Source organism: Stenomitos frigidus ULC18 (assembly GCF_003003795.1).
Taxonomy (GTDB): domain Bacteria; phylum Cyanobacteriota; class Cyanobacteriia; order Leptolyngbyales; family Leptolyngbyaceae; genus Stenomitos; species Stenomitos frigidus_A.
On sequence record NZ_PVWK01000052.1, the window covers coordinates 1 to 57,671 of the forward strand.

Consider the following 57,671-nt stretch of genomic DNA (forward strand, 5'->3'; position numbering starts at 1 on the left):
AACGCAATCCAGAATTACCAAAATGGGATATCCTTATTCAACCTGCTAGCGGGTAAATTCATTCCTAGAAATCTCCTAAGCACCTGTTAAAGAATCGTTTTACCACCATCGACGACAAGCGCCGAGCCATGAAGCAAGGCGGGGGCATCACTGGCGAGAAACAGCGCTACCTGAGCGATTTCTACTGGGTTGCCGAGTCGCCCGATCGGCATTGTGGCAATACCCTCCGCTTTTGCCTGCGCGGGATCAGCTGCCTGGTCAAATTCACCTTGCAGCATGGGCGTCTCAATGGGGCCGGGACACAACGCATTGATACGAATATTCTCTCTGGCATATTCCAGCGCTAGCGCACGGGTGAGCGACAGAACGGCTCCTTTGCTAGCACAGTAGGCGGCATAAAGCGGTTGCGCCACGATCGCCAGTTCCGAGGCTGTGTTAATTACAACGCCGCTGCCCTGTCGCTGCATATGTGGAATCACCTGCTGGCACAAGTAGAAGACCGATTTAAAGTTGACTGACAGTACTTGCTCCAACGTCTCTGCATTCGTACTAGCAAAGGGTTCGATGATTGCGATGCCCGCATTATTGTAAAGAACATCGATGCGTCCATAAGTGTTATGGCAATGGTTAATGGCGGCAGCACATGCTGCTTCGACAGACAGATCGGCAGCAAAAAACTGAAACCGTCCGTCTGCATTCAAGGTCTTTGTGAGCGATTGCCCTGCCGCTTCATTGCGATCAACGCCAAAGACGTTTGCACCTTCTGCCATAAAAAGTTCCGTCGCCGATCGCCCAATGCCCGATGCTACACCCGTAATGAGTGCCACTTTGCCATCCAATCGTCCCATCGGTCACTCCCCAATATTGACTCGCTTCTTGATTTTGCCCGATACCTGATGCAATGGCGATCGGGCGGCTCTCTGTAGAGGCGAGTTTTGCGCTCAAATCCAACCACTAGCATTGACCGCAGTAATCGCGAAAATCGTTGAAACCGCGATCACATTCGGTGGGGTTCAGTGTCGCAAGCTACGCTTTGATTGCCCAAAACCACGCTAAGACAGGGGTGCTACAACATGTTAAAAAGCAACGGGATGGGTATGACTGTATTAATGAGTTCATTAAGTTGGGTTGCCTATCAAGAGCGCCTGCAGGATGACGGGTTGGTGTTATTGCTGCCCTGTGGCGCACTGGAACAGCATGGCCCGCATTTGCCCTTAGGAACGGACGCTTTGTTGAGTGCGGCGATCGCTCAAGCCGTTGCTACCAAAGTGCATGGCTTAGTTGCACCCACCCTTAGCTATGGCTACAAATCGCAGCCCAAGTCAGGAGGTGGGCAGCACTTTCCTGGCACTACTAGCCTGGATGGACAGAGTTTGAGCCAGATCACGCGCGATGTCATTCGCGAGTTTGCTCGTCACGGAGTCAAAAACCTTGTCGTCGTTGATGGGCACTACGAAAACCAATGGTTTCTGACTGAAGGCATTGACCTTGCCATGCGCGCACTTGGCACAACCAATCCGCTCCGCATTATGCGCTTAGAATACTGGGATTTTTGCACCGAAGAGACGTTAAAACATGTTTTCCCCGACGGCTTTCCAGGCTTTGCGCTGGAGCACGCTGCCGTCATTGAAACCTCGCTCATGCTGCACTTCTACCCTGAGCTAGTGGCATTGGATCAGCTTCCAGATCACAGTCCCGCTGACTTCCCACCCTATGATATGTATCCGACTCGCACAGAGTGGGTGCCACCGTCAGGAGTGTTGTCATCTGCCAAAGGTGGTAGCGCTGCAAAGGGTGCCATGATGGCAGAGCAAATCACTGCTAGTATTGCCGCAGCGATCAGTCATGAATTTAGCCGTAGCTAGTTTAATCGTGGCTGATTTAGTCGTGGTTAGAAAGCTTCAGAGCTTGTAACATGTCGTGGTGTATCAAGCATTGCACTTTGCGCCTGTCGCAAATGTCACAATTTGCCCTTGAATCTTATGGATGGCAGCACTGATGAACTTCTCTAAATCTCACCGTTGGACGCGCCGACAAGCGTTATGGATGATGACTGGCGCGATCGCAGGAGCCAGCGTCCATGCCTGTGCTAAGCCACCCGAAGCACCTTCTGCACAGTCATCCTCATCGTCAACTGCCAGTGGAGGCGCTGCTGGTGGGGTGGTCGCCGCATCAATCGGGATCACGACCTGGATTGGCAACACGCCACTCTACATTGCTCAGGAAAAAGGCTTCTTTAAAGACTTAGGCTTAGACCTGAAAATTAAGGTCTTCGACACCGTGGCACAGGCCTTTCCCGCGTTTACATCGGGTCAGCTTGATGGCTTGGCACCCGTGACCTCCGAAGCGGTTACGCTGGCATCCAAAGGCGTGGACTTCAAAATTGTGACAGTCGAAGATACGTCCGTTGGGGCAGATGTCATCCTGGCGCGTAACAGCATCAAAAGCATCAAAGACTTTAAAGGCAAAAAGGTTGCTGTCGAGTTAGGCGGCATTGGTCACTTCTTCTTGCTGCAAATTTTGGCAGAAGCGGGGCTGACCGGAAAAGATGTAACGTTAGTCAACACCCCACCGGATGCTGCTGCAGCGGCTTTCCAGGCAGGTAAAGTTGAAATTGCCTACTCTTACTCACCGTTCAGTGACAAGGCAATCGCGGCTCAAAAAGATGGACGAGTGATCTATAGCTCGAAGCAAATGCCGACGGCGATCGCGGATCTTTACCTCTTTAGCTCCAAATTTATCCAGGCAAACCCTAAAACGGTTGCTGCATTTGTGGAAGGTAACCTGAAAGGGGTTGAGTTCTTGGCAACGAATCGCAAAGAAGGACTGGAAATTGGTGCCGCCAAACTCAAAATCAAGCCAGAGGAACTGGATCAACAGCTTAAAGGCATTCGCATTCCTGATAAAGCAACAAACATTGCGATGTTGGGCGATGCTAGCAGCGACCAGTATCTACTGAAGCCCATGACCAAACTGGCAGCATTTCTGAAAGACCAGGGGCAAATCCAAACCGTGCCTGATCTATCGAAAGTGCTGGAACCGCAATATGTTACGGCACTGAAGTAAAAGTTACCCGCCCCTGATTGAACATCACGGGCGGGTAACATTATGAGCGAAAACTTTTCAACCAGCCTCTCTAGCCGAGATCGCAGTTGTGCAGAGTGAGGTCAGAAACCTTTCTGCTACCCATTGAAATTGAAAACGTGACATCTTTTGTCGGGACATAGCTGTGGGGACATAGCAATCGCAATCCCATGTCCCCACGATGGGAGTTTAAGCCAAAGGTTGCTTAGGATCGTGGATTAAATAACCTGAACGATCGCTCGGCTCTAGGGGCTTGGCATTGACAAGCCCCTACCCCAGAATTGCATCTTATTAAATTCTCGTTCCTTAGTAGGGTGGTCTGTTTTGTTTAAATGATGTCAACCATTCTCGTACCTGTTCGCCAGCAGCATCACGACCACCCAAACCAAAGGCGATCGCGATCGCCACTGCCACAGCTCCAAGGAGGAGCCCAAAAGCGAGTTTAACGATATCGGGTCCCACACCAATTTGATCCAATGCAATGGCCGACACTAGTGCGATGATCGCGATTCGTGCTGTTTGAGCGAGAATTTTTGACTGTGACGTATTGGAACTGCTGATCAGACTATAGGCAAGGTTTGCCAGGTAAAGACCGATCGCAAACACCACCAAACCTGCCAGCACGCGGCCAAAGATCGTCAGCAGTCCTAGTACGACTGCCTTGAGACCGGGGAAGTTCAGCACATCGATCGCGGCAACGGCAGCAAAAAGCACAATGCCCACCAGTGCGACCACGCCGACAATTTCGGAGGGTGTGCGTGTGGGTGGCACTGTTGACAAGCCAGATTCCTGCAGTGTGGTGGGTTGTCCCGCTGTGGGCGGTGGCGTTATGGATGTAAACGGCGTTGCTTGAATCCCCAACCAGTAAAAAATGTTGTTGAAGCCGATGCTCGTCAAAATGTTTGTTACTAGATCGGCGACAAACTTCCCAAGCACATAGGCGGCAATCAAAATCAGTGCCGCTGTAAAGATGAGCGGCAACGCACTAAGGATTTGATTGAGCGTTGCTGTTGCGGGACCAGAAATCGAAGGAATCTGGAGGGCATCCAGTGCAGCTGTTGCGGTCGGAATTAAGATCAAGACATAGACGATCGTACCCACTAGCCAGGACAGCGACTGTCCGCCAGTGCTACGGCTTAAGCCAAAGCGTGCGCCCAGACGATCGGCTCCGGCAGCCGTCAACAAATTCGTCACAATGCCGCGCACGATACGAGCAATGGCCCAACCGACCACGCCGATCAGCACTGCTTTCAGGATTTTGGGCAAAGCCGCCAGAATGTCATTCAGCAAATTTTGCACCGGCTGGAGCGGGCCCTGTAAATCCAGCACACCCAAGACCAGCGGCAAGAAGAACAGAAAGATCAGCCAATAGAGCGCGCTGCCCAACGTTTCACTCAACGAAAACGGAGTTTCACTAGGAGCGACTGGCGTGACCTCTCCGCTCTGTGCAGTCTGCGAAAAACGTTCGTCTAACGCAAAGCCCTGGGCAATCCGAATGACAACTGTTTTTGCCAGCGTTGCCAAGAGCCACGCGATCGCCACCAGGATTCCAGCCGCGCCCAGCTTCGGTAAGTACGCAAAAATCTGAATCAGAAAATTATTCAATGGTTGAGACACTGTCGTGAGCTTCAGCGCATCCAGAAACGCCACGACTGCGACAACCGCAATAATCCAAAAAACAATACTGGCGATCAGCTTCTCGATTTGAAACGGCTCACTACCCGGTGGCTGCCGCAGCACTGACCTAGCAATACGGTTGTCGATATCCGTCCGATTGAGGAGCCCAGCAACAACCTTGCTGACGATTAACGCAACGATCAAGCCGATCACAAGAATGAGAATGGCACCAACGAGATTCAGCACCGTTGGACCCAAGGCCCCTAACCCAAGCGCCGCCAGAAATTGAGTCACAGGTGAAACGACTGGGCTTGAATCGATTGGTCCAGGCGGTGGGGCTTGTGCCAACAGGCCGCTTATTAAAGCAGATGCCTGCAGCCTGAATGGATATTCAAAGTGCTGTAAAAATCCGTCCATCATTGCCTTGATTAACCTCAAATTCGGCAGAAAACGTACAAAACGACCTGTGGGTCAATTTCACTGATTAGAGATATACCGCATAATCGTTAAGGTCTTGATTTCGATTTACGAACGCTGTCTTAACGTTATTGAGAAGCCAAAACGAATGACCTTAAGTTTTGGTACTGCTAACTTTTCCAGACATGTGTAACACCATCGCAAAATGGTTTAGCTTAACCTACGTGGTATTAGCGATCGAGACATCTATCTTTATAAAGAATAAAGCTTGACTGAGAAAATTATGTCCGAGCTACAGGTTTTTGAGCAATCCATTCAAATTAATGCCAGTGCCACAACCGTGGAACAGTGCCTCACCGATCTCGACTTGATGCATCGTTGGTTGAATCCGGCGTTGCGCTGTGAGCCGATCGACGAGTGGTCGACAGCGTTGGGTGGTCGTAGCCGATTTGTGATTCAGGTACCCATCTTGCAGCCAACGCTCAACAGTGTAGTGATCCAACGCGAGCCCGGTTTGATTGTGTGGGAGTTTAACGGCTTTTTCAAAGGGCGCGATCGTTGGGAATGTAACCCTGAGCTGCAAGGTACGCGCTTGCTGAATCGCTTTGAGTGCAGTATTCCCAATCCTCTGATTCGCTTTGGGTTCAACACCTTTGCCATCAACTGGACTCGTGACGACATGCAAGCACAACTCCGTCGCCTCAAGCGAGTTGCCGAAGCGGTCTATCAAGGCTTGCCATAGTATGCTTGTCTTTAGGAGATTGCTAGCAAACAAAAGACCCGTAGGGGCAGGTTTGACACCAACGCGATCGACTGGAGTCAAAGACGCTGGCAAAGCCTGCTCTCTATCAAGCGGCACCTTGTTTCTCGAAAATCACCTTAATCCAGTTCTGGCACTAACAGAGGAATAGAGCACTGGAACCGTAGTCGTTTTCCTGCTGCGTCATCGGCAGTTGTTGCAGTGGTTGAGGGCACATGCGCCATCGTCAAGGTTCCTTGCATCAAGGCTATGAGCATCTGACAGGTGAGTAGGTTTAGCCCTGGAGAAGGAACATCTGAGGTCGCAGTAGGCGCATGGAGTAAGTCAATCGGCTCACTCAGTGGGAACGAGCGATCGCTGTCAACCCAAATCTGGGCGTATCCCGTTTCGACCGACACCTGGACAGAGACCTCAATGCTGCCTTCCTGCATTTGGGCGATCGGCTCATCAACAAGATGAAGTAATACCTGTTTCAAGCGCTGTGGATCAGCGATTACGTAGAGGTCATCGTCGGGGAGCGTCACCCGGAACTGAAGACTACGGTCTGCTGCCTGAAGGTACGTCAAGTCATGCACTGACTGTAGCAGCGACGCTAGCTGTAGCGGCTGTAGCTCCATCTTCAGTGTGCCGTGTTGCAGCCTTGCCACATCCAGCACACTGTCTAGAACCTTGATCATCTTCAGCGCCGATTGGTTCGCTTGGGCAATGAAATCGCGCTCTTCTTCAGGGTTATCACACAAATCAGACAGAATGAGCTGCTGCATCCCAATCATGCCGTTGAGCGGCGATCGCAACTCATGCGAGGTGCGCGCCAGGAAGCCTCCCTTAAACTGACTCATTTCAGTCGCTAGCTGGTAAGCCAATTGCAATGATTGCAGCGAGTGAGGCTGGTTTTGCTCTGCTGAGCGATCGCTTGGTGCTGGCTCTGTGAGCGGCGATCGCCAGCGCCAACTCAATCCCAGTCCAACGCCTAGTCCCAACCATACTAAATCAGTCCAATTCATGACTCTTTCAACTCCTCGTCCTTCAAGCACACAGCCCCCTGGCGCAAAATTTCCCAACCGTTTCCAGTCCACCGGATGACAGTCGAGGGCACACCGGATGGGCTAGCCGTGCTGGCGCTGGCTGCTAACGTGCTGGCTGCTGATGGCAAGAGCGTGAACACCTGCGGAAACGCAACAGCAATTTCAGCCATTGTTTGCAAGGCTGGTTGACCAGAACGATTGGCACTGGTGGTGGCCAGGGGGCCCGTTTGAGTAAGAATGGCGATCGCGATCGGGTGATTGGGCACTCGCACCCCAATGGTTGTCGGCTGTTTCGGGTTCATAGTGGGTGGTACGCGATCGCTGGCGGGTAGCACCAGCGTCAAGGCTCCAGGTAGGTAACGATCGGCAACCTGCTGCCAGAGCTGACGTTCTGCGGGGCTGCCAGCGACGTAGGCCCAAAGTTCCGCGATCGTCGCTGCCATCAAAATGAGCGGTTTATCCAATTGGCGCTGCTTGGCAGCAAAAATCAGGTCGGCACGATCGGGGCGAACGCTCAGTGCTGGCACAGTGTCTGTAGGGAAGCTGATCAGAAACTCACCAGAGTGAGCTTTGGCAACCAAATCATGAAGTGAAATTTGAGGCATTGCTGTTGAAAAGAGCAGTTTCTTTTTGCATTGTTTTTGAATAAAGATTAAACTAATTCTTAGTCAAATTTGTCTGATGACTGCTCAGGGGCATCCAACACGTCCACATCAAAGCTCTCATCCTTGATGATTGGCGGGCTCTCTAAGCAGCTGGTGGTTCGCTCTGACTTTAAAGCTGGAAGCTAACCGCAACGCTGGAAGCTAACCGCACAAACAGAGTAACATTTAGAGGAAATAGGGTTGCTGTAGCTGTCATTGATTGAATGATAAGCTATCATTCTTCAATCGATCTCGCTGCTTGAGCACTGGTCGATCGCTCGTTTTAGAAAGCGTGTTCGTTTTAGGACGTAGTGGCATCTATCCCCGATGCGTTGTGTTTCTCTCTCGCTCCGAAGTTAACCGCAATAAGGGTTATGACTTACGGTGCAGTGAGGTCACTCAATGACTACCTTGACTGATGTTAGCAAAGCAATAGTGGCTCTTTTTTGATCTTCAAATGGCGCTATTTGCTTAATGTAGTAGAAACCACCTTAAGTGGTCTCTACCAGAAAGCTAGAGGTTATTGCTACGGTAAAGAGAGGTCATTTAGCAACGTGCATGAAAGCAGAGCAGTTTGAGAGTCTGCGTGAATATTGTCGAGATGACGCCGCCTTTGAAGCGTTAAAAAAAATCTTTGCTATCGAAGGCCAGCAGCAAGACCTTGAAACACTGCTGCCATCGACGCAAGGTCAAAGCTATGACCCTTCGCAGCCTGTGCTTTTCGAGGCATTGTTGCTCGATCAGGTTTGTCAGGCTGTGATTGCAACCGATCGACAGGGGCAGATCACCTACTGGAATCGTTATGCAGAGGTGCTGTTTCAGTGGCAAACCGCTGAAGTGGTAGGCAAAAATATCGATGTGCTGTTAGTGGATGCAGATGGTCAAAAAAACGACCGCAAATTTTTTACGCACACAACGAAAGGTACTCCTTGGCGAGGGGAACTGCCCTTGCAACGCAAAGATGGTAGCCAGGTTTGGGCAGAGGTGACCAATGCCTTGCTGCACGATGCTGACGGTCAGGCGATCGGGTTTGTTGGCGTTGCAGTGGATCTTACCGAGCACAAGCAAGAGCAGGCAATGCTAGAGCTGCAGGTAGAATTAGCGCAGGCAAACGCCGCTTTAAAAGCAGAAATTGCTGAACGACGCCAGACTGAGGCCGCCTTGCAGCAGGCGGAAGCACGGTATCGCAGTATCTTTGAAAACGCGATCGAGGGGATCTTTCAATCCACGTCTGATGGTCGTTATTTGAGTGCCAATGCAGCGCTAGCAAGGCTCTATGGCTACGATTCACCAGAAGAGTTGATGGCAGGTTTGACGGATATTCAACATCAAGTCTACGTGGATAGCGATCGCCGCGCTGAGTTCATCCGCCGGGTGCAAACGCAGGGTACCGTTGCAAAGTTTGAGTCTCAGGTCTACCGCAAAGACGGCAGCAAAATTTGGATCTCAGAGAATGCTCGCGCTGTGTACGGCACAGACGGCACGTTGCTGTATTACGAAGGGACAGGCGAAGACATTACCGATCGCAAACAGGCAGAGCTCGCCTTGCAGCAGAGTGAAGCCCGCTATCGAGCCGTGGTTGACGATCAAACGGAGATGATCGATCGCTTTTTGCCAGACGGCACCCTTACCTTTGTCAACGATGCCTACTGTCGCTGTCATGGCAAAACCCACGCTGAACTGATTGGGCAAAACTTTATTTTGCTGGTACCCGATTACGCTCGGGACGCAATTCGGCAAAAGCTTGCTGCACTCAGCCACGAGTGTCCAGCGCTGACCTCAGACCAACCGTTTATCACGGCTGACGGTGAATTGCGGTGGCATCAGTGGACTGATCGCATCCTGTTTGACGAGCAGGGTAATGTCATCGAATATCAGGCAACCGGACGCGATATTACCGAGCAAAAGCAAGCCGAGCAGGCCCTGAGGGAAAGCCAGGCAAAGACCAGCGCGCTCTTAAATGTGATTCCCGACTTCTGGATGCGTCATGATCGGGCGGGTACCAATTTGGACTGCAAAGCCGATACCACTAGTGAACTGTTGCTGCCGCTTGATCAAATCATTGGCAGAAACTTTCAGGACTATTTACCGCCGGAATTAGCACAGAAACGTCTGGAGTGCATTGCGCGAACCTTGGCAACCGGTCAGGTGCAAACGTACGAATATCAAATTGTGATCAACGGCGAGCAGCGCGATCAAGAATCGCGGATGGTGGTTTGCGGTAAGGATGAGGTGCTGGCAATCGAGCGTAATATCACCGATCGCAAGCGAGCTGAAGCGCAACTCCGACAGCAGGCAGAGCGCGATCGGGTGCTGGGCGCGATCGCGCTGCGCATTCGCCAATCGCTCAACCTGGAAGAGATTCTCGATCGTACCGTGGCCGAAGTGCGCCAGTTTTTACAGACCGATCGTGTGCTGATCTACCGCTTTAATGCTTCGCCTACGGGCATTCTGGTAGCAGATTCGGTTGCCCCTGAGTGGGATATCCATACAGAAAACAGCACTCATGTAGTCTGGTATCGCGATCAAGAAGCAACCTATGAGCAGGGTGAAACCTTCGTCGTCAACGATACTGCTCAACTGGGACTCCCTGCTGATTACCTGGAAATTATGCAGCGGCTCAATGTCAAAGCCAAGCTAGTAGTGCCGATCGTGCAAGGCGATCAGCTCTGGGGTGTTTTAGCTGTGCATCAGTGCTCTAGCGCGAGGCAGTGGCAGACTTCTGAAATTGCTCTGCTAGAACCACTGGCAACGCAGGTGGCGATCGCCATTCAACAGGCACAACTGTTCAGCCAGGTACAACAGCAGGCACAGCGCGAACAACTGCTCAACCAGATTAGCCAGACGCTCAACTCCAGCCTGGATGCTGATTACATTCTGCAAGAAATCGCCAACCTCGTTGGAGGCGCGTTCAACGTCGATCGTGTCCTGATTTTGACCATTACGAACGAGATACAGGTGCGAAACGAATGGCGGGCAACCGACCAAGTCATCTCTCAGCTTAGCCTGCGAGTGCCGCTGTCAGACTGGCCCGATTTGCTAGATTCGGAATCAGATTTCTACAAACGTCGCTTTTTCCATTCGCCAGACTACCGCCAGGAATCGCTCACTGAAACCCGTCAAAAACAGATTGAGCAGGCAGGCACTCTCTCTGTCCTGGCATGTCCCGTCTTAATCCACGGTCAACTGTTTGGTTCGATCGCCCTGCAAACCACCACCCACTGCCGCACGTTTACAGAAGAAGAGATCCAATTGCTCCAGCGGATTGCCGATCAAACCGCGATCGCGATCTCAAACGCCCAAGATTACGAACGCCTGGAGCACCTCGTTAAAGAACGGACTCAGGAACTGGAGTATGCAAAGCTCCTCTCAGAAGCTGCCAATCGTGCCAAAAGCGAGTTTCTTGCCACAATGAGCCACGAGCTACGCACTCCCCTCAATGCCATCCTGGGCTTGTCTCAACTGTTAGAGCAGCAAATTTTTGGGACTCTCAATGCGAAGCAGGCAGAATACGTGAGCCATATCCATAGCAGTGGTGATCACCTGCTGTTGCTGATTAACGATATTTTGGATCTGGCAAAAGTTGAATCTGGACAAGACGCCCTTGAGGTGGTGCCAATCAAGGCTTTCGACCTTTGCAACTATTGTCTCACTCTGGTTCGGGAGCAAGCCTACGATCGTGGCTTACAGCTGATCAGCCAATTTGATCATACGGTCGGTACCTGCATCGCAGACGAACGTCGACTGAAGCAAATCTTGATTAACTTACTGTCTAATGCCATTAAATTTACGCCCACGGGTACGGTCACGCTTATCGTCGAAAAGCAGTCTCAGGGGATTGCCTTCACGGTGGCTGATACGGGCATCGGCATTGCCACAGAACAACTGCCCCTACTTTTTATGCCGTTTTCGCAGTTGGATAGTCAACTAAACCGCCAGTATGCCGGGACAGGGCTGGGTTTGGCGCTGTCCCGCAACCTCGCTCGGCTGCACGGTGGTGATATCACAGTGACCTCGGTGGTTGGATCGGGCAGTCGCTTTACGCTGTACCTGCCTGATGCGCAGGTGGTAGAGATGCCCTTTTTGCCGCCTACGGTGGCGGTGCCAGCGGCTAAAGAACTCTACGCCCAAGGCTGGACATCGCAACGCATCCTGATTGTGGAAGATGATCCCTGTAGCGTGATCGTACTACAGGATTACTTACAAGCGTTTGGGCACGAAGTGGAACATCTGAGTGATGGCGATCGCTTTTTAGAAACCGTTCACCGCTTGCAGCCTCACCTAATTTTGCTCGATGTGCAGCTGGCGAGCCATCGCGGTGGTTTGGAGCTACTTGCCGAACTCCGCGCCCAAAAGGCGGTACGGCACATTCCCGTTATTATGGTGACAGCAATGGCAATGAGTGGCGATCGTGAAAAATTCATTGCCGCTGGAGCCAATGATTATCTCAGCAAACCGATCGCGATCGCGCAGCTTGAGACGCTTCTATCCCGATATTTGTAGCTCTCCAAGGTAGTGCTATTCAAGGTAGTGCTATTCAAGGTAAACGATCTACAACGAAGGGATTTGAGGCACATGAGCCGCCGTTTCAAGCAGCAGTTTGCCCGTCTGGATTTCCAACCGCTTTACTTGAATGATCATGCCGTCAATCTCGATCGACGGTTGCTCTAACAGTGTTCTGAACTTTTGTAGAAGGGCGATGGTAACCTCGATCGCAAGACCTTCGCCTGGGTCACAAGCAAACGATTCAAGCCGTACAGGGTGTTCATCAGTACGGGGAAGAATCACGACTGCAAACTCAACCTGTCGGCTGTTCCCCTGTCTGTGCAAAAGGGCAGCCCCATTGAGCGCAATCTTACCGTCGGACGGTAGCTTCACTGCCAATGGATGCACCAGCTCTACGGTGGCGACTTCTCCTTCAATGTCTAGCTCTAACGCAGGCAATCTACTGGTGACGACCTCTGCCTGCATTGCCCGGTTCAAATCGGCTTCTGTCAACGCTACCTGCGCTGCTGCATTTAGTGGTTCGTCTAACTCTAAGTGTCCCAGCAGGGCGTTGAGTAGGTTAAACGACAGGCGATCGGTCTGTACGGTCATCTCCTGCACCCGCACATCCTGAATCACGACTCCCTGACCGCTAACCGCGACAGAATCTGCCTTACCCTGAGCGGCTTTCAAGATATCCGTGCGCACATCAACATTAAGGTCTTCTGCTGCCTCTAGCTGGCTAGACAATGCTGCTTGAGCGGCCTGCGAAATGATCCCTTGCTCCACGTGTGATTCTTTCGACATAGCTCTAAGCTCCTGCGTTCCAATACTGACACCGTAATGATTGCTGGCGCACCCTGCCTCTACAGTGCGACAGACCTGAAGCACGATCGACCTGAAGTGTGCTGGACGTGTTCTACAACGGCTCAAGCTTTCCAGTGTATTGGCGAATCCCTTAGGTTAAAGCACAGAATGAGACCTCTTTCGATCGAGCCATCTAGCGCACTGCCACTGACGCACAGGTTGGCTCTTTAGTATGAGGAAATGCTGCTTTTAGCTTTATAGGCTGAGGCCTGTACTTCATTGGTTTGTCACCCAATCAACACCATGACTAATAAGCAAGATTCTAAGAGCAAGCATGCTGCCCAAGAAGACGAACAAAAGCACAAGCAAGGCGATGGTGCTTCGAAAGCGGTTGCCGCTGATCACGGTAATGGTGCTGATACTCAAGCGCTAGATTCCCTACTGGAGAATTTAGACACCGATTTGACGGCACTTGACACCGATACGGCTCTTGGTGCGATCGACGAGTGGTACGGTACGCTGCACAAGTCCAAAGAGCCAGCAGTGAAGGAACTTGCCGAGGGTTTGAAGGAACTGAAGCAACTTCTGAAAGGTGGTAAAGCAACGGGTCATGCCATTGGCGAAGTGCTGTCTCACATTGGCGACCAAACCAGCGATCTTGCGTCTGAGGCTGACAAAGGTTTCAAAACTTCCCTCCAGAAGTTGGGTAAGCAGTTGTCTAAAGCAGGGCAAGCGCTTGGTAAAGCGGAAGACAAAGAAGCGTCTGAACAAATCGAGTCCTTGAGCGAAACGCTAGAAGGTGACTTGTCCAAGCTCGATATGGATACGGCTGTGGGCGCGATCGATCACTGGTACGGCCTACTGCATAAGTCTGACAACGAGGGCTTGAAAGAGATCTCCAACGGCTTAAAGGAACTCAAGCAAACGCTCAAGCGCAAAAACGCCAAGGCCTCTGACATTGCCGATGCGCTGACCAAAATCGGTGAACAAACCACTGAAGCGGCTTCAGACGCGCATCGGGGGCTCAAAGGTCCCATTCAGAAGTTTGGTAAATTACTCAGTAAGACAGGTAAGTCGCTGGCATAGTACTTGCCTCGGCGTTGCTGATGGGGTTGCTTTGTGAATCCCTGTCTCTGCTGTAGAGGCGTTTCATGAAACGTCTCTACGAGATTCATCCTTCAAATCAGCAACGCCTTTGCTGCGTTCGCCCTCAGCAGAAAACCTGATTCGCTAGCGACGCAGAGCCTTAAGTGTCTGAGCGAGGCAGGCAAATGATTGGTGCGTTGTTTGATGGCGATCGCCTTACTGTTATGGGAAGCATCGCCCTTTCAACCTTCGTATTCGCTGTCTATTTCAATCTCTAGCGTCTCTTCATCAATCCGTACATAGAGAATGTTGGGTCGGCAGCAAACCTGGCAATCCTCCACATACGATTGCTGGTTGCCACCGCTGAAATCGACAAACGTGGTGTTTTCCTCACCACAGTAAGCGCAGTAATATTCTGCTGTATTCTGCATTCCTCTCCCTTATCCTTATAGCGTTCAGCGGTCAGCGGTCAGCCATCAGCTTTTAGCGGTCAGCTTTCAGCCATTAACTCAAAACTCTCTAGCGTAGCGGCGCAAAGCGCTACTCAAAACTTTCGTTCCCCCACCCTTCCTACATCGCCTCGATCGGCTGCTTAAAATGCTCCCTTGCACTTGACAGATGTTTGAGCAGTGTGGCTTGCGGTAAAGGTCCCTTTAAATGGCTCCAGGGCAGCACTTGTTCTGGTTGCCAGTCAGTGTAGACATAGAAATCCAGGTTAGGAAGCTTGCCTCGAAGCTCTTTAAACGCGCGACGGTAGCTGCCCAGTGAATCGCCATAATGCCGTGTTAGCTCCAGGAACTGTGAAAGACGTCGATCGCCCCTGGAAAGCAGCGTTTGAATCACCGACCAGTTGTAGCTTTCGGGACGAAACTCAATCCCTTGAGGGCGCAATTGTTTTTGTAGCCATTGCAGCCGCTTTTCAGACTGAGTATTGACGCCAAACCATTGAAAGGGCGTGTGGGCTTTTGGTACAAAGGTGCTGCAACCGAAGGTCAACCGCAATCCGGGCACGGTTTTCTTAATGTCGCGCAGCATTGCCACCGTTTGATCGAGATCCTCTGGTTCCTCACCCGGAACGCCCACCATGCCATACAGCTTGAGGTTGCTGAGTCCACCGGCTTTGGCGTTCATCGCTGCCTGGATAATTTCATCGTTGGTCAGCTTTTTGTTAATGATCTGTCGCAGACGATCGCTCCCACTTTCCACCGCGATCGTAATCGAGCGCGTATCATGCTTCGTCAGCGTTGCCGCGAGTTTGGGTGTCACCGTATTCGTGCGTACCGAGGCAATGCTTAAACGCACGTGGTCATAATCTGGACGATTGAGATAATCTAGCAGCGTCTCAAATTCAGGGTGTTGGGTTACGGAGGCGCCCAGTAAGCCGAGACGATCAGTCACAGTCAGCCCTTGCGCGATCGCGGGCACTAACGACTCCTCCACACTCGCTGTCCGAAACGGTAGCGTCAGATAGCTGGCAAGGCAGAAGCGGCACATCTCCGGGCAACTCCGCACCACTTCAATCATGTAGATGTTTTCCCACGCCGCTTTCTCAGTGACGACCGTGGATGCCGAGAGCGTATTGCCTCGATAGGTTTGCTTTTCAATCTGTGCTGGAATGGTTGCATCGACCGGCACGATCGACTCCAATGCACCGTCAGGACTGTGATACGTCGCTACATACAGGCTTGGTACGTAAATTCCTGGCACCTGGGCTAATTGGCGAAGTTGGGTGGCGCGATCGGCATGGCGTACTGCTTGATAGGCAGTAATAAACTCACCCAGCAGCAACTCACCATCGCCCAGCAAAATAATGTCAAAGAACGCCGCAAACGGTTCAGGATTCGCTGTTAATACTGGGCCACCCCCAAACACCAGCGGCTGAGCGTTCGATCGTTCGGTTGCCCGAATCGGAATCGACAACGACTCCAGTAGGTTCAGAACATTCACATAATCCAATTCCCACGACAGCGAAAAGCCTAGCAGTTCTGGCTCTGACGGCAACGGCTCTTGGGCATCCGTAAACAGGCGGCTGACCTGCACATCAGGACGCGCTGCCAAAGTTGCCCACACCACCTGGTAGCCGAGGCTGGTAATCCCAACGCTGTAGGTGTTGGGGAAAGCAAAAATTGTCGGTACCGCATCAGCAGTTGCGTTTGCCGGAGTGAAAAGTAGACGTTCGGCAGTAAAAGGGGAACCAGTCATGCATCAAATCGATAGGGAACACAAATCAATGAAACCGAAGGGGCGAGAGGCCGTGAAGCGTAAGAAAGTTTTGAGTTTTGAGTTTTGAGTAGCGCTTTGCGCCGCTACGCTAGAGAGTTTTGAGTGACAACTATTCGCTGACTGCTGACCGCTGACCGCTGACCGCTGACCGCTGACCGCTGACCGCTAACAACTAACCAGCTCTACCTACCTTTGTTGTAGCTTTTCTTACGCCTTTTCAGTTGGACGGATCACACCTGACTCTGTCATTGCCGCTGCGTAGACTCGCGCAAAAGCTCATCAGCTCTTCATAGAAATTTCCCTGATCGCTTTATAGTTCTGCCGAATAGATGATGCAGAAACAGAAAGAATTGGTCTCTTTTGAGTCGCTCAGGGTCTCTCAGATTGGTCTCATTGTGAAGGCATTGTAAACCTTTACAGACTGCTGACTGGATCGTCACTATCGATAGGCTCTCGCTCCTCTGGAGTGCTTGTCTGTCTGGTTGGCACTTGCCTGCTGCGATTGCAAATTGAAACCATTGCTGCACATAGCCCCTGCCATCAACTGCCATGAATGGTGCGATTTCCGTGAATGATGCGATGCGCGATCGCTAAATAACGGTGCAGCAACGTAATGGGATGGCGTCTATTCAACCAAGCTTATGACTTTGAAGACACCCCTAACCTTGTACCCAGCCAGACGCATGTTATTGAAACTGATCTGGCTCAACCCACTGCTGTGCTTTGGTTTTACCGTTGCTCTAATGTTGACCGCTGGCGTAGCCGAAGTGCTGATCAATTGCCCGTCGGCTCTGGCAGACTCTAAACCCGACGATCTCCCGGAGTCAATCACTGACGCTGCAACTGCGGCTCCTGTTCCCTCTGCACAGACTCAAGTGGTTGAGGACAGTCGCTCCAGTACTTTCAAAAAAAGTGGTGTCCTGCAAGAGTATCCTACGCGATCGCGGCAGGCGGCTAAAGCGATGACTCAGGCGTTGGTGGATGCGACCTCTAAGCAGTCTGTTGCTCTTTTGCCTGAGTTCAACCCGGCCAATCTTCAGCTGGCGTCCACTGCGGTTGATTCACTGGTGCAGCCATCAAGCAGTCAGGCTTGCGCTGAAAGTGCCGCCGATCAATGTCAATGGTTGAATCAACAGCGCCGACCAAATCAGCAGTTAACCTTCGAGCGATCGTCGTTGCTCCTGGCAGACTCCGGTGTGCCAGCACCCTCCGATAAGGTGCGGCGGCAGGGGAGCGAGGTTTTGGGCGTGCCGTCGATCCAGCTACAGGGCGTGTTTAAGCAAGAAGGGAGCGATACTTCAGCACGGGCACGCTTGACCACTTTTTATCCCGTGACGCCCAATGCTGCGTTTGGTGCTGAGGTGGATTTGACCACAGGCAGAGGCTTTGCTGATTCGCAAGAGACGGGGTTGAATCTCAATGAGCTGTATTTTGCTGGATCGCTGCCATCGTTGCCGACGCTACGGTTTGTTGTGGGGTTGATGGATCTGACCTCCTACTTCGATCGCAATAGCTTTGCCAAAGACGGAGCCACGCACTTCTTTAACTCCGTGTTTCAGACCAATCCAGCCTTAGCAGCGGCGGGCATTGCGTCTCGTCCAGGTTTACTCGTGAACTGGAGCGTCACAGACGACATCGACCTCAAGGCGACGACCTTTTCCTCATCGCGCAGCCTGGGCGATTTCCATCTGGACGGGTTCGCAGGCGAAGTTGGCGTTCGCTTTGGCACCGCAATTATTCGTGGGACGTACGTTTCATCCCGCGATGCCGGACAGCGAAGCGGCTTTCGAGAAATTTTTGACATTCCACGATCGGGTCGTTCCGGTCCCCGGTCGGGCGATCGCGAAGAAGCCTATGGTATCAACGGCGAATTCTTCATTCCTAGCCTCAAGCTTGGGCTCTTTGGACGCTATGGGCACTATACCAACCTGAATTTAGACTCCAGCGGCACCACCTATAGTGCTGGACTGAACTTCCTGGATATCTTTTTGCCGAACGATCGACTAGGGATAGGCTACGGACGGCAACTATCGAACGATGATCTGCGACGTGCACGGGGCGACCAAAACCCCGACGTACTGGAGTTGTTCTACGACTTTCGCATCACGCCCAATTTACGTGCAGCAGTGATGCTTCAGGAGCGCAATGCCTTCTCAGAAACGGTCTTAGGCGTACGTGTCCGGACAGATTTTGATCTTTCGCCACTCTTTAGGAGGTCGAGATGAGTGAATTGAATGAATGGCAGAAGGCGGAAGGCGGAAGGCAGATGGTCATAAGGAGTCAGGCGTTGGGAGTCGGGAGTTGGGAAAACTCAAAACTCTTTAACCTAGCGGCGCAAAGCGCTACTCAAAACTCAAAGCTCTCTTACTCCTCTCTCTTCTCTCCTCTCTCCTCACCGTTTTCTCTCCGCCTCGTGCTACTGGGTCTAACGAGTGGTTTGCTGCTTACGCTGACTGGAATGCCATCACAAGCACAGTCGGTATCAGTCAGTCAGGGTTATACGCTGCTTAACCGCGGTTGGGTGAAGGATGCGATCGCCTCGTTTCAGTCGGCGTTGCGGCAGAACCCACAGTCGCTAGAGGCAAAGCTGGGATTGGCGATCGCCTATCAGCGGGCAGGCCAAGATGCTAACGCATGGCAGGCGTATCGGCAGGTGCTGGCGCAAGACTCGAAAAATCTGACGGCACTCTCTGCGATCGGTGTGTTGGGTGGTTATCGAGCGGAGTGGCAGGCGCAAGGTATTGAGGCGCTGACCACGTTACTCACGCTAGCTCCCGACCGGACGAGCGATCGTGAGCAGAGAGCAGTGTTGTACGGCTACCAGGGGCGGTTTGCGGAAGCGCTGGCAGATTATCAACGACTGCTTCAGAAGCCCACACCCAAAGTGCTTTTGGGCGCGGCACAGGCGTATACCTACAGTGGCAGTTATCAAGACGGTATTGTGCTGTTTGAACGCTATCGTGCTACGGGGAAAGCCTTACCCAATGACGCTGTGATTGCCTATGCGACAGCCTTACGGGAGACTGGCAAGTCTGAGCAGGCGATCGCTTTGCTGGAGCCGTTACTGAAGCAACTCAAGGCCCCTGATCGAACCGCGATCGAAGTGCGAGCGGCACTGGCAGAGGCCTATCAGGCGAACCAACAGTCCGAGCAAGCCCGCCTGATTTTGCAACCGTTACGCAATCAACCGGAGGCTGCTTTACCCCTGGCACGAGCGCTGAGTCAGATTGGTCGGCAGTCAAGCGATACCGCACTGTATGCAGAAGCCGTAGAGCAGTATCGTCAGGTCTTGCGCCAAACAGCCAACCCATCGCCAGGGTTGGTGACGGAAGCCGCGGATGTCTTCAGCGAATATCCGCCAGCACGATCGGACGCAGCGTCACTGTATGAGCAGTTGCTACGGCAGCAGTCGAAGCCAAGCTTGATCGTGAAACGGGTGGCAGTCGCCTATCAGCTAGGGCAAATCACGTCTGGCGAACTGCGACAGCAGCTACAAGCGGCCTTGCAGCCACTGCCTGGGGATGCAACAGAACGTCAGGCGATCGCCCTTGCTCTCGTTCGTCTCGATCCACCCGATTCGGTGCTGCTGCCTCAGTATCAGGAACTCCTGCAAAGCAATGTTGATGCACCCTTCCTCTACTTTAGGGTCGCGCAGATCTGGGTGCAGCAAGGCAAGTTTGAGCAAGCACGGCAAGCGCTGCAAACGTACAGTGCAACCGCTATGGGCTCGCGCGATCGTGCCCCCCAACTGTTGCTCGCTGAGATTGAGCGGCGAGAAAGCAAGCTAGATGCCAGTGCCCAACGCTACGAAGCTTTGATTGCCACTAATCCACCGGCGCCCGTACTATCCAACGCCTTGCTGGGCTTGGCAGACGTGCGACAGGCACAGGGACGATCGGAGGACGCCTTACGCGTGTACGACGACGTTCTGGCGAAAAATCCTGGCAATCTACGCACCCAACTCGGTCGAGCCAGCGTCGCTTATCGTGCAGAACGCATCACACAAGCGGAAGCAGAAGCCGTACTCACTACATGGCTGCAGTCGCCTGCTGCCGCTGAAACCCCGCCAGAACTTTTTAGCCTGGTCGGAGCGCTGCCAGCCGATCCGAGGCGAGAAGCCCTTTACACCTCTTTATTGGCGGTGAATTCAGAGAACCTGTCCATTCAGCGTCGTGCCCTGCAAGTTTTGGTAGCCCGCGATCCAGCCGCCGCCCGATCGCAGGTGGAACAACTCGTCACCCGCAATCCAGGCGATTTGAATGCCTACTTTGTGCAGGGCGATCTGGCACAAACGCTGGGTGATTTAGCGCTGGCTAGCAATGCCTACAGCGCCATTTTGCAGCAGCAGCCTAATAACGTGGACGCGATCGCTGCTCTGGCGGGTGTGCGCTTTCAGCAACAGCGCTATGTCGAGGCCAAAATGCTGTATACCCGCGTGCTTGCCCTGCGACCCGATGACCTTGACACACGACGTATTTTGGGCGAACTGAGCCTTGCCCAAGACCATCCCGGCATCGCCCTGCAGCAGTTCAAAGACCTACGGCAGGCACAAATGGCCAAAGAAACGCCCACACTGCCACAGAGCAATCGTGCCACCGATCGCAAAATCGAGAAAATCCAGGTCGATCTCCTTCGACGACGAGGCTTTCAGCCCTCCTGGGAGCGGTACTAAGAAGAGAGGGGTGAGGCGCGAGCAGGAAGACGGTTCGAATCCTTCATCCTTTAGCCTTCATCCTTTAGCCTTCATCCTTTAGCCTTCATCCTTCATCCTTCATCCTTCATTCTTCATTCTCCCCTTTGCTCCCTCGATCCCCTTCCCCTCCCTGCCCTCTTCCGCTCTACCCCTACTCTCCTATGAATCCCTTTCGGCTCTTTACCTGGTTCGCAGCGCTTCTACGATCGCCATTGCCTGCACCACGAAAAATCCATCTACGACTATTTTTACCGATCGGACTGTTTCTTCTGACGTTAATTTGTAGTCTCGGTTGGGGTTGGGAGCATGCAGTTGTCCATGCTCAAAGCCCAGCAGCCGATGCCCCTGTAACCTCGCCAGATGCGGGTATTGATAAAGGCCCTGCCCCACCGCAGTCCTCTGGCGAAGCAGCCGCCAAAGATCCTGATGTTTCGGATGCCGCCAAAAAAGGGGGCGTGGTTGAGCCCTTGGCAGCGGGGCAGTACGTCCTGGAGTTCAATCGCAGTCCGGTTGTTGGGAATCGTCTGCGTTTGCGGAGCATTTATGACGAGACACGGCTACGGTTTACGCGTCCCCGTGCCTGGAAGCCCAAGTCTGCCAAACTGCAGATTCGGTTTCGCCACTCGCCAGCGCTTTATGCTACTCGATCGAACCTCACTGCTTATGTCAATGGTGCCAGCGTCGGCAGCTTGCCGCTTAATAAGAAGCAGGGAGAAATCGGGAGCGCCATTTTTGATATCCCCCCCGACCTCATTCAGGATTACAACGAAGTGGTGCTGGCAGCACTGCAAAACAACTCACCCACTTGTACGCAAGATCCCTTTGATCCATCGTTATGGACGGAAATTTTGCCCGATTCCAAGCTGGTGTTTAACTTTCAGCCGCAGCCGATCGCCCTTAACTTCAGCCACTACCCCTTTCCCATCTTTGACAATCTCAGTCTGGAGCCCAACCAGCTAGCGTTTCTGTTGCCCAATGCCGTTGATGAGTCCTGGTTGACAGCGACGACCCGCTTTCAGACAAGCCTGGGGCGGTTTGCGCAATATCGTCCCATGAATACGCGCTTGCTGACGGCGATCGATGAGACAAAGCCGAATGAACGGTTGGTCATTATAGGCACACCGAAAACACAGCCTGCTCTGGCGAAATTAACCCTACCGCTGTCATTGAAAGAGGGGCAACTGCGGGATGAACAGCAAAAGGTTTTACCAAATGATGTTGGTGTGGTGATGCTGACGACGACAGCCGATAAACGCAATCCGGTACTGGTCGCCACTGGCAACAGTCCAGAAGGTGTGGCCAAGGCCGTGCAGTTTTTAATCCAGTCTCGCGATCGCCAATTGGGCACTGGGCAGGCGATCGTCGTTCGGCAAGTGAATGATGTGCCGCCACGGCCATCCCGCGAGTGGGCTGGCTACCTGCCTACCGCTAGCAACTTTCAGCTCAAGGATCTGACCACCTTTGACAATAAGCCCTACGAAGACATGACCGTGCGTGGTGCAGATGCTCCTGTCATGGAATTCGACTTCCGCGCTTTGCCCGATGACCAGTTTTCCACGGGCAATGTCTTGAATCTGAACTACAGCTATAGCCCTCAAGTGAACCCGCTCACGTCTTTGGTAGAAGTGCAGCTAGATGGCTTAGCGCTAACGGGTAAAAAGCTGGATTCCGTGACAGGCGGTTCGCACGAAACCCTGAGAGTGGTGCTGCCAGAAGATCGGATCAAGCCCAACTCCAAAATCCGCGTCCGCTTTCAGCTCGACCCCCGTGAACGTCGCTCCTGTAATCGTGCCCTCGACCAGCAGCTTTGGGGTACCGTTCATGCCGATACTAGCTTTGAGCTGAATCGGACTAACGTCGCTCGTCTGCCCGATCTGAAGCTGTTGCAATTTGGCTTCCCGTTTACAGCTCCCCAAGATTTGTCGAAAATGGCGATCGTCCTGCCCGATGCTCCCACAACCAACGACCTGGCACTCCTTTTAGAGGTCAGTGCACGCTTGGGACGACTCAGCCAGTCCGAGTCGGTCAAGCTGGATGTATTCCAAGCCAGTAAATTACCGACGCAAGATCGTGGCAATCGCCATCTCATTGCGATCGGTACCCGCGATCGCTTTCCTCTACCCGAAGCTTTGCGCTCAGAAGGTTTCACCATTCAAGAGGCCTTTCGCCGTCAGCGTGGGCAAAGCCAACTGCAGACGCTACCCGATGCCGAAGGCCTTGTCAAAGAAATCGTGTCGCCCTGGAACCGCGATCGCGCCCTTCTCATCCTCAGCGGACAGACCAAAACCGGCTTAGACCATGTGCGCGATCTGCTCAACCGTGACTTTCTGTTCTTCCAACTGCGCGAAGACACTGTACTCATTGATGCGGGTGAACCCTCTCCCAACCCATATGACCCCAACGCCTACACGCTGGAGTTTTTGCAACAAGCCAAACAAAAGCAGCAAATCAGTGAAATGAGCTTGCTTAGCCGCATCCTGAAAACGCTACGCATCGGTTGGTTTATCATCGCTCCCGGCTTCATCATCGCTGCCCTGCTGCTCTACGCGATCGCGCAGTCGTATCTTGGACGGTTGCATAAGAAGGGGTGAGAAGGCAGAAGGCAAGGAGAAGTGGTTTCACGCTTAGACCCCACCCTTTCCACTCCAAAAACCACCCTTTCCACTACCGTTCTTGACACTCGCTAGTGAGCACTCAAAACTCAAAACGCCTCCCCTCTACCCTTTCTCCCCTTGCATCCCTTTCCTCATGCTCAAAGCTCTTTCTTCTTTCTGGATTGATCGGCAACGGACTAAACCTGCCAAAGGCTGGCAGCAGTGGTCGACCACATGGCTGGTCGATCGCTTGCCTGCTTACTCTGACGGCATCTTGCGCTGGCTCACTCGCTATCAACTTTTGCTTTTAGCGGGTGCCGCTTTATGGCTCTGTGTGCCGTTGGTGCTTGAACGCCCCCCTGTTTGGCAGCAAGCGGTTCTGGGGGTAATTTTGGTGACGGTGGGCTACACCGTCGTTGGGCTAGAGGAACAGCAGTCTGAGACTCGTGGTAGTGAGAACTTGCATCTGTTTCTCATTGCGTTGAGTGTATTGACGACCATGCGGTATCTCTATTACCGCACGGCCTACACCATGAACCTGGATAACTGGCTCAATGGGTTTTTCTGTATCTTGCTGTATGTGGCGGAGCTGTACGCGATCGGCACTCTGCTGCTGGCCTACTTTCAAACCATCAAAGTCCGCGATCGCAAGCCCGTTGACCTTTCCCTGACCCCTCAAGACCAGTGGCCAACGGTCGATATCTACATTCCTACCTACAACGAAGATGTCGAAATCGTGCGTAAGACGGTGCTTGCGGCAGTGGCAACCGACTATCCAGCCGACAAAAAGCAGGTGTATGTCCTGGATGATGGTCGTAAATTGCTAGAACGTCGGGAACTACTGCAACAGATGTGTGACGAGCTCGGTTGCTTCATGTTGACACGAGACAACAACGACCATGCCAAAGCAGGCAATATCAACACTGCTTTCACTAAAACAACGGGCGATCTGGTCATGATCCTCGACTGCGACCACATCCCCGTACGCCACTTTCTACAACATACAGTGGGCTTCTTTCAAAATCCCAAGGTCGCGTTAGTGCAGACGCCGCACTGGTTTTATAACCCCGATCCGTTTGAGCGCAACCTGCTGACTGGTGGGCAGGTGCCGGTTGGCAATGAACTGTTTTACAAAGTGCTGCAAAAAGGCAACGACTTCTGGAACGCTGCCTTTTTTTGTGGGTCTGCTGCCGTCATCCGCCGCGACTACGTACTCAAAATTGGCGGCATTGCTACCGAGACTGTCACAGAAGACTGTCATACTTCGCTGCGGCTCCATTCCCTTGGCTACGAAACGGTCTACTACGACAAAATCATGGTGGCAGGGCTGGCACCCGAAAAATTCTCCGCTTATGTGGGGCAGCAAGTACGCTGGGCACGGGGGATGGCGCAAATTTTGCGGCTCGAAAATCCCTTGTTCAATCGGAAACTGAAGCTGCGACTGTCGCAACGGCTCTGTTATTTCAGCGCTACGTCTCACTTTTTCTTTGGCTTTCCCCGCTTGATGTATGTCATTGCCCCAGTGCTCTATTTGCTGCTGGGGATCAATTCGGTCAAAGGATTGGGGTTCGAGACGTTATGCTACGCCTTACCCCATATTCTGCTGTCGATGCAGACCAATCACATTCCCTATAAACATGTCCGATTTTCGTTCTGGAATGAGATTTACGAATTCGCCATGTCCTTTCAGGCGGGCATTGTCACCTTGCTAGCGCTGGTTAACCCAAAACTGGGGTCGTTTAATGTGACAGATAAAGGACTGACGGTAACGAAGCGCAGCTTTGATCTGGAGAGTGTCCGCTATTTGGTCTTTTTAGGCGCCATCACAGGTGCTTCGCTCATAGCCGTCCCGTTTTGGTTTGTGGTAAGTCCGGAGGACAGCCAAGCAGTGGTGATCAATGCTTTGTGGAGCACGTTTGATTTAATGCTTGTGATGGCTGCTTGTCTGGTCGCGTTTGAACAACCCCAATTGCGACAGGCTCATCGGTTGCCCCGCCACCTTCCAGTGGTCATCCACAGCAATCAACAAACGTGGACGGGGACTACTACGAATGTGAGTGAAACGGGTGCGCGTATTTTACTGGAGGTGTGGCCCAATATTCCAGATATTGTTCAGCTTGAGTTAGTTGGCGATTATGGGGCGCGGGTGCTGGTTGATGCTCATGTCATACGGGCGATCGCCACCAGTAATCTGCAAACGCTGCTCTCGGTGCAGTTTATTAACCTCAGCCGTACTCAGCAGGATGACCTGAGCCTAGTGATTTATTCAGACGTGAAGGAGTGGTATGGTCAAAAACGCGCGACTGCCGATAATCCGCTGCTTTCCCTCCGGTTTATTGTTAGCAGCTTTGGGCGGGTTTTTCGTGAGTTCCAGCCAGAAACAGGCGTTAAAATTCGCAAACAAGTGCGTGCGATCGCCCAACTGTATTGGGAAGGGTGGGAAGGACGGTCGTACACGGCTGTTGTCACAGAAATTGGCATTCGCGATCTTCGCCTGGAGTTTCGGGAAGGGATCATTCCAGAGTTAGCGATTATTCAACAAACCCAGCCGCAGCTTGGGTTACTCATCGCGCGCGATTCTGATAGCCCGTTTATGCAAAGCCTGGTTGCCGAGGTGCAAAACGTTGAAGGTTTAATACCTGTTGTAGAGGGTGAAGTTTTCGCCAATGACGGCGATCAGTTTCCCGATCGGATTGTTATGGAATTAAGTTTTCCAACTGCATTAGATCGGCAGCAGCACAACAAAATCAAACAACTATTGGAGGCATTGGACTAGTTTGGAGAAACAGCTAGGCACGAGTATCGTTTGCCACCAAAAAGTACGGAAAAATGGTGCAAAAACCACATTTCAAATTGTCCCAAGCTCCAAATCACATGACTTCTTTCCGAATAAGATTGCCGTCGAGTCTTCAGAAAATTGGGTTTAATCTGCCATGCAAACTTATTGCACTTTATCGAAACCAGGCTTTTTTCTATGGCTTCTTCACTGCTCCTTCATAAGCTTGGCTGTTTTTTAAGGTATGCTCATTATTAACTAGGAAGACATCTATCTTAAGTTCGATTTTCTCGGAAACGCTGGTTCAAAGAGGCTGCAATCTACCACTTCAGTTCGTGTAATCGTATCTACCTCTCAACCGCTTCTTTTCGGCAACGAATTTTAAGCTTCAACTTTTTTCTCAATTGCAATGAGCTTTCCTCAGAGCCCAGCCAGGGGAGTCAATACCATTGCTAGGAGCCGCGAAAGGCTGAGCCATCATCTGGTAATGGCTGCAATGACTAAGCCTTGATCGGGGCTTTAAGCTTGTGACGCTGCCACAGATTGCAGCAGTGTAGCCTGTAGCTATAAGTCCAAAATGACTGTGCGATTAATTGTGAGCTAAAGACGCTTAGCGCTTAGCTTCTAATTGTTTGTCGATCGCTACTACGAGGCTGCTTCTCACGATTTAAAGAGAATTGCAGTAGTAAAGAAAGATATTTAACCAAATATTTAAGCCTTTTTAGCGTCTTACCAGAGAACGATCAACATTAAATTTTGGGTACGCAGTGTAATGCTCACGATCTGATTGAACCGTTCGTTGAACCCTTGAATGAATCAAAGCTGACTACCATGAACACCATCTCTATGGTTGACCATAAGCCCTCTCAAAGATTGCATCCTTTAAGCCTCTTAGCACAGGCAAAAAGCCGTCAGATTAGTGGCTGTTTACGTGTTTCTAGCCACTCATCAGTTTGGTCGCTTTATCTCGATCAAGGTGAACTGCTTTATGCATCGTATTCTGTCGATCGCTTTGAGCGTCTAGACCGTCATTTACGGCAGCTCAGTCGCCAAGTGCCTACGCTGGTCAGCGCAGTACGTGTGCAAGTACGGCTACTGTTTGAGAGTGCTCCAGAGATGCGAACGAGAATATGCGCTGACTATAGAGCCCTTTGTTGGTTAGTGGAACAGCAGCATCTGACGCCTGACCATGTAGCTGGTTTGATTGAAGAGCTAGCAAAGGAAGTCATCGAGTCTTTTCTACTCGTTCAGGAGGGAAGCTATGAATTGATTGAAAAAGAGAAACTTGATGAGTTTCCTAGCTATTATCGACTTGATTTACGTCCCTTAGTGGAATTTTGCCAGGAACACCTCCGTCAACAACGAGCCGCTAAGCCCTCCCTTCCTGCAACCAATAAGCGCCCTGATTTGGCAGCCCCAACCAAGACACTGTATCCCAATCCTACGCTTGAAAAAGCACCTGTTTCTACAGCGTCTGCTGCTACCACTCCAGTAACTACTGGAAACAATGTAAGGTCTCCTAATAATGCGACACAAAAAGCTCAATACACAATTGTTTGTGTTGATGACAGCCCCACTGTATTGCAAGCAATTAATAGCTTCTTGGATGACACAAGTTTTTCCATTATCATGGTGAACGACCCAGTAAGAGCGCTTATGCAGGTTGTTCGTAGTAAGCCAGACCTGGTTTTGATGGATGTGGAAATGCCGAATCTGGATGGTTATGAGCTCTGTTCTTTGCTGCGGCGACACCCTACTTTTAGGAATACGCCCATCATTATGGTGACAGGTAATACAGGTTTTATTGATCGCGCTAAAGCGAAACTTGTCGGTGCCTCTGGCTATTTAACCAAGCCGTTTACGCAGTCAGAGCTGTTGAAAATTGTGTTTAAACACTTAAGTTGTTAGTTGCTAGTAGTTGGTTATTAGTCGCGAGTATTTAGTAGTTGCTAGGCGAAGAGTTTTGAGTTTTGAGTTACTTTTAACTCCTGACCATTGACTCCTTCTAGCAACTAAAACCATGACCAAACACCAGCAACTTATCCGCCCGAAGACCCAAAAGAGGACTTGTATGAGTTTAACGTTAATGATCACGATTTTAGTGGTTGAGGATACACCATCTGAGCGAGAGTTGATGACCCACTATCTACGTGAAAGCGGTTACACCGTGATCAATGCTGTGAGTGCACAAGAAGCGTTAAGCAAAGCGATCGAGCAGAAGCCTGATGTCATTATTACGGATGTTGTGATGCCTGGTATGAGTGGCTTTGAACTGTGTCGTAGCCTGAAAAAACAGCCAGCGACTGCAAAAGTACCCATTATCATCTGCACGTCTAAGAACCAGGAAATTGATCGGCTGTGGGGGATGAAGCAAGGCGCTGATGCCTATCTCACCAAGCCCTTCACGCGTGAGCAACTGATTCGTACTGTCAAAGCGATCGTAGGTTAAGCCAATGACCGTATCAGCACTGACGCTGCCCTCGAACCGCCAGCAAACTGTTCCGGGCGAAGCGCACCTCAAATTTTTGCTTGACCCTCAAATGCCGCTGGTACTGCCGATGAAGCAGGTACAGGAGGTGTTGGTGCTGTCTGCAAACCGCCTGACACCCATGCCCAATATGCCTGCCTGCGTGATTGGTCTGATGAATCGTCGCAGCCGCGTCCTGTGGGTGGTTGATCTGACCCGCATGTTAGGCACCCCACCGCTGGACTTGAATACTCAACAACACTCTCTGGTGATCATTCGTCCGGGAAACATTGCGCTAGGCGTCGTTGTGCAGCGTGTTGAAGGCATGGTGTGGCTGACGCCTGACCAAATTCAACCACCACCGAGCCATGTGCCATCCAGTTTGTTGACTTATCTCCGGGGTTGCGTCTTACAAGAGCAAGCGATCTGGTTTGTGTTGGATGCGCTGAGTTTGTTGCAGTCGCCGGTTCTACATAACTCGCCAGCGCTTCTGTAAGAGTTACTGAAACGTTTTACTCCATACTTTGTACCGCCTCGCACCATTACTCTGAGATGCCCATCCTATGGTTAATCGAATCGATCCAACCGAAGGTCTAGATAGCCGAAACTCGCTTCAAACGCCTGCGAATCAACGCAATGGCGATCTCTGGGAGCAGCCGCAGCCCTCTGATCCGCCATCCGACCAAGCACTCGAAGCGGTTGATTTGTTGCCAACGCCTCCACTGGTCAAACGTCGTCCCTTTTTGATTCAGCTGTTCTGCAACTTGCCGATCGGGCGCAAACAAATGTTGGCGCTTGTGGTCTGCGAATTGGTGCCAATCCTGGGTCTGGGCGCTGGGTCTGCGCTTGTGCTGACGAGCAGTTTGCGTACGCAACTGCTAGAGCAGGCGAAGTCAGAGGTTGCCGTTACAGAAACACACTACAACATCAAGATTAACCAGATGGGCTATGGCTCACGGGGGCAAGCTGACAATACAGCAATGATTAGCGTGGCACGGACACAGTCCCAAGGCGGTAAGCCCAACGCTGATTTGAATGCACAGGTGCGACAGCTTTTGCGGAACGAGGTCACAGCCCGCAAAATGGAGTATGCCACGCTAGTGGATAAGGATGCGCGGATTGTTGTTAACGCGAATGCCGATCGCCAGGGCGAAACATTTAACCCTGCTGGTTTAGTGAGCAAAGTCCTGAAAACGTCTGTGCAAATCAAAGCCAGCGCGATCGTACCGTGGTCTGAATTAGCAAAAGAAGCGCCCTCTTTGCCCAATGGCTTCAGCAAACAAGATACGTTAATCCGATACGTTGTCACACCTGTCAAAGATCCTGAAACCAAAGCCGTCATTGGAGCCCTAGTTTTTGGTGATGTTGTAAATGCCAAGCGGCCGATCGTCGAAGAAACACTCAACGCGCTTGGCAATGGCTATAGTGCCGTGTATGCGCGCAAACTCAACGGTGAGTTTACACTGGCTACGGCCTTAAATAAAGTCAAAGCAGCCGATGTCGGCGATGCCAACCTGGCTTTGCCTAAGACATCCTTGCTAGAACAGGCGGCTGCTGCAAAAGGACGCGCCGTGACACAGCGCCTGGAAATTGGTGATCACACCTATACTGTGGCAGCCAAAGCAGTGCCTGTCCAAAATAGAGAAACGCCTGACGGTACGACATCGGCCTTTGACGATCAGTCTGCAGCGATCCTGGTCAGAGGGACGCTAGAAGATGGGGTGAATGGTTTAATTGCCAGCAGTCTGAGACAAGATTTGTTAGTGCTGGCGCTGACCTTACTTGTGGTGACTCTCTGGACAGCGGCGTTTCGACGCTTGGTGCTACGCCCCTTAGAGAATCTGGAGCAAGCAACTCAGTCGTTTGCGAATGGCGATCGCACCCAGCGTGCGCAAGTGTCCTCCCTGGATGAAGTGGGTCAACTGACCATTGCGTTTAATGCCATGGCAGATAGCATTGTTCAGTCTGAAGCGGCACTATCAACCGAAGCACGGCAGCGAGAAGTGCAAGCACAGCAGTCTGAGTTGCTCAGCAATGTGGTGGTTAAAATCCGCCAAACGCTTAACCTCGACGACATTGTGCAAACCGGGGTGGATGAAATCCGGGAGTTTCTGGGAGCCGATCGCGTGTTGATCTATCGGTTCAACGACGGCTATGAGAGCGGCACTATCACCGCTGAATCCGCTGGTTCTGGCTGGATTCGTGCTTTGGGCCAAACGATTTACGATCCGCTTGTGGAAGGAGCGATCGATCGCTATAAAAGTGGTCGCGTGTGGTACACCACCGATATCTCGAAAGGTAATCTGAGCCGTTGCCATTGTGAGATTCTGGAGCGCCTCCAGGTTAAAGCCAATATTGTGGCACCCATTAAGGTTAACGGTGAACTGATGGGATTAGTGTGTGCGCACCAATGCGCTAGCCCGCGTGATTGGCGACCATCCGACATTGACTTCTTTGCGCAGCTAGCGATTCAGCTTGGTTACGCTCTGGATCAGGCTGACTTGCTGAGGCAGCAAGAAATCGCCGCTAAACAAGCGCGCCAACTCAACGAAATTACGTTGCGGATGCGCGAAACGCTCGACCCACAGCAGATTTACAAGACCGCCCTCAAGAGCACACGCGATGCACTGGGAGCCGATCGCACACTTATTTATCTGTTTGATGAACGCTGGCAGGGCACGATTATCGCCGAATCGGTTGCACCCGGTTTTCCGGTGGCTTTGGGTGCTCGGATTGCCGACCCCTGCTTTGCCCAAAACTACGTTGAGAAGTACCGCAAAGGGCGCGTTCAGGCAACCGCCAACATCTATGACGCTGGACTCACTGACTGTTACCTCGGGCAGCTAGAGCCCTTCCAGGTCAAGGCAAACCTGGTGGTGCCCATTCTCGTTGAAGAAAAGCTGCTCGGTTTGCTCATTGCCCATCAGTGCTCTGCACCGCGCCAATGGCAAGAAAGCGAAATCAACTTCTTCCAGCAAGTTTCCATTCAGCTGAGCTTCGCGCTCGAACAGGCGAATCTCTTGCAGCAGAGTGAAGCAGCCGCCAAATTCGATCGCCTGCTGAACGAAATTACGTCGCGAATGCGTGAAACGCTCGACCCGCAGCAGATTTACAAAGCCACCCTCAAGGGCACACGCGATGCACTGGGAGCCGATCGTACGCTCATCTATCTGTTTGACGAACGCTGGCAGGGCACGATTATTGCTGAATCAGTTGTACCAGGCTTTCCGGTAGCTCTGGGTGCTCAGATTACTGATCCCTGCTTTGCCAAAGACTATGTTGAGCAGTATCGTCAAGGGCGCGTCCAGGCAACCACGAACATTCATGCTGCTGGGCTAACCGCCTGTCACCTTGAGCAACTGGAACCCTTCCAGGTTCAAGCAAATTTGGTGGTGCCCATTCTGGTTGAAGAAAAGCTGCTGGGTCTATTGATTGCCCATCAGTGCTCTGCACCCCGCCAGTGGCAAGAAGGCGAAATCAACTTCTTCCAACAGGTGGCGGTTCAGTTGAGCTTCGCGCTCGAGCAGGCACAACTGTTTGCCCAACGAGAACAAGCCATTCTCGCTGCCGAAGCGCTGTCTGAAGAGCAACAGCAGAAAACAGAAACCCTCCAGATGCAACTGCTGCAACTGCTCAGTGACATCGAAGGTGCTGCCAGTGGCGACCTCACAGTACGTGCTGAAGTGACGGCGGGCGAAATTGGGACGGTGGCTGACTTCTTCAACTCCATCGTGGAGAGCCTGCGACAGATTGTGACTCAGGTCAAAACGTCTGCCCTGGAAGTGAATGCGTCGCTGGGTCAAAACGAACACGCCATTCAGCAATTGGCAGAAGAAGCCTCTAAACAGGCAGCGGAGACCACTCGAACGCTGGATTCGGTTGAACAAATGGCAAGCTCCATCCAAACGGTAGCAACCAATGCTCGACAGGCGGCCGCCGTTACGCGATCGGCAGCTAGCACCGCTGAGGCAGGCGAAGATGCGATGGATCTGACAGTACAAAATATTCTGGCCCTACGAGACACGATCGGCGAAACGGCGAAAAAGGTCAAACGCCTAGGCGAATCGTCACAGCAGATCTCCAAAGTGGTGTCGCTGATTAACCAGATTGCACTGCAAACAAACTTGTTGGCCATTAACGCTGGTATTGAGGCAGCACGCGCTGGAGAGCAGGGTCAGGGCTTTGCAGTGGTGGCTGAAGAAGTGGGTGAACTGGCTGCCCGGTCTGCGATCGCGACTCAAGAAATTGAGCAGATTGTCAACACGATTCAGCGAGAAACTGGCGAAGTGGTCGAAGCAATGGCGCTTGGCACAACGCAGGTAGTGGAAGGCACGCGACTGGTGGGCGATGCTAAACAGAGCCTGGTACAACTGCTGGAGGTCTCGCGCCAGATTGATACCTTGGTGCAATCGATTTTCAACGCGACTGTTTCGCAGACGCAAACATCCGATGCAATTGCCACGCTGATGAGAGATGTGGTGCAAGTCTCTGAGCGCACCTTCGATTCTTCTCAGCAGGTCTCCAACTCGCTCCGGCAGACGGTTGAAGTGGCTCATGAGCTGCAAGAATCGGTCGGCACGTTCAAAGTTGGGTAACGGTTTGTAGAGTTTTGAGTGTTGGGTGTTCGGTTTTGAGTTGAAAGCTGTTCTTGGCGCACTCAACACTCAGCACTCAACACTCAAAACTTATTTATAGCTAGCCACTCATTACTAACCACTCACTACCAATCACCAGCCAGGTCATGCAGGACAAAGAACTTGAAATCCGACGGCAGTTTCTCGATGAAGCACAGGAGTATCTGGATCTCCTGGAAACCTCTGTACTGGGACTAGCAAGCAGCCGCATTGACATGCAGCAAATTAACGCGGCTCTGCGGGCGGCACACTCGATCAAGGGGGGTGCAGGCATGATGGGTTTTATGGTGTTGAGCGACCTGTCGCACCGTCTGGAAGATTCGTTCAAAGTCCTGAAAACGCAGAAGTCAGTTGAAGTTGATCTTGATCTGGAACGGCTACTGCTGTCAGCGCTCGACGCCTTGCGCCATGTTGTGACCTGCGATCGCCAGCATCTGGCGATCGATGACCATTGGCTGAACGGGCACGCAACCCCGATCTTCGATCAACTGTTGGAGCGACTTGGTGAACCGCAAGCAGAAGATGCAGCCTCTGTTCTGTCGCCTGACAGCGATGGGCAAGCCGTCATTTCGCTGCTGTTCGAAACCGAGGTTGAAGGCTGCCTGCAACGCCTGGAAGCTGTGCTAGCCAACCCCGATCAGCCCTGTTTGCAAGAAGAGCTGACGATTCTAGCGCAAGAGTTGGGCGGGCTTGGCGAAATGCTGCAAATGACGACCATGATCAGCCTGTGTGAGTCAGTGACGTATGCGTTGATGGCGGCGCCCGATCGCGTAGAGGCTGTCGCTCAGGCGGCGTTGCAATCCTGGCGACAAGCGCAGGCGTTGGTGCTGACCGGCAACAGCGCTCAGCTGCCGACGACGATCGACTTGGCCGCACTGTCCATTCCACCAGCTCCTGCCGACAATCCCACCAACAATCTCACCGACGTTGCTTCCTGGAACGAGGGGCTGGAAGATGGCGAGGCCCACATTGCCGACTTTGAAACCTGGCAAGAGGAGCCAGATGGCTTCGATTTTTTCCCTTCAGATTTGCAGCCCGTCGATGTGACAGTAAGCGACGAGGAGTTTGTTGCTACGTCTTCGGTGCAGCCAGTATCAGCATCTGTCCAACCCCTAGCGCGGCAAGCTCAGTCAGTCCATAGCGAATCGCAGGTCACTGATTTTCGGGTTCTGGATGCCAACGTCGATGTCAATCTAGGGGCGGAGGAAGATGACAGTGCTACCGTGCGGGTGCCGATTAAACAGCTCAACCAACTCAATGATTTGTTGGGCGAACTGGCGATCGAGCGCAATGGCCTGGATATGTACGTCCATCGCCTGCGTGGGCTGACGCATACGCTGGGTCGCCGGGTGCGCACACTGGAAGAAGCCAACGCTCGCTTGCGATCATTCTATGACCAGTCAATACCTCGCCCGCCCGCCGAGTTTCGGCCACTGCTCACCCTTAGCCCAGCGATGGAAAGTCAGCCAGCTCACCCGCCAGCCTTACATGATCAAGCGGCCGCTCCTCAGTCTCCAGCGCAGATCCCCTTTGATAGCCTCGAAATGGATCGCTACGGGAAGCATCATTTGCTGTCTCAAGAAATGATGGAAACCATCGTCCAGATTCAGGAAGTAACTAGCGACATTGAGCTGAACCTGGACGATACCGAGCAAACGACTCGCGAACTCAATAAAACGGCAAAACATCTGCAAGCCGGTCTCACTAAAGTGCGGATGCGCCCGCTGTCAGATGTCGTCGATCGCTTTCCGCGTGCCATTCGTGACCTCTCGCTGCAGTATGGCAAGAATGTGAAGCTCAAGCTCAGCGGTGGCAACACCATGATCGATCGCAACATTCTCGAAGCACTCAATGATCCGCTCATGCACCTGGTGCGGAATGCCTTTGACCACGGCATCGAAGCGTCTGAAGTGCGTCTTGCCCAGGATAAGCCAGCGGATGGCTTGATTGAAATTCAGGCAAACCATCGGGGTAACCGGACACTCATTACTGTCCGCGATGATGGTGCCGGTATTCCCGTTCATAAAGTGCGTGCCAGGGCTGAACAGATGGGTCTGGATCCCTCGCTTTTAGCCGCTGCCAGCGATCAAGAACTACTGTCCCTCATTTTTGAGCCAGGCTTTAGCACCAGCGATCACGTGACGGCCCTCTCTGGGCGCGGCGTCGGCATGGATGTGGTGCGCGACAAGCTCAAGCAAGTCCGGGGAGAAATCACCGTCGATACTCAGCCAGGTGTTGGCACCACCTTTACCCTATCGTTACCGTTCACTCTCTCTGTGGTGCGGGTTCTCCTGGTAGAGAGCAACGGCACGCTGCTAGCACTCCCTGTCGATGCAGTGAGCGAACTCGTCTTGCTGCAATCTGAACAAGTCATCACTACGGCTGGCAGTGAAGTGCTCAACTGGGGTGGCACGCTTGTACAGCTGATTCGGCTATCGCGCTGGCTCGTGTTTAACTGTCCGCGTCAACCTTACGCCCTTGAGTCGCCGCCCAACATCAATGAGGCAATGGTCTTGATGGTGAGCCAGGGCGCACAGCTGTTTGGGCTACAGGTCGATCGCTGCTGGGGTGAACAAGAAGTCGCTATTCGTCGCATCGAAGGCACACTGGCATTGCCCTCCGGGTTTGCTAACTGCACCATCATGGGGGATGGACGTGTTGTGCCGCTGGTGAACATGACTGAACTGCTGCACTGGATTACAAGCTGTGAACGCTCCGGCTTGGTGACAGCGCCCCAGTTGCCTCCTGTGCCATCGCTTACGGGCGATCACGTGACGGAAGTGGCTGCCACGCCATCGGCCAAAATCCTTGTGGTTGATGACTCGATTAATGTGCGCCGCTTTCTGGCGTTAACGCTGGAAAAAGCAGGCTACCGGGTCGAACAAGCCAAAGATGGTCAAGATGCCCTTGACAAGCTGCAGGCAGGGCTTTCAGTGCAAGCCGTGATTTGTGACATCGAAATGCCGCGACTAGATGGTTACGGGTTTCTTACCAAAGTTAAATCCAACCCTGCGCTTTCGCATCTCCCCATCACCATGCTGACGTCCCGGAGTGGTGCCAAACATCGCCAACTCGCTATGAGCCTGGGTGCAACGGCTTACTTCTCCAAGCCCTATAACGAACACGAGCTCCTACAAACGTTGGAACAAGTGATTGAAGGCGGAGTGAGAGTCTAAAAAATGTCCACTCAACTCTCCCCCCGATCCAAACGCCACCGATCGCGCAAAGCTGAATTTAAACATCAGCTCATCGTCTTTCGGTTGCGGCAGGAGTGGTTCGCGTTACCCATTCAAGCGGCTCAGAAGGTGATACCGTTAGGCGATATTTACGGTGGCGGTGCCGGAGCAGAGATGGGTTTGACCCTTCATCACGGTCGCGAAATTCCTGTGCTTGATATCCAACAGCGTATCTTTGGCACTGGCGGTGGCACTGCTAGTGGGACGGTCAGCCAGCCACTACTGCCTCCAAGCAAACCATCCTCGCCAGAGCCAGCCGAAGGCATGACCGACCCATTGCTGCCAGAGCGGTTTCTCCTGATTGTACAAACTGCTTCTGAGACGACGATCGGCTTCCCGCTTGACTCTCAACCCATGCTACGCCGTGTCTCGGAATCTGCCTTTGCGCCACTCTCCGCTGCCTATTTGAACGAAGGACAGCTTCGCTGTGTGAGATGCCTGATCATCTCGGGCCCAGACGAACCGCCTTTTTTTCTGCTCAACCTCGACCAACTGCTGCAAGTAAAACCGATGTTGCCTGAGCCTCGGAACCCCTGAAACGTTTGGGCAATGTTGAGTCTTGCGTCAGCAAAGACGATGTCAGTTGGCGTTATTTGTCATCCATAAATAAGGTCGCGAATGAGTTATGAATGCTGAAAATCTTTTAGAAAAATATGCGATCGGCGAACGAAATTTTAGCGGCGTTGATTTAAGCTGGGCCGATCTTAAGCAGGTAAACTTACCAGCTGCCGACTTTTGGGAAGCCGATTTTAGTGATGCTGATTTGAGTCAAGCCAACTTGAGTGGTACTAGCTTTAAAGCTGCTAGTTTGACCAGAACTAATCTGACAGAGACAACCTTGACTGCAGCCGATTTGCGATCGACAGATTTGAGTGATGCCACTCTACAAAATACCAACTTGCAAAAAGCCCTCTATGACCGTACAACTCGGTTTCCTGCAGATTTTGACCCCGCGATCGCCAGTGCCTACCTGATTGCCCCTCATAGCGTGCTGCAGAAGGCAACCCTTTCTCATGCCGACCTCAGTGGCACCGATCTGAGCCAAGCAGACTTGAGACACGCCAACTTGCAGCAGTCTAATCTGTTCGGCGTCAGTTTGCGGCAAGCCAACCTCAGCACAGCCACGTTGCAAAAGGCTGATTTATATGAAGCCGATCTAGTCAACGCCAATTTGAGTGGAGCCGATCTGAGCCACGCCAAGCTGACGTATGCAGACCTACGCTATGCCGATTTAAGCGGTACTAACCTGTCTGACACTGACCTGACAGGCGCAACCTTGTGGAAAGCGAACCTGTTTGGTGCAGACCTCCGTACTGCAACACTGCATACGGCTAATTTGCAAGGCGCGATTTACGACAGCCGCACCCAATTCCCAGCCGGATACGATCCCGAAGCAGAGGGCGCTTATCTCATTGGGCCTCAGGCCTCGCTACGACAGGCAGACTTGCGTGGTGTCACCCTTTCAGGCGCCGACCTCACTGGTGCCGACCTCACTGACGCTAATCTCACGGCTGCCGATCTTTGGGGCGCTAACCTCATGCAGGCAACGCTCACGAATGCGAATCTTACTGACGCTAACGTCTGGGGTGCCAATTTGAGCGAAACTAACTTGCGTGGAGCCACACTCACGGGCACGAACTTGCAAGCGGCTGATTTGACCGACGCCCTTTTAGATGAGAATAGTGTGGCAGAAAGCTGATGTAGTGAGCTATCAGCAATATTTCTCGATTAAACCTGGGGCATGAATAATGCTGTAGGAGAGGCTCCGCGAACAACCGCCACTAACCGAGAAGTGTTGAATTTTGACTCCTGATGCCTCATCTCCTTCGCCTAGAATCTCTGACCAAAGCCAAACTGAAAGCGACTATCGCCTTGGTCGCTGACGCCAAAGTCAGCACGAATAATACCAAAGGGAGAGTTCACTCGCAACCCCACACCAAACCCAGCACCCGTTCCAGGTTTACCTCGCTGTACGCCTGGTTCGCCTAACACCTCATCGCTGGTGCCCAAGTCAGTCGCAAAATCGGCAAAGACGACACCACCGATAAAACGGTAGATCGGAAAGCGATATTCAGCGGAGGCCAGGAAGTAACTGCGGCTGGTCGCCACATCGCCCGCGCCATAGCCCCGTACTGAATTAGGACCACCCAGCACAAACGCGTTGTAGGGAGGTAGATCGCCGATCGTGGTACCACCTTGCAAATTAAAGGCAACGACTTGCGGCTGTTGCGCATCCGCATTGGGTTTGATCAAACTAACCGGAATGAAGGTAGCGTAGTTTGCCTGCAAGCGATTGCCGAAGATTTCGCCACGACCGATCGGAATGGACTGTTCGGTACTAAGGGTCACCAGCGAACCACGGCTGGGATTGACCACATTGTCGCGTAAGTCCTGAATCGCTGTGAAAGAGAGGGTTGTCAGGTCATCAATGCCCGTACCGCTAAGGGTGAGGGGATTACCTCTACGATCGATCGCAAAAATGTTGCCATCGCGATCGCGCAGACTCACGTTGGTATAGTTCAGTCCCAGTGTTCCTTTCCAGGTAGGCCCCAGCGGTTTGGTCGCACTAATACCGCCGCCAATTTTCCGTTCTCGGACACGACTACCATTGGACAGCTTGATGTCATCGTCAAACACGGAAGACAGCCCCTGACGCCGAAAGACATACGCACCATAACCAGGCGTATTGGGGTCTGTATCGCGGTAGGGGCTATCGAAACGGGCATCAAACTGCGTATCTAACGTTCCAGGCTGCACATTGGCACTAAACCGCTGCCCCAGTCCGCCAAAGTTATTATCTTGAAAATTGATCGACGCGAAAAGCCCTTGCTGGTCGTTATAACCACCGCTAAAATTGACCCGTCGCGCCGACCCTTCCACGACGTTGTAAATAACCGCAACGCGACGAGCATCGCCCTCAAACGAAAGCGTCGCACTATCAAAAATGCCCAATTCGCTCAGTCGTCGTAAATCGGCACGGGCATCCTCTTCGCGGAATACTTGCCCTGGTTGCAGCTTAATCTGTCGCCGCAAGAAGACTGGCTGCGTACGCCCCTTAATGGGCTGCCCCTTGTCATCAACAGGCTTACCCTCTTTGTTGACAAAGCGCACTTGAACATCGCCGATATAGCCCTCAGCCACTTCAACTGTGACAAGGCCTTCTCGTGTTGGTTGTAAGGTCAGCACTCGCGCTAACGTGTAGCCATTTTGGGCATACCACTCATTAATGCGCTTGACGCTGTCGTTGAGCAGGGTGGGTCTGACGGGGGCACCCAATTGTTCCCCAAAGAGCTGCTTCGCAACCTCCAGCGTGAGGGCCTGTGCTCCTGAGAGCTGGAGCGATCGCACCACGATCGGTTCGACCTGAAACACGACGCTTAGGCCTTGAGGATTGGTACGGCTGCTCACACTGGCATTGGCAAACAGCCCAGTGCCTAAAAGATCCGCTACATCTTGTTTGAGTTGGCTACCGCTGGTGCCACCGCCCGGTCTCGTTTTGATGGTGCTGCGAACGACTTGCTGTAGCTCTGCTTCAGCACCCACAACCTGCACATCCGTTGCTGTCACGACCAGATCGGGAGAGGCGATCGTGCCTGCAGGCGTACGTTGACTAGGAACAGGTGCTGCAGTAGGTTGGTTGGGCGTTGCAGTCGGTGCTGCTCGCAGTGGGGGCACCGTTACCTTGTCTGGAAATGTTTCTGGTGCTCTTGCTGGCAGCGCCTCTGGAGCCGTTTCGGGTGTGGTGGCTTGCTGAGACGGTACGACCCAAACCGGGGTATTGATAGAGGCAGGCGGCTCTGCTGGCTGGGCAGTCGATGGTGCGGTAGTTGATGGTGCGATAGTTGATGGCGCTGTGGTCGATGGTGCGGCAGTTGATGACAGGGGCGCACCAAAGTTGATGGCTGGCTGAGCAGACCCAATGGGTGGCTCAGTGCGGGGGCTTTCGTCTGGTGTAGAAGTCGGTGCAGTTGGCGCAGCTGGTGCTGTGGTTGGCGCCACGATCGGCTGGTAGTCCTGATAGTACTGCGTGCTGACCGTAGTGCTTTGAGCATCCGTCACGGTTGCCTGCGAATGAGTCGGCGTTGCGGCCGTTGTCACCTGCGCGATCGCACCTTGCATCAGGTAGCTCGGCAAAGCGCTGGGCTGCCTTGCTCCCACTGCTGCCTTACTGCTGCTAGACGACGAGGGTTGAGCGCTGGCTGCTGCGCTGCTAGTGTAAACCCCTTCGCCAGCCGCGATCGCTGCTAGCGTGCAAGCTGCCAGTATCTGTAGGTGCGTTAACGTCACGTTGCGGATAACCGATAGAGCGTTCAAACCAGGTCAGAGACAAACAACCTCAGCGGCTAAAACCGCATTGCGATTGAGTAGACGATGGGTTGCCAGGTTGGCTCCTAACATTTTGCACGCTTGATCCACAATTTCTACGTTCTTTACAAAAGAAAGTAGAACCCCAACATCAGACAAAGCAGGTTCACTACCAGCTTAAATTGAGCGATTATACGCGACTGACGGTGACTGCGAAGCCTGAAACTGAGCCTTCGCGAACGCTAAACTGCAAGAAAATGACGTATAGCCATTCAGTCGAATGAGCGAAATGATGTTCTCTTTGCATTCAATGACGCGATAAAAGGCACCATTCTCAGCAGTCAGAATGTCTCCAAGATGAATGTCCATATCTTTCGTATGCGTTGCCACGAAGTCGTTACTGTCCTCAGTATTACTCGTTACAAAACAGCTACGCGATCGGTTTCGTGAAGAGTTGAACCCGCTCTGTAAACTCGATGTAATTTTTCATTGAAAGACGCGTGTTTGCCTTCAAACCACCTTTTGGGTTCTGCTGCCCTTTCTTTAGGGATTGCGGATTAAGGAGATTTCTAGCAAGCAAAATACCCGTAAGGGCAGGTTTGCTCACCAGGTTTAGAGGGCAAGACTCTGGCAAAACCTGCCCCTACTCAACTGCAAAGGTTTCCTTGAAAAGCTTCCTTCAATTCGATGTCTCTTTAATTCTCATGCCTAAAGTCGCTCTTGATTGAGGCGACGTTGCCACTCGGCGTCAATTTTGGATGTTTGCTCTGCCTCTTGCTCCAGGAGATCTTGCTCTGTGGTGTAGGCCAGATCGTCTGTGCCAATGACGGTTTCATTGGCAAACTGTTGGGCGTAGGCAATTTTATCTTGCAGTTTAGCATCTGCCTGATTCAGTCGAACCGCTTCCTCTTGACGGGTTTCATTGCGGGCAGCAATCTTGCTATTGCGCCATTGAACCCAGAAGTAGCGCACCAGCGGTAAGGCTAAAAAGGCACTGCCATAACCCAGCAACACCCAATAAATCGACTGGACAAACGCCACTAAGCCACCCAGAGCAATGGCAGCGGAACCACCAGCCAGCAGTTTGCCCAATGCCAATGCGCCAACAAAATTGACGCCACCCAGCGCGGCTGCCAGGATGAGCTGCCCAGAGCTAGCCTGACTAAACCGCCAGGGAAATTCCTGAAAGTAGGCTGCAACTGGCTTCGGTCGAGTTTGTGCTGCCGTTGCCTGCAACTCTGGAAAGTGGTAAACAATACCTCCGTCAGGGCTAACTTCAGGTTGACCGTTGAACCGAGTCAGCACTGGCAGCATGTATTCTTCATATTCCCGACTGTAGCCCTGTCCTAACTGGTCGAGATAGGGCGCAATCTGCTCAGCCACAACCGCCCCACGTTGATTGCGAATGACGGTGCCGATCGCCTGCCAGCGTCGTTCTTCCAGGTCAGCATTGGGGTTACCATCGCCAAACAAGAAGGAGAAAACTGCCTCCAGGAAGTTCATTTGAGGCTTGTCGTCATATTGTACGCGCGCGAGATCTTGTCGGCGCGGACGATCGTAGTAGTTGGGAGAGAAAAACCAGAAAAGATCGGGCCCTAACCAAAGATTAGGCATAAAGATGCCACCGCCACCCGAATCCTGTCGATCATCTCCATCACGGCTTGAATTCATGGCTGTAATGATGACGACGATCGACAGCAAAATCAGCGCAATGGAAACCACCAGCACAATGCCAAAGGAGATGCGAATCAGATAGAACAGAACTTTCCAAACCTTGTCCCACCATTCTTTGAATTGAATGCGCAAGTATTTGTTGCGCAACAGCGTTCGGAAATTGTCGGGAAATAAATAAACGACTTCGCCAGATTCTGCTACCTGGAGATGTCCACCTGCGTCAGAAGCAAGCGCCAGTAGCCCCTGCTGTGCCAAATTTACATTTAAGCCTGCTTGTGTAGCGATATCGCCGACAGTGACGCGATAGTTCAGACGCTCAACTGCCTGCATGATTTCGTGACTCGGAGCCATCTTGGTTCCTCTGCAAAAGCATTTCTCTCTCTAGTATAGAAGCTGTCTTTTGTCGTATGGGACGAATCATGCGCGATCGCGTCTTCGTGAGGCAACAGCGATCGCTTAAGTGGCGATAGAGCTTTGATGAGACGAGATGGTAACAACTGAGAAAGGCTCGGAGTGGATCAGTATCGCGATCGCCACCATTCATCGCCCGGCATGACAGATAACACCCTAAAACGGCGGACTTAACCTGCAAAGATTCTGTTTAACCCCTCAAAATGAGGGTGTCATCCCTGCCATGTAATGGATAATTCTGGAAATGTGCGTGCTTATCCAACAAATCCGACGTTGAATACATCGTTATGCGGCTCAAGTTTCTCTAGACAGAACTGTGAACCTAACAGCAAACGTCAGGCTTAAATCCACATGAGATAGAGTGACTTCTGAAGCACGATCGTAGCAACTAGTGCAGGGTGGCGGAAAAAACGAATCAGTTAATCGCAGGGCATGAGGGATAAGCTGAACAAGCAGCACTACATTCTTTTCCCTGGTTGACCCTGATGCCAACGCCCCATGCCCAGCCGATTCCTTTGTCATTACGACAAAAGGCGCTTTTGGAACAGATTGCCCGCCAAACGACCAAACCGTATCGCTTAGTGCGGCGGGTGCAGGCACTTGGGCGCTGCCGAGGGGGAGAGCAACAGCGCCTTGGCGAAGCAACTGCACCTGAGTCGGAACCAGGTGCAAGTATGGCGTGGTCGGTGGCAAGCCGCGAGCGAGTCATTGCTCGAAGCAGAGTGTGAAGCTAGCAGTGAGAGTCAATGAGGACAAAGGGTTGAGTCTATCTTGCAAGATGCGTTCCGGTCGGGCAGCAGTGTGAAATTTGCAGTGGAACAAATCGTGGCGATTGTCGCCTTAGCCTGCGAGTTGCCTGCTTCCAGTGGTCGTCCCATCAGCCACTGGAGTCCAGGGGCACTAGCAGCGGAAGCAGTCAAACGGGGCATTGTTGAGACGATTTCGCCCCGCAGTGTCGGGCGTTTTTTAAAAGGAAGTCGCCCTCCAACCGCATCGGGTCCGGTACTGGCTGAACAGTGACCCGGAAGACCCGGTGGCGTTTCGCGCCCAAGTCAAGGTCATCTGTGACCTCTACGCCCAGGCTCCGGCGCTTTTAGCCACGGGGATTCATGTCATCAGTAGCGACGCGATGACGGGCATCCAAGCACTGGAGCGGGCTGATCCAACGGCAACCGTGCAGATGGGACAAGTCGAACGCCAAGAGTATGAGTACATCCGCCACGGTACGCAAAGCTTGATTGCCAACTGGCAAGTGGCAACTGGCACGGTGCTCACCCCCTCTATGGCTGCCACGCGCAATGAAGCCGACTTCGCCGCTCATATCGCTCAGACGATTGTCACCGACCCTCAAGCTGGCTGGCTTGTGCTTCTCGACCAACTCAATACCCACAAGTCAGCCACGCTAGTGCGTCTGGTGGATCGCTTGTGTGATCTGAAACTCGACTTGGGGGAAAAGGAGCCATCCGGCATTCTCCAGTCAATGCCCACACGCGCAGCCTTCTTGAGTGATCCAACCCACCGCATCCGCTTTGTTTATGTACCGAAACATTCTTCCTGGCTCAATCAGATTGAGTGCTGGTTCAGTATTCTGGTGCGTCGTCTCCTCAAACGGGGCAATTTCACCTCGACCCATGATTTGCGCCAACAGGTGCTCGATTTTATTGCCTACTTCAATCGCACCTTTGCCAAGCCCTTTAACTGGAAATTTAAGGGCTTTCCTGAACTCGATTAAGCTGCTCAGTTATTTCAGCCAGTCTGCACTAGCATCGGCACTTCAAGTTGAGATTGAACGATTAGCATCGCTGTCATGGTTGCAGAAGGCGTCGCTATGGGTAGCGCAATCAGCAACGTTCTGGAGGACCATTGACACGGTGTATGGAGGTGTATCAGCGTTGCCAAAACGCAATCGTTGGGCAGGCGTAGATAACTTGATATGCAACCACGCTTGCCCAACTAATATTTGATTGTAAATTCACTTCTTGGAGCCTTTTCAGCTTCCTAGTCTTGTCATGCGGCTAGGGAAAGTGTCTCTACTTGCAGCAATTGCCCGATCGTCTTCACGAACGTACCCTGCTTAAAGTAGTTTTGATAGACACGGCGAGCGTTTTGGATAATGCGATCGGCCTCTTCTGGATGCTCCAAATAATAGCGACATGTTTCTTCGAGGTCGCTAAAGTCCCAACGGACTGGAACATAGGTCTCATGAGGAATGTAAATATTGGGCTGAGTATCCATATGATCCATTGACGGTTTGACGAGCAAACAGCCATAACAGACCGCTTCATAATCTCGCCAGGTGGTTTCACCCCAGCCAAAGGGGCAAAAGGCAATGCGGGTTCGCTTGATTTCACGAAAATATTGCCGGCTTGAAATCACCCGTGCGCCAACATATTCGCCGCTTACGGCTAGATTATATTGATTTTCTAACGGCTGGAGGACATCGATCGCTGCTTTACGGTACAAACCATACCAATCGTTGGAGCCTTTCACGCCGTAAGACACACGGCAAAAAACATCAATGTCACGCTTTGAGGGCATTCTTAAACGTGAGAGGACAGTACCAAATAGCGGTTTTTGAAACCGTTCTAATAAGGTGACATTCCACCCCGTCTCAATGCGATCAGCGTAACCTGGAGGGATCTCTGAACCAATCTGCCAACCTTGAAGGTCATAGCCTAGCTCACGAGCCAGATAATCAGTAATTGCAGTGCCACCAAGCAAGCCATTTTGATACTGACTAATGTCCTTTAAACGCTGATACTTGAGCAAGCGATCGACATAAGGCAGCAGGTTGAAAAAGCTGCTTGCTACTTGATCCCACGGGTCGATAAAGATAATCTTACTCGTTGGATGAGTCGCCCTTAATTTGCTAATCACACGTTCCGCTTCAATGGGGCTTTCGTCCCATGCTGGACGAATAAAAAAAGCATCGATTCCATTGCCAAACGTTTGAATAACTTGTTCGATCTCAGCAAATGTGGAAGCGTTTTCATGGTGGAATGTGAGACCAAGATCGCGCTTAAGCTGTTGCCGAAATCCGAAAAAAGGGTATAGCTGAGCCGGTGAGATGAGATCACTCGTGTTAAATTTTGCGTTGCCGATAACCAGCGCTTTCATAAGCTAAGTCAGGTAGGTCAAGAATTTTGGCAGTTTAGCGATGTTGAGCTGGAAAGCTCCGAATATTAACCATCCGTAAGGAACCTGAACGCTTGGCAACGCAGGCGTTTGGCTATGACTGCTTTCCTTGCCAAGGAAGCTACAGGCTTCTTTCTATTTGATGACACTCAGTATTGGAGAGTCGGCAGTCTTGGTTAAACAATTAACTCGCTTTTACCCCCTACGAATAAGGAAGTTTCCTAATGAGCGATCTGTATCAATAGAAACGGCAATTTACAAACTAATTTAAGCTTTGAAGCTCTTTGTTTAATGAGAAGCACCTTTGCTCTTACTAAAGATAAGAGTAATACTGATCTTTAAGGTAAACTTGTATTGAAGAATGGTGGGCGAATGAATAAGCTTTGGTAAAGCCTCGACATGGTAGGCTATGTGAGGCTTTGGGCAGAATGCTCAAAATTGCGATCAATGGGCGGAAGTGAGCGGAAGAAAATTAAGAAAATTCAACTGCTTCCGAAAGACATCGGTTATCCTTTGTGTCCTAGAGTATCGTCGCTCCTGGCACAACTATGACAGCCGCTACACAACCGCCTCGCTCCTACGATGTCATTTGCTTTGGTGATGAAGTGCCTGGTGTGCTGGCACTGGTTAGTGCTGCCAGGGAGTACCGTCGTTGTACAGGGAAGGCGTTACGCACCCTGCTGATGTTTAAGGGCAACTCCCAGGAGGGGGTTGGTGGTCATTTGGTGCGGGGAGGGTTGGCGTACCTCGATCGCTGCTCTTTATCAGCCGAAATCCGTCAGGCTTACGGTTTGCCAACCTTTGGTGCGCCATCTGCCATCTATCAGGAGTTTTTGCAACGGGCCGGTGTGACGCAAATTGGGCTTGACCCACGCAAAGCGGATGCGGCACTGCGAGCCATGCTGAGTGAGGTGGGTACCGATATCATTAGCCGGGTGCAGCTTCAGTCGGTGCTACGGGATGGCGCAAAGTTAAAAGGTATTCAACTTACAACGGGTAGTGTTTTTCTGGGCAAGCAGTTTATCGACTCTAGCGTCAATGCCGAACTTGCGCAGATAGCTAGCGTGAAGAAACTGCAAGGCTTTGCGACCTTTGGGTTGCCAGAATCGGAATTGCCCGTCACGCTGGTGTTCGAAAGCCAGGGCTTGACGATTCAGCGTTTGAAAGAGATTGAGCTGAACTACCTTAAGCGCTTTACGAACCCGAATGACGCCGAAGCACAAAAATATATCACGATCGCCGCTGGTTCTGATCCGGCATTGATCAACCAGATCCGCAAAAGCTTTGTGGATGAGAAGGGCAATCTCCGCACGATGTATGTGGGGCAAGATCACGTTGATATTCGCAGTCGCGCCTTGTCCGTGACGTATCACGCCTTCCGGGGCAAGAAGATGTTTTTAGCTGACAGTGGCGTGCTGATGGATCAGGCAAACATTGCTGTGCTACCTGGCGGTCGGCTGTCCTGGAATGCGCTGATGTTCTACGTGACGGGCTCTCAGGCAGAAGCACTGGCGCGAGGTGCGGCTAAACCAACGCCTGCGATGCTGGAGGAAATCGGCTTTGTGACCAAATGGTTGAAAAGTTTTGGCGCAACAGCAGTCAAGCCGGCTTCAGAGCTATACATCCGGCACGCGGGTAATGTGCAAGGTGTGGTAGAGCCCTTGAGCGGTGCCCAGATGCTGCTGGGTGGGGCTCCTGCAACGGATGCGATCGCGACCTTTGGCTATTATCTGGATGTACGAGGCGGCATTACGGGCTTGGGCAAAAAGGCATCAGATAAGGGCATGAGCAGTATTTCCTTTCACCATCCACCGCTGTTTAATGTAGGCATTCGTCATGCGCTGATCCGATCGGTGCCTAATCTGGCTGTGGTCAGTCCAGCGTCGGGATTTGATGGTTACGCGTGTGCCGCTGGCAGAATTGTGGAATTCAACACAGCGGTGGGTCATGGCGTGGGGATTGCTGTGGGGATTGCCTTATTTAGTAATCGCGATCTGGCCAGTATCACGAATGGTGAGGTGAGACAGGTGCTGGCAACAACAGGAAAACTGCCCCGCATTTATGGTCAAAGTTATGTGCTGGAAGCGACTCGCTTGCAGGATTTTGAGTCGATTATGATTGCTTGATGGGATTGTCTGATCGGCATGGAGCCTGACCGTTCATAAAGCTCTGGGCTTCGTTGCTAGACCTGACCGGGGGACTTCCCCCCGGCTCCCGCTATGTGGGGGCCTAACTCCCCCACGCCCCCCGAATCAGAGTTCTGGCGTGGGTAGCAATGATTAATCTGGAGGCGCAGGTAGGATAAGATTCTGTCCTTTTCAGTCGGGTGAAGTGGTCACTGATCTTCAAGGAGTGCTTGCGCAGTTCAACCTTTGAGTAGGCGTAGTCCGCTAAGTGTGACGAGAACGGTGGAGCCTTCGTGTCCGATAACCCCCAATGGAAGGGTAATATTGCCCGCAAAATTGGCAAGCAGTAAGAGCACGATGAAGCCGATCGCAAAGACGATGTTTTGCTTGACGACTCGCTGCGATCGCCGACTCAAGGTAATGGCTTGCTCCAGTTTTTCCAGGCGATCGCTCATCAGCACAATGTCAGCAGTTTCCAGCGCGACATCACTGCCAGCGATGCCCATTGCCACGCCAACGGATGCTTGAGCCAGGGCAGGCGCATCGTTGATACCATCGCCAATCATGGCAACGTGTTGATACTGTTGCTGTAAGCGTTTAATGACGTGTAGCTTGTCTTCTGGCAACAAATCAGCGTAGACCTGATCCAGCCCGATTGTCTTGGCAATGCTTTGCGCGGTGCGATCGTTGTCGCCAGTGATCATGACTATCTGTTCGATGCCTAAACGTCTCAAACGAGCGATCATTTCAGCCACTTGGGGACGCAGGCGATCGGCAACAGCAATCAGTCCTACCACCTGTGTCTCCTGAGCGACCCAAACGACTGTTTTGCCGTCTTGCTCCAAAAACTGCATTGCTTCTAGCAGGGTTTCAGGCATGTTGGTTACGGACTGGCTGACAAAATTTGAGTTGCCAACGGTCACGGTTTGTCCCTGATAGGTACCAACAATGCCCTGTCCGGGGTGCGCCTGTACATCAGTGGCAGTAGACCAGTGCAGCCCTTCAGCAGCTTGCACGATCACGTCTCCGAGGGGATGTTCCGAACAGGACTCCAGCGCAGCGGCAACCTGCAATACGTCGGCTTCTGCGTAGCCAGCGGCAGCAATGACCTTGTAGACTTCGGGTTTGCCGATCGTGAGAGTGCCTGTCTTGTCAAAGGCGATCGCGCGTACTCGACCGATCATCTCTAACTGCGCGCCATCCTTGAACAAAATGCCCTGTTTCGCTCCGTTGGCAATGCCGGACAGTAAGGTGGGCATAATTGCCGCCATCAAGGCGCAGGGTGATGCCACAACCAGGAAAATGAGCGCTCTGTAAATCGTCGTTTCCCAACTCCAGCCCAGCAGAAACGGCGGTAGGGTTGCCAGGAGGATGCCTGCTATCACAATGATCTTTGCGTAACTGCGTTCAAACCGTTCAATGAACTGCTGTGATGGGGGCGTTTCTGTTTGCGCCTGCTCCACCAGCCGAATCACGCGCTGAATCAAGCTACTTTCGGGCGGCTGATGCACGATCAGATTGAGCGCGCCATTACCGTTTAGGGTGCCAGCAAAGACCGGATCGCCGATCGTTCTCTCGACGGGCATAGATTCTCCAGTAATCGGTGCCTGGTTCAGGGTGCTGTAGCCTTCTTGAATGACCCCATCGGTTGGAATCAGTTCTCCTGGCTTGACGATGACACGATCGCCCACCTGCAACGCACTGACTGCTATCATCTGCTCTTGCCCGTGCCGCTGCACCCTAGCGGTATCTGCCGTCAAGCTCATCAAGCTCCGAATGCTGCGCTCTGTACGACGCATCGCATACCCTTCCAGTGCTCCACTCACGGCAAAGATGAGAATCAGCGTTGCCCCGTCCACAATAAAAAAATATTCGCGTCGCCATAGACCCAGCCCTGCTGCTCCTAGCGCAGCCACAATCATCAACAGATCGACATCCAGTTCCTTTTCCTGGAACAACGTGGTTAGCCCTTCACGAGCGCTTTCATAGCCACCAATCACATACGCAGCAGGCAACAACAACAGCGCCAGCCCTACCCAGCCAAGGTGCAAGGTGAGCCACCCCAGCAGCAACAAAATGCCACAGAGTATAGCCGCAACCACATCGGTATGGTCTTTTGTCAATTGAGTGAGGCGAGATGGGTAGAGCATCGCAAACAAACGGGACTACTCTTACACGCTAAACCTTGACATTGATGTTAATGTCAAGCAAGAAGGACAAAGGCGAGGGGTCAGAAGTCAGAAGTCAGAAATGAGAAGTCGAAGGGTAAAAGGCTGAGAGCTGACGGCTGAGAGCTAAAAGCCAGAACTTGAGGGCAGCACATGCTTGGTCACGATCTAACCATTAAAGAACTGACGGATGCCGTAGGGGGAGACGTTTCGCCTCGTATGGTACGGCATTATCACCAATTGGGCTTACTGCCGCAGCCAGCCCGATCGCGTGGTAACTATCGTCTCTATAGCCAGCACGACGTGCAGCGATTGCAGCGCATTGTGGCACTCAAGCAACAAGGCTTTCAGCTGTCACATATCCACAAACTGCTGGATGAAGAACCGGAAACTAACCCAGCTGGAACCTTGATGGTGCAGTTTCAGCAGCAGTATCGCTCGGTGATTCAGCAGATTGCCCATTTGCGACAAACGGCATCGGCACTGGAAGGCTTATTAGGACGCGATACGGATTGCCAACTGGTACAGGCAGAGGCGATCGCTCAACTCAAGCTGCTGGATGTCGAAGCTCAAACTCGACTTGGCGGTCTGGAACAACTTTGGAGTGGCTTAGATGCGGCGGTTCATGCTCATCCAGAAGCCTTTCAAGAATCACTGGAGCGGCTCTTACCAGACTTGTCCGATCGCTCTGAAATTGAGGTCGATCTGCTCTCAAAACTGGTGCTGGCCTGTGGTGATGTCAGCCTTGTGCCGTTTGTCAGAGTGGGCAAAGGGGCGATCGCGGCCAGCCGTGAGGCTCTGAAGGCGGGTTGCCAAATCGTGGCCGATGTCCCCGTTGTCCATGCAGCGCTGGATCACACCCGCTTGGCTCATTTAGGTTGTGCAACGGAACGCTTGATTGATGACTGCCACATTACCAACGCAGCAGAGGCAGAACAGGCATTTTGGCAGAATGAAGTATGGCACGCACGCTTACATAGTTTGCAGGATGGTTGTGTGCTAGTCATCGGTTACGCTCCATCGGTTCTATTTGCGGTCTGTGAAGCGATCGCTACCCACCACCTTCGCCCAGCTTTGATTATCGGGATGCCGATCGGCTTCAGCCATGCACCCGCTGCCAAGCGCCAGTTGATGCAGTCCGGCATTCCCTTTATTACGTTGGACGGCACGATCGGCGGTGGGTTACTAGCAGCTGTAGCGCTGAATGCGATCGCTGACTCGCTCATTGAAAAACCCGACTGTCACTGCTATCTGGGCAAAGGGTGAGGGGAAAGGCTATGGAGAAGCTCTCAGCCATCAGCTTTTCTCTGAGTGGCAAGGTGATTTCCGAGAAAAAATGTACCGCCTGGTAGGGGGCAGGTTTGACCAGCGTCTTTGCATCCAGCCAATCGCTTTGGTGTCAAACCTGCCCTACGAGTATTTTGTTTTCTACAAAGCTCCTCATAGCTCACCCAACGACGTGCAGCTATTGCTCCACAACCTATAGTGTCATAGCAATTGAAGTCACGGCAATTGAACCTGTAATGGTTGCCTCCTAACCTCTGCTCTCTGCCTTCTGCCCCCCACCTGCCGCCTCCTGCCTCTGCCTCCTGCGATCTGGCCACTTCAAATTTCTTTCTGCTGTCTCCGGAATGACACAGCCTCATAGTGTATCCAGCTTTCGGGTGATTTTGTCTCAAGGAGTAGACATCGTCATACTACACGTGTAGTATATACAAAGCGAGTTTTTGCCAAGTCTTTCATCGACCAAACTATTCCATTTGCAACGTAATTCCATGACCAGCACACCCTTATTCACCTCCAATAGCGCTAGACAGCGGCGACCTCATGGCGGGTTGTCGAAGTTCGTTGCACTGTTTGCGGTTGAGGGTGTGTCTGCGCTTCTCTCTGGTAAAGCACTTCTCTCTGGTAAAGCACTTCTTGCAGGTAAAGCACTTCTTGCAGGTAAAGCACTTCTTGCAGGCGTCGCTAGCGCTATTAAGGGCCAAGTAGAGTTCGATCGACCAATACAAAGCGGGTGGTGCAGGCGTGACCATGCACCAATATAAGCAACCAGTCGGTACTGAGGCTGTTAACCCCCGCTCCTGAGATTCAGAAGCGGGGGTTGTTTTTTTAGGAGGCAGACAGGATGTTAAAGCTGACCTATATAGAGGATGGGTTACACCTGGAGCGGATGACCGCTTCATTGGATGTGCTGATTGCACAACGAGTGCTGTTGGCCTTGCGTGCGGGACAAAAACTCTATGTGGAACCGGGTTGCGCTGCTTTTTTGCTCCCTGCCGATGCTCCCGGTTTGACCCATCTAGAGCTGGCGTTGAAGCTCGATCGCAGTCAAAGCATTACCGTTACCCCGGTCGATGATGCTTTTGTAGAAGTCAGTCTGCAAGGCAGTTGGATTGCGGCAGACGCAGACGCGCATGAAGGCATGTTCATCGCTGCCTTCTCCGATCGCGCTGAGTTCTTTGTTTACAAACTGTGGGAAGTCACACAGTGTAATGCATCATCACTAGCAATTGGTGATGGACGCTAATAAGGAACACAGATTTAATAAGGTGCAATTCTTTCTGTAGGGACGTTCCATGGAACGTCCCTACAGAAGGGAAATGGTTCAGATTAATTAATCCACGACCCTAAGGACGACGGGTGATTGGTGCCGATGACACCCGCAGCAATCACCCTCTTTACTTTCTACAAACTCTGCAAAAAACTGGTTTGATCTACCAGTCCTACCTGTTTGCGCGCCAGCTCTTTTTTAACTCTTGGGAGGGAGGGCGTTCAGAGCCAGTTGCCATGACAATACATCTATTAAGGCTGTTTTGAAGAGCAGAATTAGAGAGAGCTATGAAATTACTACGCATCCTTGCCGCTATTTTTCTCCCACCACTGGGCGTTTTCTTAACTCTGGGAATCAGTCCCGCTTTTTTCATTAATGTGGGTCTGACGCTACTAGGCTACGTACCTGGGATTATCCATGCGCTTTGGGTAGTACTGAAAACTTACGAACACGAAGCGATCGATCGCAAAGCCTACGAAAACGCTGTTGATCAGACTAGCCCTTAAGGCCACTCTAATCAAGTCAAACGCAAAAGCGCTGATGAGAGATACACTCACCAGCGCTTTTGTCAGTTTATGTTTTTGGTCGGTTTCCGTCGGAGTCAGTTACCGCAGTCAATGACCCTGAAGTGGAAATGCTCAAGATGGGGTTTTAACTTGGCGTGCGAGATCCAGGAAGGATGACATATTGGCACCAGGACGACGACGGCCGTTTGAGCTACCGGCTTGAGCGAGATATTTTGGTGCAAACGTTGTGACCGTAGGTTGAGGCAGGTTAAGACCTGCATTCGCTGCCACTGGCTTTGGTGCAGGTTTGGCGGTTGCCCCATTGGTAGACTCCGATGCTTTAGCTGGAGCTGCTGCGACAGACTTAGTGGGAGCAGGCGTCGTGCCAACGCCTTTAGCCTCATCAAGCTCTAGAAAATATCCAGATTTGCTGGACTTACGGGGCTTGGGTGCACTGTCCGCGATCGCAGCCTGCTTTTTCTTAGAACTAAACAGACCGCCGATAAAGGAAAAAAGGCCAGAGAATAAATTTTTGAGAAAATTAACGAAACTGCTCATTGCAACTGCTCCTGAAATGCGTACCGATATACTCGCGCAACGTTAGTAAAAGGTTGACTCATAAAGCCGAACTACCCGACTCAAATTATCGCGGTTTTATGAGTACAGAAGGGCTAATATTGCGATTTATTAATTATTTATTGGATGACTGTTAATTCGGTGGGTCGCGTGTGTTTGATTGACACCCGACCATTTCGTTGTCTGTCCTATCACGATCGCTGAGACCGCTTAGCAGCACTTACACTCGAAAGAGTACGATGCATGGCTGTGATGAACCCTTCAACCCCGCGTAATCCAATTCTCCTTCTTCACGGCATCTGGGATACGGGTGCAATTTTCCGTCCTATGACGCGCTATCTCAACAATCTGGGTTGGGAAACGCATGATCTTAATCTGACGCCTAATAACGGCGATGGTTGTCTTAAATCTTTGGCCCAGCAAGTGGCGGAATATGCCGATCGCGTCTTTACACCAGAAACACCATTTGACTTACTGGGCTTCAGCATGGGTGGCATTGTAGGTCGCTACTACCTTCAACGGTTAGGTGGGCTCGATCGCGTGCAGCGCTTTATCAGCCTTTCGTCTCCTCACGGCGGCACCTGGGTTGCTTATGGCTCCCTACGCCAAGGCTGTATGCAGATGCGTCCCCAGCATCCCTTTCTGCGAGACTTGAACCAGGACATTGCAACCCTCGATCGGGTCAACTTCACTTCGATTTGGACACCGCTCGATGCCATGATTTTGCCAGCTAGCAGTTCTCAAGTGCCGGTTGGACGAGACGTTAAAGTTTGGGTGCCGTTACACCGAGATATGGTTTCGCATCCCCAAAGCTTGAAAGCGGTTGCTAATGCTCTGGTCGAACCAGTGAAGACGGAGACTGGGCTTCAGCCTTTGAGTGGCAGTTCAATTTGAAAGGTCGATCCTGCCTCCAGGGCGCTGCTTGCAGTGATGCGCCCCCGATGTGCGGCGATAATCTGCTGAGCGATCGCCAAGCCTAGGCCAAAGCCGCCCGTTTGGCGCGATCGTGCCGTATCTACCCGATAAAAGCGCTCAAAAATGTGGGGCAGATCGGCGGCGGGAATGCCGATGCCATTGTCTTCAACCTGGATCACGGCAAAGCGGGATGAGGTTGAAAGACGTAGCTGGACGCTGCCACCAGGAGATGTGTATTTGAACGCGTTACTGAGTAGATTCATGACGGCTTGCCTGAGCAAATCTGGATCGGCGTTTAAGATGACCGCTTGTGCCGGTAGCTGGCTAGTGAACGTTAACCCTTGCGCGGTTACCTGAGTGGTCTGGTCGTCGATGAGCGATCGTAACATTACCACCAAATCCACTTGTTTCAGGCTGGCTGCATCGAGCGGCCCTTCTTGTCGAGAGAGAAACAGCAGATTGCTAATTAGCGCACCCATTGACTTTGCGGCCGCGACAATTTTTTCTAGCCGCAGACGCTGCTGCGCGCTATCGTCGGGCGACAGCAACCCAACCTGGGCATTGCTCAGCATTGCTGCTAGAGGTGCCCGTAGCTCATGGGAGGCATCGGCTGTAAAGCGCTGTAGCTGATCGTATGCCCGTCGTGTTGGCTGCATGGCTACACCACCTAAAAACCAGCCTGTTACTCCAATCACACCCAGCGTCATAGGGACACCTAACGCTAAAAAGAGCCGCACTCGCTCCAGACCGTCTCGAATGCCTGTGAGCGGCTCGCCAACCTGAAGGTAGCCGACCAACTGCTGATTTTGAAGCACGGGTAGTGTCGCCTGTCGCAGCCAAAGCCCTGTTGCCGTGGTTCCAGCTTGATCATCAGCCACCACGATCGTTTGAAACTCTGACACGGGCTTTAAACGGAGTGGAGCAGGCAGCCCAATAAAGCGTACTAAATAGCCCCTCGTGTTATACCAGCGCACATAAACCAGCTCGCTGCTGCGCGACAGACGATCGCTCCCCATCCAGGGTGCATCGTCTGGTTCAATCTGCCATTGCCCCTGTTGAAACCGGACTGTGGCACCCGACGCGATCGCCCTACTTTTCTTAGAAAGTGCCTGGTCAAACGCCTGTAGCTGCCCTTCTACGCTCAGGCAATAGCTTACGCCTGCAAATAAGACGAGAATGCCACCCATGGAGAGAGCAAACCAATAAGCTAAATTGCGACGACTGCGAGTGAACATGGAAGGGAAGTAGAAAGGCTAAAGGCTAAATTCAAAACTCAAAACTCGAAACTCAAAACTCTCCCACTCCCTACTCCTACTCCCCACTCCCTACACCCCTTCCCCTCTCCGGCGGCTGCAACCGATACCCCATACCATAAATGGTTTCTAGCCAGTCTTTGGCGTTAACGGCTTGCAAGCGTTGCCGCAAACGACGGACGAGGGTGGTGACGGCATTGCTTTCGGGTTCGGTGCCCCAACCCCATAGTGCCTGCTCGATTTGATGGTGCGATAAAACCTGGCGTGGATGGCGCATCAGGTATTCCATAAGCTGAAATTCGCGGCTAGAGAGTGGGGTTGTCAGCTGGTGGCACTCCAGCGTCAGGGTGTTCAGGTGCAGATGTAAGGCGTCTAGCGATAATGAATCACCTTGCCAGAGGGGCGATCGCCGCCGCAGTGCTCTGACTCGTGCCAACAGTTCCACCACATCAATGGGTTTCACCAAATAGTCATCGGCTCCAGCATCGAGTCCAGTCACCTTGTCGGCGATCGTATCTTTGGCCGTAAGCATCAACACAGGTGCGGTTTTGCCAGACTGACGATATTGCTGGCAAAGGTTGACCCCGCTGATTTTGGGCAACATCCAATCGAGAATGAGCAGATCGTACTCTTTCTGAGACATGAGCCACTGTGCGGTTTCGCCATCGTCGATCGCGTCGACAATGTGCCCTGCCTGCAACAGTGCTGTTTGTAGTGGCTCTAGCTGGGCTGGATCGTCTTCCACCAGTAAAATCAACATCGATCGCAACTGCTGAGAAAGCGTTCTGCTTCATCCTAACGAGTGCAAGATTACCGTTGGGCAACAGCAAAGCAATACGAGTTAACGACTTATCGCTAGAATAGAAGACTTAAGTGATGAATGGTCGCTTGGTACGAACTTCATTCATCCTTGTTGACCTCATCCTTTAATCTTCATTCCTATGCCTTTGCCTATTGTTGCTATTATCGGTCGTCCAAACGTGGGCAAGTCTACAGTCGTGAATCGACTGTCAGCGTTGCAGGATGCCATTGTCTTTAATGAACCTGGTGTGACCCGCGATCGCACTTACAAGCCAGCCTTTTGGCGCGATCGTGAATTTCAGGTCGTCGATACGGGTGGTTTAGTCTTTGATGATGACACCGAATTTCTGCCCTTCATCCGTGAACAGGCAATGGCTGCGTTGGCAGAATCGAGCGCCGCGATTTTTGTCGTGGATGGCATGATGGGGCTGATGCCATCTGATGAAGAAATTGCGACCTGGTTGCGGCAACAGTCAGTCCCCGTTTTGCTGGCAGTCAACAAATGCGAATCTGTGGAACAGGGTGCAGCACTGGCAGCAGATTTCTGGTCGTTGGGCTTGGGCGAGCCGTTTCCGATTTCGGGCATTCATGGCAACGGTACTGGCGAACTGTTGGATGAGTTAATTACTCATCTGCCACCTGCGAATGAGATTGAAGAGTCAGACGAGATTAAGGTGGCGATCGCCGGACGACCCAATG

The 57,671-nt window shown here is 52.2% G+C and carries 41 protein-coding genes (1 of these 41 running past the window's edge); 25 read left to right on the top strand and 16 right to left on the bottom strand.

The features are described 5' to 3' along the window. Positions 1-86: 86 nt before the first annotated feature. On the bottom strand, positions 87-848 hold the full coding sequence (locus C7B82_RS08875; RefSeq protein WP_106255940.1) for an SDR family NAD(P)-dependent oxidoreductase: 762 nt from the start codon (positions 846-848) through the stop codon (positions 87-89). A gap of 249 nt (positions 849-1,097) precedes the next feature. On the opposite strand from C7B82_RS08875, the gene C7B82_RS08880 reads away from it, so the two are divergent. Together C7B82_RS08880 and C7B82_RS08885 are read left to right on the top strand one after the other, a co-directional pair. Continuing rightward, positions 1,098-1,865 carry a creatininase gene (locus C7B82_RS08880; protein ID WP_106255990.1) on the top strand — a complete coding sequence of 256 codons (768 nt, stop codon included), beginning with the start codon at positions 1,098-1,100 and terminating at the stop codon, positions 1,863-1,865. A gap of 133 nt (positions 1,866-1,998) precedes the next feature. Continuing rightward, positions 1,999-3,066, top strand: coding sequence for an ABC transporter substrate-binding protein (locus C7B82_RS08885; RefSeq protein WP_106255991.1), 1,068 nt, complete (start codon positions 1,999-2,001; stop codon positions 3,064-3,066). 324 nt (positions 3,067-3,390) lie between these two features. Here C7B82_RS08885 and C7B82_RS08890 read toward each other — a convergent pair whose 3' ends face one another. Beyond that, on the bottom strand, positions 3,391-4,995 hold the full coding sequence (locus tag C7B82_RS08890) for a mechanosensitive ion channel (protein ID WP_245939803.1): 1,605 nt from the start codon (positions 4,993-4,995) through the stop codon (positions 3,391-3,393). A gap of 391 nt (positions 4,996-5,386) precedes the next feature. Between C7B82_RS08890 and C7B82_RS08895 the strand changes: the two genes are divergently transcribed. Beyond that, a complete protein-coding gene (locus tag C7B82_RS08895; protein ID WP_339375073.1) occupies positions 5,387-5,860 on the top strand; it encodes an SRPBCC family protein in 474 nt (157 codons plus the stop codon). Positions 5,861-5,997: 137 nt separating this feature from the next. On the opposite strand, the gene C7B82_RS08900 is transcribed toward C7B82_RS08895, so the two are convergent. Next, positions 5,998-6,882, bottom strand: a complete 885-nt coding sequence (locus C7B82_RS08900) for a sensor histidine kinase (protein ID WP_106255943.1) — start codon at positions 6,880-6,882, stop codon at positions 5,998-6,000. Next, positions 6,879-7,508 (bottom strand): L-threonylcarbamoyladenylate synthase, encoded by a 630-nt coding sequence (locus C7B82_RS08905; protein WP_106255944.1) that lies wholly within the window; start codon positions 7,506-7,508, stop codon positions 6,879-6,881. Before C7B82_RS08905 ends, C7B82_RS08900 begins: the two co-directional genes overlap by 4 nt. Positions 7,509-8,105: 597 nt before the next feature. Here C7B82_RS08905 and C7B82_RS08910 point away from each other — a divergent pair. Further along, positions 8,106-12,050: a PAS domain S-box protein gene (locus C7B82_RS08910; RefSeq protein ID WP_106255945.1), complete on the top strand. Its 3,945-nt coding sequence runs from the start codon at positions 8,106-8,108 to the stop codon at positions 12,048-12,050. 48 nt (positions 12,051-12,098) lie between these two features. On the opposite strand, the gene C7B82_RS08915 is transcribed toward C7B82_RS08910, so the two are convergent. Then, a complete protein-coding gene (locus C7B82_RS08915) occupies positions 12,099-12,839 on the bottom strand; it encodes an LmeA family phospholipid-binding protein (RefSeq protein WP_106255946.1) in 741 nt (246 codons plus the stop codon). Positions 12,840-13,142: 303 nt separating this feature from the next. Between C7B82_RS08915 and C7B82_RS08920 the strand changes: the two genes are divergently transcribed. Beyond that, positions 13,143-13,925: a hypothetical protein gene (locus tag C7B82_RS08920; protein ID WP_181357414.1), complete on the top strand. Its 783-nt coding sequence runs from the start codon at positions 13,143-13,145 to the stop codon at positions 13,923-13,925. 242 nt (positions 13,926-14,167) lie between these two features. Here C7B82_RS08920 and C7B82_RS08925 read toward each other — a convergent pair whose 3' ends face one another. Both C7B82_RS08925 and C7B82_RS08930 read right to left on the bottom strand, forming a co-directional pair. Further along, positions 14,168-14,356, bottom strand: coding sequence for a CPXCG motif-containing cysteine-rich protein (locus tag C7B82_RS08925; protein WP_106255947.1), 189 nt, complete (start codon positions 14,354-14,356; stop codon positions 14,168-14,170). 139 nt (positions 14,357-14,495) lie between these two features. After that, entirely contained in the window at positions 14,496-16,127 is a 1,632-nt protein-coding gene (locus tag C7B82_RS08930; protein ID WP_106255948.1) for a B12-binding domain-containing radical SAM protein, read from the bottom strand. A gap of 704 nt (positions 16,128-16,831) precedes the next feature. Here C7B82_RS08930 and C7B82_RS08940 point away from each other — a divergent pair. The 11 genes from C7B82_RS08940 (at position 16,832) to C7B82_RS08990 (ending at position 38,247) form a co-directional block, all read left to right on the top strand. Then, positions 16,832-18,373: a carbohydrate porin gene (locus C7B82_RS08940; RefSeq protein WP_106255950.1), complete on the top strand. Its 1,542-nt coding sequence runs from the start codon at positions 16,832-16,834 to the stop codon at positions 18,371-18,373. Continuing rightward, a complete protein-coding gene (locus tag C7B82_RS08945; RefSeq protein WP_219904166.1) occupies positions 18,370-20,820 on the top strand; it encodes a tetratricopeptide repeat protein in 2,451 nt (816 codons plus the stop codon). Before C7B82_RS08940 ends, C7B82_RS08945 begins: the two co-directional genes overlap by 4 nt. Positions 20,821-21,002: 182 nt before the next feature. Then, a complete protein-coding gene (locus C7B82_RS08950; RefSeq protein WP_106255951.1) occupies positions 21,003-23,432 on the top strand; it encodes a cellulose biosynthesis cyclic di-GMP-binding regulatory protein BcsB in 2,430 nt (809 codons plus the stop codon). Between the two features lie 157 nt (positions 23,433-23,589). Beyond that, positions 23,590-26,211, top strand: a complete 2,622-nt coding sequence (gene bcsA / locus C7B82_RS08955) for a UDP-forming cellulose synthase catalytic subunit (RefSeq protein ID WP_106255952.1) — start codon at positions 23,590-23,592, stop codon at positions 26,209-26,211. Between the two features lie 831 nt (positions 26,212-27,042). Then, entirely contained in the window at positions 27,043-28,119 is a 1,077-nt protein-coding gene (locus C7B82_RS08960) for a response regulator (protein WP_106255993.1), read from the top strand. A 163-nt stretch (positions 28,120-28,282) separates the two neighbouring features. Beyond that, a complete protein-coding gene (locus C7B82_RS08965; protein ID WP_106255953.1) occupies positions 28,283-28,660 on the top strand; it encodes a response regulator transcription factor in 378 nt (125 codons plus the stop codon). 4 nt (positions 28,661-28,664) lie between these two features. Next, positions 28,665-29,174, top strand: a complete 510-nt coding sequence (locus C7B82_RS08970; protein ID WP_106255954.1) for a chemotaxis protein CheW — start codon at positions 28,665-28,667, stop codon at positions 29,172-29,174. 67 nt (positions 29,175-29,241) lie between these two features. Further along, positions 29,242-33,273: a GAF domain-containing protein gene (locus C7B82_RS08975; protein ID WP_106255955.1), complete on the top strand. Its 4,032-nt coding sequence runs from the start codon at positions 29,242-29,244 to the stop codon at positions 33,271-33,273. Positions 33,274-33,419: 146 nt separating this feature from the next. Further along, on the top strand, positions 33,420-36,488 hold the full coding sequence (locus tag C7B82_RS08980; RefSeq protein ID WP_106255956.1) for a hybrid sensor histidine kinase/response regulator: 3,069 nt from the start codon (positions 33,420-33,422) through the stop codon (positions 36,486-36,488). A gap of 3 nt (positions 36,489-36,491) precedes the next feature. Next, on the top strand, positions 36,492-37,085 hold the full coding sequence (locus C7B82_RS08985) for a chemotaxis protein CheW (RefSeq protein WP_106255957.1): 594 nt from the start codon (positions 36,492-36,494) through the stop codon (positions 37,083-37,085). 88 nt (positions 37,086-37,173) lie between these two features. Then, positions 37,174-38,247 (top strand): pentapeptide repeat-containing protein, encoded by a 1,074-nt coding sequence (locus tag C7B82_RS08990; RefSeq protein WP_106255958.1) that lies wholly within the window; start codon positions 37,174-37,176, stop codon positions 38,245-38,247. A 131-nt stretch (positions 38,248-38,378) separates the two neighbouring features. Here the strand turns inward: C7B82_RS08990 and C7B82_RS08995 are convergent, their stop codons facing one another. The 3 genes from C7B82_RS08995 to C7B82_RS09005 form a co-directional block, all read right to left on the bottom strand. Next, positions 38,379-40,835: a BamA/TamA family outer membrane protein gene (locus tag C7B82_RS08995; RefSeq protein ID WP_219904168.1), complete on the bottom strand. Its 2,457-nt coding sequence runs from the start codon at positions 40,833-40,835 to the stop codon at positions 38,379-38,381. A gap of 195 nt (positions 40,836-41,030) precedes the next feature. Further along, the gene (locus tag C7B82_RS09000; protein ID WP_146141105.1) at positions 41,031-41,243 is read right to left on the bottom strand and encodes a hypothetical protein; all 213 of its coding nucleotides are present in this window, start codon (positions 41,241-41,243) and stop codon (positions 41,031-41,033) included. A 318-nt stretch (positions 41,244-41,561) separates the two neighbouring features. Then, positions 41,562-42,878 (bottom strand): hypothetical protein, encoded by a 1,317-nt coding sequence (locus C7B82_RS09005; protein ID WP_106255960.1) that lies wholly within the window; start codon positions 42,876-42,878, stop codon positions 41,562-41,564. A 693-nt stretch (positions 42,879-43,571) separates the two neighbouring features. Here C7B82_RS09005 and C7B82_RS35075 point away from each other — a divergent pair. The 3 genes from C7B82_RS35075 to C7B82_RS09015 are packed head-to-tail and all read left to right on the top strand — an operon-like array spanning position 43,572 to position 44,670. Next, on the top strand, positions 43,572-43,688 hold the full coding sequence (locus tag C7B82_RS35075; protein WP_219904170.1) for a hypothetical protein: 117 nt from the start codon (positions 43,572-43,574) through the stop codon (positions 43,686-43,688). A 21-nt stretch (positions 43,689-43,709) separates the two neighbouring features. Next, the gene (locus tag C7B82_RS35080) at positions 43,710-43,958 is read left to right on the top strand and encodes a helix-turn-helix domain-containing protein (RefSeq protein WP_219904172.1); all 249 of its coding nucleotides are present in this window, start codon (positions 43,710-43,712) and stop codon (positions 43,956-43,958) included. 13 nt (positions 43,959-43,971) lie between these two features. Further along, positions 43,972-44,670, top strand: a complete 699-nt coding sequence (locus C7B82_RS09015; RefSeq protein WP_245939805.1) for a transposase — start codon at positions 43,972-43,974, stop codon at positions 44,668-44,670. A gap of 275 nt (positions 44,671-44,945) precedes the next feature. Here C7B82_RS09015 and C7B82_RS09020 read toward each other — a convergent pair whose 3' ends face one another. Continuing rightward, positions 44,946-46,055: a glycosyltransferase gene (locus C7B82_RS09020; RefSeq protein WP_106255962.1), complete on the bottom strand. Its 1,110-nt coding sequence runs from the start codon at positions 46,053-46,055 to the stop codon at positions 44,946-44,948. Positions 46,056-46,621: 566 nt separating this feature from the next. Here C7B82_RS09020 and C7B82_RS09025 point away from each other — a divergent pair. Beyond that, positions 46,622-48,199, top strand: coding sequence for an FAD-dependent oxidoreductase (locus tag C7B82_RS09025; RefSeq protein ID WP_106255963.1), 1,578 nt, complete (start codon positions 46,622-46,624; stop codon positions 48,197-48,199). Between the two features lie 239 nt (positions 48,200-48,438). On the opposite strand, the gene C7B82_RS09030 is transcribed toward C7B82_RS09025, so the two are convergent. Continuing rightward, positions 48,439-50,349 (bottom strand): heavy metal translocating P-type ATPase, encoded by a 1,911-nt coding sequence (locus C7B82_RS09030; RefSeq protein WP_106255964.1) that lies wholly within the window; start codon positions 50,347-50,349, stop codon positions 48,439-48,441. 171 nt (positions 50,350-50,520) lie between these two features. On the opposite strand from C7B82_RS09030, the gene C7B82_RS09035 reads away from it, so the two are divergent. Next, a complete protein-coding gene (locus C7B82_RS09035; RefSeq protein WP_106255965.1) occupies positions 50,521-51,633 on the top strand; it encodes a precorrin-8X methylmutase in 1,113 nt (370 codons plus the stop codon). 543 nt (positions 51,634-52,176) lie between these two features. On the opposite strand, the gene C7B82_RS33120 is transcribed toward C7B82_RS09035, so the two are convergent. Beyond that, on the bottom strand, positions 52,177-52,320 hold the full coding sequence (locus tag C7B82_RS33120) for a hypothetical protein (RefSeq protein WP_219904174.1): 144 nt from the start codon (positions 52,318-52,320) through the stop codon (positions 52,177-52,179). Between the two features lie 175 nt (positions 52,321-52,495). Between C7B82_RS33120 and C7B82_RS09045 the strand changes: the two genes are divergently transcribed. Together C7B82_RS09045 and C7B82_RS09050 are read left to right on the top strand one after the other, a co-directional pair. Next, entirely contained in the window at positions 52,496-52,897 is a 402-nt protein-coding gene (locus C7B82_RS09045; protein ID WP_106255967.1) for an alr0857 family protein, read from the top strand. Between the two features lie 311 nt (positions 52,898-53,208). Then, positions 53,209-53,427, top strand: a complete 219-nt coding sequence (locus C7B82_RS09050; protein ID WP_106255968.1) for a YqaE/Pmp3 family membrane protein — start codon at positions 53,209-53,211, stop codon at positions 53,425-53,427. Between the two features lie 132 nt (positions 53,428-53,559). Here the strand turns inward: C7B82_RS09050 and C7B82_RS09055 are convergent, their stop codons facing one another. Next, positions 53,560-53,985, bottom strand: a complete 426-nt coding sequence (locus C7B82_RS09055; protein WP_106255969.1) for a hypothetical protein — start codon at positions 53,983-53,985, stop codon at positions 53,560-53,562. A 261-nt stretch (positions 53,986-54,246) separates the two neighbouring features. Between C7B82_RS09055 and C7B82_RS09060 the strand changes: the two genes are divergently transcribed. Continuing rightward, on the top strand, positions 54,247-54,897 hold the full coding sequence (locus C7B82_RS09060; protein ID WP_245939806.1) for an esterase/lipase family protein: 651 nt from the start codon (positions 54,247-54,249) through the stop codon (positions 54,895-54,897). Here the strand turns inward: C7B82_RS09060 and C7B82_RS09065 are convergent. Both C7B82_RS09065 and rppA read right to left on the bottom strand, forming a co-directional pair. Beyond that, positions 54,870-56,153, bottom strand: a complete 1,284-nt coding sequence (locus tag C7B82_RS09065) for a sensor histidine kinase (RefSeq protein WP_106255970.1) — start codon at positions 56,151-56,153, stop codon at positions 54,870-54,872. The two genes, C7B82_RS09060 and C7B82_RS09065, sit on opposite strands and share 28 nt — an antisense overlap. A 76-nt stretch (positions 56,154-56,229) precedes the next feature. Further along, complete coding sequence (rppA, locus tag C7B82_RS09070) at positions 56,230-56,931, bottom strand: two-component system response regulator RppA (protein WP_106255971.1); 702 nt, start codon at positions 56,929-56,931, stop codon at positions 56,230-56,232. 181 nt (positions 56,932-57,112) lie between these two features. Between rppA and der the strand changes: the two genes are divergently transcribed. After that, positions 57,113-57,671, top strand: partial view of a ribosome biogenesis GTPase Der gene (gene der, locus C7B82_RS09075; RefSeq protein ID WP_106255972.1) — the 5' end (the start) only. 812 nt of this gene lie beyond the right edge of the window; 559 of the gene's 1,371 nt are visible here — the first part of the coding sequence; its start codon is at positions 57,113-57,115; the stop codon falls past the right edge of the window.

Coding starts and splice junctions, on each gene's coding strand:
- C7B82_RS08875 (WP_106255940.1), bottom strand. CDS start 848: ATGGGACGATTGGATGGCAAAGTGGCACTCATTACGGGTGTAGCATCG.
- C7B82_RS08880 (WP_106255990.1), top strand. CDS start 1,098: ATGACTGTATTAATGAGTTCATTAAGTTGGGTTGCCTATCAAGAGCGC.
- C7B82_RS08885 (WP_106255991.1), top strand. CDS start 1,999: ATGAACTTCTCTAAATCTCACCGTTGGACGCGCCGACAAGCGTTATGG.
- C7B82_RS08900 (WP_106255943.1), bottom strand. CDS start 6,882: ATGAATTGGACTGATTTAGTATGGTTGGGACTAGGCGTTGGACTGGGA.
- C7B82_RS08905 (WP_106255944.1), bottom strand. CDS start 7,508: ATGCCTCAAATTTCACTTCATGATTTGGTTGCCAAAGCTCACTCTGGT.
- C7B82_RS08910 (WP_106255945.1), top strand. CDS start 8,106: ATGAAAGCAGAGCAGTTTGAGAGTCTGCGTGAATATTGTCGAGATGAC.
- C7B82_RS08915 (WP_106255946.1), bottom strand. CDS start 12,839: ATGTCGAAAGAATCACACGTGGAGCAAGGGATCATTTCGCAGGCCGCT.
- C7B82_RS08920 (WP_181357414.1), top strand. CDS start 13,143: ATGACTAATAAGCAAGATTCTAAGAGCAAGCATGCTGCCCAAGAAGAC.
- C7B82_RS08925 (WP_106255947.1), bottom strand. CDS start 14,356: ATGCAGAATACAGCAGAATATTACTGCGCTTACTGTGGTGAGGAAAAC.
- C7B82_RS08930 (WP_106255948.1), bottom strand. CDS start 16,127: ATGACTGGTTCCCCTTTTACTGCCGAACGTCTACTTTTCACTCCGGCA.
- C7B82_RS08940 (WP_106255950.1), top strand. CDS start 16,832: ATGTTATTGAAACTGATCTGGCTCAACCCACTGCTGTGCTTTGGTTTT.
- C7B82_RS08945 (WP_219904166.1), top strand. CDS start 18,370: ATGAGTGAATTGAATGAATGGCAGAAGGCGGAAGGCGGAAGGCAGATG.
- C7B82_RS08950 (WP_106255951.1), top strand. CDS start 21,003: ATGAATCCCTTTCGGCTCTTTACCTGGTTCGCAGCGCTTCTACGATCG.
- bcsA (WP_106255952.1), top strand. CDS start 23,590: ATGCTCAAAGCTCTTTCTTCTTTCTGGATTGATCGGCAACGGACTAAA.
- C7B82_RS08960 (WP_106255993.1), top strand. CDS start 27,043: ATGAACACCATCTCTATGGTTGACCATAAGCCCTCTCAAAGATTGCAT.
- C7B82_RS08965 (WP_106255953.1), top strand. CDS start 28,283: ATGAGTTTAACGTTAATGATCACGATTTTAGTGGTTGAGGATACACCA.
- C7B82_RS08970 (WP_106255954.1), top strand. CDS start 28,665: ATGACCGTATCAGCACTGACGCTGCCCTCGAACCGCCAGCAAACTGTT.
- C7B82_RS08975 (WP_106255955.1), top strand. CDS start 29,242: ATGGTTAATCGAATCGATCCAACCGAAGGTCTAGATAGCCGAAACTCG.
- C7B82_RS08980 (WP_106255956.1), top strand. CDS start 33,420: ATGCAGGACAAAGAACTTGAAATCCGACGGCAGTTTCTCGATGAAGCA.
- C7B82_RS08985 (WP_106255957.1), top strand. CDS start 36,492: ATGTCCACTCAACTCTCCCCCCGATCCAAACGCCACCGATCGCGCAAA.
- C7B82_RS08990 (WP_106255958.1), top strand. CDS start 37,174: ATGAATGCTGAAAATCTTTTAGAAAAATATGCGATCGGCGAACGAAAT.
- C7B82_RS09005 (WP_106255960.1), bottom strand. CDS start 42,878: ATGGCTCCGAGTCACGAAATCATGCAGGCAGTTGAGCGTCTGAACTAT.
- C7B82_RS09020 (WP_106255962.1), bottom strand. CDS start 46,055: ATGAAAGCGCTGGTTATCGGCAACGCAAAATTTAACACGAGTGATCTC.
- C7B82_RS09025 (WP_106255963.1), top strand. CDS start 46,622: ATGACAGCCGCTACACAACCGCCTCGCTCCTACGATGTCATTTGCTTT.
- C7B82_RS09030 (WP_106255964.1), bottom strand. CDS start 50,349: ATGCTCTACCCATCTCGCCTCACTCAATTGACAAAAGACCATACCGAT.
- C7B82_RS09035 (WP_106255965.1), top strand. CDS start 50,521: ATGCTTGGTCACGATCTAACCATTAAAGAACTGACGGATGCCGTAGGG.
- C7B82_RS09045 (WP_106255967.1), top strand. CDS start 52,496: ATGTTAAAGCTGACCTATATAGAGGATGGGTTACACCTGGAGCGGATG.
- C7B82_RS09050 (WP_106255968.1), top strand. CDS start 53,209: ATGAAATTACTACGCATCCTTGCCGCTATTTTTCTCCCACCACTGGGC.
- C7B82_RS09055 (WP_106255969.1), bottom strand. CDS start 53,985: ATGAGCAGTTTCGTTAATTTTCTCAAAAATTTATTCTCTGGCCTTTTT.
- C7B82_RS09060 (WP_245939806.1), top strand. CDS start 54,247: ATGGCTGTGATGAACCCTTCAACCCCGCGTAATCCAATTCTCCTTCTT.
- C7B82_RS09065 (WP_106255970.1), bottom strand. CDS start 56,153: ATGTTCACTCGCAGTCGTCGCAATTTAGCTTATTGGTTTGCTCTCTCC.
- rppA (WP_106255971.1), bottom strand. CDS start 56,931: ATGTTGATTTTACTGGTGGAAGACGATCCAGCCCAGCTAGAGCCACTA.